Annotated in this window: 61 protein-coding genes (2 of these 61 cut by a window edge); 17 read left to right on the top strand and 44 right to left on the bottom strand. The window is 71.6% G+C overall.

Annotation, left to right across the window (positions count from 1 at the left end; all coding sequences use genetic code 11):
- The 9 genes from VAB18032_RS15240 to VAB18032_RS15200 form a co-directional block, all read right to left on the bottom strand.
- A protein-coding gene (locus tag VAB18032_RS15240) for an RtcB family protein (RefSeq protein ID WP_013733756.1) crosses the window boundary here: on the bottom strand, positions 1 to 323 show its start. The gene continues 877 nt to the left of window position 1, outside the view; the window shows 323 of its 1200 coding nt (coding positions 1-323); it begins with the start codon at positions 321 to 323; its stop codon lies beyond the left edge, outside the window.
- Positions 324 to 505: 182 nt separating this feature from the next.
- Complete coding sequence (gene mnhG / locus VAB18032_RS15235) at positions 506 to 883, bottom strand: monovalent cation/H(+) antiporter subunit G (RefSeq protein ID WP_013733755.1); 378 nt, start codon at positions 881 to 883, stop codon at positions 506 to 508.
- Complete coding sequence (locus VAB18032_RS15230; RefSeq protein WP_013733754.1) at positions 880 to 1143, bottom strand: monovalent cation/H+ antiporter complex subunit F; 264 nt, start codon at positions 1141 to 1143, stop codon at positions 880 to 882. The genes mnhG and VAB18032_RS15230 overlap by 4 nt, the downstream gene beginning before the upstream one ends.
- Positions 1140 to 1766, bottom strand: coding sequence for a Na+/H+ antiporter subunit E (locus VAB18032_RS15225; RefSeq protein WP_232510811.1), 627 nt, complete (start codon positions 1764 to 1766; stop codon positions 1140 to 1142). Before VAB18032_RS15225 ends, VAB18032_RS15230 begins: the two co-directional genes overlap by 4 nt.
- On the bottom strand, positions 1763 to 3340 hold the full coding sequence (locus VAB18032_RS15220; RefSeq protein WP_013733752.1) for a Na+/H+ antiporter subunit D: 1578 nt from the start codon (positions 3338 to 3340) through the stop codon (positions 1763 to 1765). Before VAB18032_RS15220 ends, VAB18032_RS15225 begins: the two co-directional genes overlap by 4 nt.
- Positions 3337 to 3798 (bottom strand): Na(+)/H(+) antiporter subunit C, encoded by a 462-nt coding sequence (locus VAB18032_RS15215; protein WP_013733751.1) that lies wholly within the window; start codon positions 3796 to 3798, stop codon positions 3337 to 3339. Before VAB18032_RS15215 ends, VAB18032_RS15220 begins: the two co-directional genes overlap by 4 nt.
- Entirely contained in the window at positions 3795 to 6617 is a 2823-nt protein-coding gene (locus VAB18032_RS15210) for a Na+/H+ antiporter subunit A (protein WP_013733750.1), read from the bottom strand. Before VAB18032_RS15210 ends, VAB18032_RS15215 begins: the two co-directional genes overlap by 4 nt.
- A 202-nt stretch (positions 6618 to 6819) precedes the next feature.
- Positions 6820 to 7731: an ion transporter gene (locus tag VAB18032_RS15205; RefSeq protein WP_013733749.1), complete on the bottom strand. Its 912-nt coding sequence runs from the start codon at positions 7729 to 7731 to the stop codon at positions 6820 to 6822.
- Between the two features lie 131 nt (positions 7732 to 7862).
- Positions 7863 to 8894 (bottom strand): extracellular catalytic domain type 2 short-chain-length polyhydroxyalkanoate depolymerase, encoded by a 1032-nt coding sequence (locus VAB18032_RS15200; RefSeq protein WP_013733748.1) that lies wholly within the window; start codon positions 8892 to 8894, stop codon positions 7863 to 7865.
- A 162-nt stretch (positions 8895 to 9056) separates the two neighbouring features.
- Between VAB18032_RS15200 and VAB18032_RS15195 the strand changes: the two genes are divergently transcribed.
- Positions 9057 to 9872, top strand: a complete 816-nt coding sequence (locus VAB18032_RS15195; RefSeq protein ID WP_013733747.1) for an alpha/beta hydrolase — start codon at positions 9057 to 9059, stop codon at positions 9870 to 9872.
- Here VAB18032_RS15195 and VAB18032_RS15190 read toward each other — a convergent pair.
- Positions 9833 to 10636, bottom strand: coding sequence for a M15 family metallopeptidase (locus VAB18032_RS15190; RefSeq protein WP_050814752.1), 804 nt, complete (start codon positions 10634 to 10636; stop codon positions 9833 to 9835). The two genes, VAB18032_RS15195 and VAB18032_RS15190, sit on opposite strands and share 40 nt — an antisense overlap.
- Positions 10637 to 10643: 7 nt before the next feature.
- On the bottom strand, positions 10644 to 11900 hold the full coding sequence (locus tag VAB18032_RS15185; protein ID WP_043724366.1) for a D-alanyl-D-alanine carboxypeptidase family protein: 1257 nt from the start codon (positions 11898 to 11900) through the stop codon (positions 10644 to 10646).
- 305 nt (positions 11901 to 12205) lie between these two features.
- Between VAB18032_RS15185 and VAB18032_RS15180 the strand changes: the two genes are divergently transcribed.
- Positions 12206 to 13060, top strand: a complete 855-nt coding sequence (locus tag VAB18032_RS15180; RefSeq protein ID WP_013733744.1) for a hypothetical protein — start codon at positions 12206 to 12208, stop codon at positions 13058 to 13060.
- Positions 13061 to 13142: 82 nt separating this feature from the next.
- Here VAB18032_RS15180 and VAB18032_RS15175 read toward each other — a convergent pair whose 3' ends face one another.
- Both VAB18032_RS15175 and VAB18032_RS15170 read right to left on the bottom strand, forming a co-directional pair.
- Positions 13143 to 13553: a protein-tyrosine phosphatase family protein gene (locus VAB18032_RS15175; RefSeq protein WP_013733743.1), complete on the bottom strand. Its 411-nt coding sequence runs from the start codon at positions 13551 to 13553 to the stop codon at positions 13143 to 13145.
- A gap of 122 nt (positions 13554 to 13675) precedes the next feature.
- Complete coding sequence (locus tag VAB18032_RS15170) at positions 13676 to 14485, bottom strand: DedA family protein (RefSeq protein WP_013733742.1); 810 nt, start codon at positions 14483 to 14485, stop codon at positions 13676 to 13678.
- Between the two features lie 82 nt (positions 14486 to 14567).
- Here VAB18032_RS15170 and VAB18032_RS15165 point away from each other — a divergent pair, with 82 nt between their 5' ends.
- Complete coding sequence (locus VAB18032_RS15165) at positions 14568 to 15275, top strand: carbon-nitrogen hydrolase family protein (protein ID WP_013733741.1); 708 nt, start codon at positions 14568 to 14570, stop codon at positions 15273 to 15275.
- Between the two features lie 2 nt (positions 15276 to 15277).
- Here VAB18032_RS15165 and VAB18032_RS15160 read toward each other — a convergent pair whose 3' ends face one another.
- The 5 genes from VAB18032_RS15160 to VAB18032_RS15140 form a co-directional block, all read right to left on the bottom strand.
- Positions 15278 to 16864: a serine/threonine-protein kinase gene (locus VAB18032_RS15160; RefSeq protein ID WP_232510810.1), complete on the bottom strand. Its 1587-nt coding sequence runs from the start codon at positions 16862 to 16864 to the stop codon at positions 15278 to 15280.
- A gap of 61 nt (positions 16865 to 16925) precedes the next feature.
- Complete coding sequence (locus VAB18032_RS15155) at positions 16926 to 17132, bottom strand: hypothetical protein (protein WP_013733739.1); 207 nt, start codon at positions 17130 to 17132, stop codon at positions 16926 to 16928.
- Positions 17133 to 17134: 2 nt separating this feature from the next.
- Positions 17135 to 18184, bottom strand: coding sequence for a LacI family DNA-binding transcriptional regulator (locus VAB18032_RS15150; RefSeq protein WP_013733738.1), 1050 nt, complete (start codon positions 18182 to 18184; stop codon positions 17135 to 17137).
- 113 nt (positions 18185 to 18297) lie between these two features.
- Positions 18298 to 19179 (bottom strand): helix-turn-helix domain-containing protein, encoded by an 882-nt coding sequence (locus VAB18032_RS15145; protein WP_043724361.1) that lies wholly within the window; start codon positions 19177 to 19179, stop codon positions 18298 to 18300.
- 136 nt (positions 19180 to 19315) lie between these two features.
- Complete coding sequence (locus VAB18032_RS15140) at positions 19316 to 19555, bottom strand: DUF397 domain-containing protein (protein ID WP_013733736.1); 240 nt, start codon at positions 19553 to 19555, stop codon at positions 19316 to 19318.
- 257 nt (positions 19556 to 19812) lie between these two features.
- On the opposite strand from VAB18032_RS15140, the gene VAB18032_RS15135 reads away from it, so the two are divergent.
- Positions 19813 to 20460: a GGDEF domain-containing protein gene (locus tag VAB18032_RS15135; protein WP_013733735.1), complete on the top strand. Its 648-nt coding sequence runs from the start codon at positions 19813 to 19815 to the stop codon at positions 20458 to 20460.
- Between the two features lie 195 nt (positions 20461 to 20655).
- Here the strand turns inward: VAB18032_RS15135 and VAB18032_RS15130 are convergent, their stop codons facing one another.
- The 10 genes from VAB18032_RS15130 to VAB18032_RS15085 form a co-directional block, all read right to left on the bottom strand.
- A complete protein-coding gene (locus tag VAB18032_RS15130) occupies positions 20656 to 21135 on the bottom strand; it encodes a type II toxin-antitoxin system PemK/MazF family toxin (RefSeq protein ID WP_043720777.1) in 480 nt (159 codons plus the stop codon).
- A gap of 141 nt (positions 21136 to 21276) precedes the next feature.
- A complete protein-coding gene (locus VAB18032_RS15125) occupies positions 21277 to 21663 on the bottom strand; it encodes a DUF2267 domain-containing protein (RefSeq protein ID WP_013733733.1) in 387 nt (128 codons plus the stop codon).
- Positions 21664 to 21735: 72 nt separating this feature from the next.
- Positions 21736 to 22278: a hypothetical protein gene (locus VAB18032_RS15120; protein WP_013733732.1), complete on the bottom strand. Its 543-nt coding sequence runs from the start codon at positions 22276 to 22278 to the stop codon at positions 21736 to 21738.
- The gene (locus tag VAB18032_RS15115) at positions 22275 to 22991 is read right to left on the bottom strand and encodes a winged helix-turn-helix transcriptional regulator (RefSeq protein WP_013733731.1); all 717 of its coding nucleotides are present in this window, start codon (positions 22989 to 22991) and stop codon (positions 22275 to 22277) included. Before VAB18032_RS15115 ends, VAB18032_RS15120 begins: the two co-directional genes overlap by 4 nt.
- A gap of 15 nt (positions 22992 to 23006) precedes the next feature.
- A complete protein-coding gene (pstB, locus tag VAB18032_RS15110) occupies positions 23007 to 23771 on the bottom strand; it encodes a phosphate ABC transporter ATP-binding protein PstB (protein ID WP_412101336.1) in 765 nt (254 codons plus the stop codon).
- 94 nt (positions 23772 to 23865) lie between these two features.
- Entirely contained in the window at positions 23866 to 24780 is a 915-nt protein-coding gene (pstA, locus tag VAB18032_RS15105) for a phosphate ABC transporter permease PstA (RefSeq protein ID WP_013733729.1), read from the bottom strand.
- Positions 24777 to 25769, bottom strand: a complete 993-nt coding sequence (gene pstC, locus VAB18032_RS15100; RefSeq protein ID WP_043724358.1) for a phosphate ABC transporter permease subunit PstC — start codon at positions 25767 to 25769, stop codon at positions 24777 to 24779. The genes pstA and pstC overlap by 4 nt, the downstream gene beginning before the upstream one ends.
- Before the next feature lie 76 nt (positions 25770 to 25845).
- On the bottom strand, positions 25846 to 26925 hold the full coding sequence (gene pstS, locus VAB18032_RS15095; protein WP_013733727.1) for a phosphate ABC transporter substrate-binding protein PstS: 1080 nt from the start codon (positions 26923 to 26925) through the stop codon (positions 25846 to 25848).
- A gap of 195 nt (positions 26926 to 27120) precedes the next feature.
- On the bottom strand, positions 27121 to 27765 hold the full coding sequence (gene phoU, locus VAB18032_RS15090; RefSeq protein WP_013733726.1) for a phosphate signaling complex protein PhoU: 645 nt from the start codon (positions 27763 to 27765) through the stop codon (positions 27121 to 27123).
- A gap of 214 nt (positions 27766 to 27979) precedes the next feature.
- The gene (locus tag VAB18032_RS15085; RefSeq protein WP_013733725.1) at positions 27980 to 29347 is read right to left on the bottom strand and encodes an MGH1-like glycoside hydrolase domain-containing protein; all 1368 of its coding nucleotides are present in this window, start codon (positions 29345 to 29347) and stop codon (positions 27980 to 27982) included.
- Between the two features lie 208 nt (positions 29348 to 29555).
- Between VAB18032_RS15085 and VAB18032_RS15080 the strand changes: the two genes are divergently transcribed.
- Together VAB18032_RS15080 and VAB18032_RS15075 are read left to right on the top strand one after the other, a co-directional pair.
- Positions 29556 to 30167, top strand: a complete 612-nt coding sequence (locus VAB18032_RS15080; RefSeq protein WP_013733724.1) for a class I SAM-dependent methyltransferase — start codon at positions 29556 to 29558, stop codon at positions 30165 to 30167.
- A 23-nt stretch (positions 30168 to 30190) separates the two neighbouring features.
- Positions 30191 to 30814 carry a class I SAM-dependent methyltransferase gene (locus tag VAB18032_RS15075; protein WP_013733723.1) on the top strand — a complete coding sequence of 208 codons (624 nt, stop codon included), beginning with the start codon at positions 30191 to 30193 and terminating at the stop codon, positions 30812 to 30814.
- Positions 30815 to 30819: 5 nt separating this feature from the next.
- Here VAB18032_RS15075 and VAB18032_RS15070 read toward each other — a convergent pair whose 3' ends face one another.
- On the bottom strand, positions 30820 to 31104 hold the full coding sequence (locus VAB18032_RS15070) for a hypothetical protein (RefSeq protein ID WP_013733722.1): 285 nt from the start codon (positions 31102 to 31104) through the stop codon (positions 30820 to 30822).
- Between the two features lie 246 nt (positions 31105 to 31350).
- Positions 31351 to 32322: an aldo/keto reductase gene (locus VAB18032_RS15065; RefSeq protein WP_013733721.1), complete on the bottom strand. Its 972-nt coding sequence runs from the start codon at positions 32320 to 32322 to the stop codon at positions 31351 to 31353.
- A 54-nt stretch (positions 32323 to 32376) separates the two neighbouring features.
- Between VAB18032_RS15065 and VAB18032_RS15060 the strand changes: the two genes are divergently transcribed.
- The 4 genes from VAB18032_RS15060 to VAB18032_RS15045 all read left to right on the top strand — a co-directional run bounded on the left by VAB18032_RS15060 (position 32377) and on the right by VAB18032_RS15045 (position 34717).
- Positions 32377 to 32742: a MerR family transcriptional regulator gene (locus VAB18032_RS15060; RefSeq protein ID WP_013733720.1), complete on the top strand. Its 366-nt coding sequence runs from the start codon at positions 32377 to 32379 to the stop codon at positions 32740 to 32742.
- A 97-nt stretch (positions 32743 to 32839) separates the two neighbouring features.
- Complete coding sequence (locus VAB18032_RS15055) at positions 32840 to 33571, top strand: class I SAM-dependent methyltransferase (protein WP_013733719.1); 732 nt, start codon at positions 32840 to 32842, stop codon at positions 33569 to 33571.
- A gap of 82 nt (positions 33572 to 33653) precedes the next feature.
- Positions 33654 to 34247: a dihydrofolate reductase family protein gene (locus tag VAB18032_RS15050; RefSeq protein ID WP_013733718.1), complete on the top strand. Its 594-nt coding sequence runs from the start codon at positions 33654 to 33656 to the stop codon at positions 34245 to 34247.
- Positions 34244 to 34717 (top strand): GNAT family N-acetyltransferase, encoded by a 474-nt coding sequence (locus VAB18032_RS15045; RefSeq protein WP_013733717.1) that lies wholly within the window; start codon positions 34244 to 34246, stop codon positions 34715 to 34717. Before VAB18032_RS15050 ends, VAB18032_RS15045 begins: the two co-directional genes overlap by 4 nt.
- A gap of 11 nt (positions 34718 to 34728) precedes the next feature.
- Here the strand turns inward: VAB18032_RS15045 and VAB18032_RS15040 are convergent, their stop codons facing one another.
- Positions 34729 to 35625: a LysR family transcriptional regulator gene (locus VAB18032_RS15040; RefSeq protein ID WP_013733716.1), complete on the bottom strand. Its 897-nt coding sequence runs from the start codon at positions 35623 to 35625 to the stop codon at positions 34729 to 34731.
- A gap of 70 nt (positions 35626 to 35695) precedes the next feature.
- Between VAB18032_RS15040 and VAB18032_RS15035 the strand changes: the two genes are divergently transcribed.
- Positions 35696 to 36637, top strand: a complete 942-nt coding sequence (locus VAB18032_RS15035; protein WP_050814747.1) for a dihydrodipicolinate synthase family protein — start codon at positions 35696 to 35698, stop codon at positions 36635 to 36637.
- Here the strand turns inward: VAB18032_RS15035 and VAB18032_RS15030 are convergent.
- Both VAB18032_RS15030 and eccB read right to left on the bottom strand, forming a co-directional pair.
- Positions 36612 to 36992 (bottom strand): VOC family protein, encoded by a 381-nt coding sequence (locus VAB18032_RS15030; RefSeq protein ID WP_013733714.1) that lies wholly within the window; start codon positions 36990 to 36992, stop codon positions 36612 to 36614. The genes VAB18032_RS15035 and VAB18032_RS15030 overlap by 26 nt on opposite strands.
- A 62-nt stretch (positions 36993 to 37054) precedes the next feature.
- Positions 37055 to 38437, bottom strand: coding sequence for a type VII secretion protein EccB (gene eccB / locus VAB18032_RS15025; protein ID WP_013733713.1), 1383 nt, complete (start codon positions 38435 to 38437; stop codon positions 37055 to 37057).
- Between the two features lie 182 nt (positions 38438 to 38619).
- Here eccB and VAB18032_RS32335 point away from each other — a divergent pair, with 182 nt between their 5' ends.
- Complete coding sequence (locus tag VAB18032_RS32335) at positions 38620 to 38796, top strand: hypothetical protein (RefSeq protein WP_013733712.1); 177 nt, start codon at positions 38620 to 38622, stop codon at positions 38794 to 38796.
- Positions 38797 to 38912: 116 nt separating this feature from the next.
- On the opposite strand, the gene VAB18032_RS15020 is transcribed toward VAB18032_RS32335, so the two are convergent.
- On the bottom strand, positions 38913 to 40058 hold the full coding sequence (locus tag VAB18032_RS15020) for a fatty acid desaturase family protein (RefSeq protein ID WP_013733711.1): 1146 nt from the start codon (positions 40056 to 40058) through the stop codon (positions 38913 to 38915).
- 15 nt (positions 40059 to 40073) lie between these two features.
- The gene (locus tag VAB18032_RS15015; RefSeq protein WP_013733710.1) at positions 40074 to 41165 is read right to left on the bottom strand and encodes a ferredoxin reductase; all 1092 of its coding nucleotides are present in this window, start codon (positions 41163 to 41165) and stop codon (positions 40074 to 40076) included.
- An 83-nt stretch (positions 41166 to 41248) separates the two neighbouring features.
- Here VAB18032_RS15015 and VAB18032_RS15010 point away from each other — a divergent pair, with 83 nt between their 5' ends.
- Complete coding sequence (locus VAB18032_RS15010) at positions 41249 to 42478, top strand: PucR family transcriptional regulator (RefSeq protein ID WP_013733709.1); 1230 nt, start codon at positions 41249 to 41251, stop codon at positions 42476 to 42478.
- 11 nt (positions 42479 to 42489) lie between these two features.
- Here VAB18032_RS15010 and VAB18032_RS15005 read toward each other — a convergent pair whose 3' ends face one another.
- The 9 genes from VAB18032_RS15005 to VAB18032_RS14965 form a co-directional block, all read right to left on the bottom strand.
- Complete coding sequence (locus tag VAB18032_RS15005; RefSeq protein WP_013733708.1) at positions 42490 to 44061, bottom strand: Na+/H+ antiporter; 1572 nt, start codon at positions 44059 to 44061, stop codon at positions 42490 to 42492.
- A gap of 96 nt (positions 44062 to 44157) precedes the next feature.
- The gene (locus tag VAB18032_RS15000; protein WP_013733707.1) at positions 44158 to 44940 is read right to left on the bottom strand and encodes an IclR family transcriptional regulator domain-containing protein; all 783 of its coding nucleotides are present in this window, start codon (positions 44938 to 44940) and stop codon (positions 44158 to 44160) included.
- Positions 44937 to 45317, bottom strand: a complete 381-nt coding sequence (pcaC, locus tag VAB18032_RS14995) for a 4-carboxymuconolactone decarboxylase (RefSeq protein ID WP_013733706.1) — start codon at positions 45315 to 45317, stop codon at positions 44937 to 44939. Before pcaC ends, VAB18032_RS15000 begins: the two co-directional genes overlap by 4 nt.
- Positions 45314 to 46090 (bottom strand): 3-oxoadipate enol-lactonase, encoded by a 777-nt coding sequence (gene pcaD / locus VAB18032_RS14990; protein ID WP_013733705.1) that lies wholly within the window; start codon positions 46088 to 46090, stop codon positions 45314 to 45316. The genes pcaC and pcaD overlap by 4 nt, the downstream gene beginning before the upstream one ends.
- A complete protein-coding gene (pcaB, locus tag VAB18032_RS14985; RefSeq protein ID WP_050814611.1) occupies positions 46087 to 47427 on the bottom strand; it encodes a 3-carboxy-cis,cis-muconate cycloisomerase in 1341 nt (446 codons plus the stop codon). Before pcaB ends, pcaD begins: the two co-directional genes overlap by 4 nt.
- Positions 47402 to 47971, bottom strand: a complete 570-nt coding sequence (gene pcaG / locus VAB18032_RS14980; protein ID WP_013733703.1) for a protocatechuate 3,4-dioxygenase subunit alpha — start codon at positions 47969 to 47971, stop codon at positions 47402 to 47404. Before pcaG ends, pcaB begins: the two co-directional genes overlap by 26 nt.
- Positions 47964 to 48701, bottom strand: coding sequence for a protocatechuate 3,4-dioxygenase subunit beta (pcaH, locus tag VAB18032_RS14975; protein ID WP_013733702.1), 738 nt, complete (start codon positions 48699 to 48701; stop codon positions 47964 to 47966). Before pcaH ends, pcaG begins: the two co-directional genes overlap by 8 nt.
- Before the next feature lie 34 nt (positions 48702 to 48735).
- Positions 48736 to 49503 (bottom strand): CoA-transferase subunit beta, encoded by a 768-nt coding sequence (locus tag VAB18032_RS14970; protein ID WP_013733701.1) that lies wholly within the window; start codon positions 49501 to 49503, stop codon positions 48736 to 48738.
- Entirely contained in the window at positions 49500 to 50318 is an 819-nt protein-coding gene (locus tag VAB18032_RS14965) for a CoA transferase subunit A (protein ID WP_013733700.1), read from the bottom strand. Before VAB18032_RS14965 ends, VAB18032_RS14970 begins: the two co-directional genes overlap by 4 nt.
- A 249-nt stretch (positions 50319 to 50567) precedes the next feature.
- Between VAB18032_RS14965 and VAB18032_RS14960 the strand changes: the two genes are divergently transcribed.
- From VAB18032_RS14960 to VAB18032_RS14945, 4 genes are all read left to right on the top strand, one after another.
- Positions 50568 to 52028, top strand: a complete 1461-nt coding sequence (locus VAB18032_RS14960) for a benzaldehyde dehydrogenase (RefSeq protein WP_013733699.1) — start codon at positions 50568 to 50570, stop codon at positions 52026 to 52028.
- Positions 52029 to 52041: 13 nt separating this feature from the next.
- Positions 52042 to 52827, top strand: coding sequence for an IclR family transcriptional regulator (locus VAB18032_RS14955; RefSeq protein ID WP_013733698.1), 786 nt, complete (start codon positions 52042 to 52044; stop codon positions 52825 to 52827).
- 118 nt (positions 52828 to 52945) lie between these two features.
- Positions 52946 to 54118 carry a 4-hydroxybenzoate 3-monooxygenase gene (locus VAB18032_RS14950; RefSeq protein ID WP_013733697.1) on the top strand — a complete coding sequence of 391 codons (1173 nt, stop codon included), beginning with the start codon at positions 52946 to 52948 and terminating at the stop codon, positions 54116 to 54118.
- Positions 54119 to 54313: 195 nt separating this feature from the next.
- On the top strand, positions 54314 to 54657 hold the start of the coding sequence (locus VAB18032_RS14945) for a PepSY-associated TM helix domain-containing protein (RefSeq protein WP_013733696.1). Its footprint extends 1102 nt past the window's final position; only the first 344 of its 1446 coding nucleotides appear in the window; the start codon lies at positions 54314 to 54316; the stop codon falls past the right edge of the window.

Raw genomic sequence — 54657 nt, 5'->3', positions numbered from 1 at the left:
ACCGGAATGGCGTCCTCGATGGCCCGACGCAGCCCGGCGAGGTCATCGGGCAGATCGTCGGCGGTCAGCGAGGTGCGTACCGCCGACATGCCGCAACCGATGTCCACACCGACGGCGGCCGGCGACACGGCCTGCCGCATCGCGATCACCGACCCGACCGTCGCCCCCTTACCGAAGTGCACGTCCGGCATCACGGCAACCCCCTGCACCCACGGCAACACCCCGATGTTGCGCAGCTGCCGCGCCGCCTGCTCCTCGATCCCATAAGGATCCGTCCACACCCGCACCGGCGCCCGCGTCCCCGCCAACACCTCGTACCCCACGACGCCTCCCCCTCAATTCACCGCCGATCTTGCACCTCTGGTCGCCGATACGTCACTTCTGCGGCTTATGCCCGGGCAGAAAGTGCAAGATCGGCGCGCCGTGGTGAGCGTGGGTGAGGTGCGCGGCGGGCTGGGAGAGAGGGTATGAGGGGGTGGGGAGGGCGGCAATGGATATTGGGGCGTCAGGGGGTTGGGGTTGGGGGGGTGGTGGTGGAGAGGCGGTCGAGGTGGGGGGCCAGCTCGTCGGTGAGGAGCAGGTCGGTGCGGATGTCGTCGTGCGGGTAGGCGGCGCGGCCGACCATGTGGGCGGCTACCGGGGCGGTGGCCAGTTGGAAGACCCCGATCAGCACCAGGGTGGTGATGTCCACGCCGGTGCGCAGCCGCAGGCCACAGCCGAGCAGCACCAGCAGCAACCCGAGGACCTGCGGCTTGGCCGCGGCGTGCATGCGGGCGAGCAGGTCGGGGAAGCGCACCAGGGCCATGCCGGCGGCGAGGCTCAGCAGGGCACCGCTGATCAGGCAGACGGCGGCGACGATGTCGAGTACGGCGTCCAGGCTCATTTGTCGTTTCTCCGGGCGGCGAAGCGGGCGACGCTGACCGAGCCGACGAACCCGAGGACCGCGAGCACCACCAGCACCGGAAGCGCGGTGGCGTCCTTGCTGTAGGCGGCCTCGGTGGCGATGGCCGCGACGATGATGGCCAGCAGCACGTCGGTGGCCACCGCACGGTCCAGGATCGACGGACCACGGATGATCCGGGTGAGGGTGAGTGCGCCGGCCACGGCGAGCAGCGCGGTGACGGTCACGGCGACGATGGTCATGCCGCTGCCCCTTCCAGGTCTAGCGGTGGCGGTGGACGTTCACGGACGCGACGTTGTTCGTCCGGCGAGCCGATGGCGGCGACGATGCGCTCCTCCAACTTCAGCACCCCGCGCCGGAACTTCTCCACCTCGTCCAGGCTGTCGACGTTGATGACGTGGATGAACAGGGTGCCGGTGGTGCGGTCGGCCTCCAGGATCAGGCTGCCCGGCACCAGCGACAGCGCCTCCGCCGCGAGGGTGAGGTTGAGGTCGGTGTTCACCCGCAGGCGCACCGCGATGATGGCGCTGTGCGGCACGTGCCCGGGACGCAGCGCCATCCAGGCGATCTGCACGGAGGCGACGACGAGGTCGCTCAGGAAGCGCAGCAGGAACCGGGCCGTACCCAGCGGGTGGATCCGCCCCGCGAAGGTCACCGGCGGCAACGGGAAGACCGCCAGCAGGACGGCGGCCACCACCAGCCCACTGATCAGGTTGGCCCACGACAGCGTGCCCCAGAGCAACATCCAGACGACCACCAGGAAGATCACCGCAGTGATCCGGTTACGACGCCGGGCAGCCGGGGTCAGTGGTGCGCTGTTCGGCGGCTCGGTCGGCTCCGCCGGGGTCATCGGGTCAGGCCTCACGGCGCACCTCCCGGGAAGACGGCGTCGACGTACGGCGTGCGTTGCAGCAGGTCGTTGGCGGCATCGCTGCTCAGGTCGAACAACGGGCCGGCCACCAGCGTCAGCACCAGGCCGAAGACCACCAGGGCCACCGTCGGCGCGATCATCAGACCGGGGAGCACGGCGCCGGTCTGCGCGGTGGCGAGGGACTGCTGCGGTTGCACCGCCCCCTCGGTGCGGGCCGCCTGCTCGGCGTCGTCGGCCGCCGGCATCTCCGGGTGCGGCGCCCGCCAGAAGGCCAGGTTCCACACCCGGGCCACCGCGTACAGGGTGAGCAGGCTGGTGACCAGGCCGCCGGCGACCAGGATCCAGGCCAGCGCACCACCGTCGTCTATGCCGGCCTGGACCAGGCCGAGCTTGCCGAGGAAGCCGGAGAACGGTGGGATGCCGGCGAGATTCAACGCCGGGACGAAGAACAGCACGGCGAGGATCGGCGACAGCCGGGCCAGGCCGCCGAGGCGGTCCATGGCGGTGGTGCCACCTCTTCGTTCGACAAGTCCGGCGGCGAGGAACAGGGTGGTCTGGATGGTGATGTGGTGCACCACGTAGAAGATCGCCGCGGACAGTCCGAGGGACGAGGTGAGCCCGACACCGAAGAGCATGTAACCGATGTGGCTGATCAGTGTGAAGGACAACAATCGCTTGATGTCGGACTGGGCGACCGCGCCGAGGATGCCGACCACCATGGTCAGCACCGCCGTCACCAGCATCAGGGTCGCGACCCGGCCGCCGGGGAACAGCAGCGTCTCGGTACGGATGATCGCGTACACACCGACTTTGGTCAGCAGGCCGGCGAAGACCGCGGTGACCGGGGCGGGTGCGGTGGGATAGCTGTCCGGCAACCAGGCCGACAGCGGGAACACCGCTGCCTTGATGCCGAAGGCGAGCAGCAGCATGCCCTGCAACAGCAGCCGGATGTCGTCGGGGAGGGCGTCGAGCCGGTCGGCGAGCTGGGCCAGGTTGAGCGTGCCGGTCGAGGCGTACACCAGACCGATGGCGACCAGGAAGATCACCGACGAAAGCAGGCTGACCACGACGTAGGTGGTGCCCGCCCGGATCCGGGTCTCGGTGCTGCCCAGGGTGAGCAGCACGTAGCTGGCCACCAGCAGGATCTCGAAGCCGACGTAGAGGTTGAACAGGTCGCCGGAGAGGAAGGCGTTGCACACGCCGGCGGTCAACACCAGGTAGGTGGGGTGGTAGACCGACAGCGGAGTCTCCTCGTCGCCGTCGGCCATACCCTGCCCGATGGAGTACACCAGCACGCACAGGGTCACTGCGGCGGAGACCACAAGCATCAACGCGGCGAGCTGGTCGGCCACCAGTACGATGCCCAGCGGGGCGACCCAGCCGCCGACCTCCACCACCAGCGGCCCGTGCAGGCTGGACTGGATCAGCAGCATCGCGGCCACCGCGACGGTGGCGGCGAGGACGGTGAGGCTCACCCATCGCTGGGCGCGGGGACGCCCGAGCAGCAGCAGGGTCAGGGCCGCGCCGAGCAGTGGCATCACCACCGGCAGCGGTACGAGGAACGTCATCCGGCCCGCCCTCCCTTCGCCGTGGTGGACAGCTGCCGCTCGTCCGTTGTCGGTGATTCCTCGTCGTCGTCGCCGTCGACGTCGTCGTCGGGTACCTCGTCGCGGTCCGCGAGGTCCATGATCCGGCGGTCCTCGACGTCGTCCTGCACCTCGTCGTGCCCGTTGAGGTGCCAACTGCGGTACGCCAGGGCGAGCAGGAAGGCGGTCATGCCCAGGGTGATCACGATGGCGGTGAGGATCATCGCCTGCGGCAGTGGATCGCTCATCTCCTCATGCGGGGCGCTGCCGACGATCGGCGGGGCACCGGCCCGCCCACCGGTGAGCAGCAGCAGGTTCGCGCCGTTGCCGAGCAGGATGACGCCCATCAGCACCCGGGTGAGGCTGCGTTCCAGCAGCAGCGTCACGCCGGCGGCGACGAGCACGCCGACCACGATGACGTAGGTGAGGTTGGGGCTCACACCAGCTCCTTTTCCCGTACCTCGTCGCCCTCGGTCTCGTGTTGGCGGTCCATCTCCGCGCCGAGGCTGCGCAGGATGTCCAGCACCAGGCCGACGACGATCAGGTAGACACCGACGTCGAAGAAGGCCGACGTGACGAAGTGGATGTGACCCAGCACCGGTAGGTGGAAGTCGAGCAGGGCGCTCTGCAGGAACTCCCCGCCGAGCAACATGGCGGCCACGCCGGTGCCGACGGCCACGAACAGCCCGGCACCGAGCACCACGCCGGCGTCGACGGGTGCGGCGCCGTTGAGCTCGGTACGACCACCGGCCAGGTACCGCACGGCCAGGGCCAGACCGGCGACCAGACCGGCGGCGAAGCCACCACCGGGGGCGTTGTGGCCACTGAACAGCAGGTAGATGGAGAACAGCACGATGGCGTGGAACAGCAGCCGGGTGATCACCTGGAGGATGACCGACTGCGACCGGGCGGTGGCGCCGGTGGTCAACCAGCGGGGCCGGTTGTACTCGGTCGGCCCGTCGCCGGGGATGTCGCCGCGGCGGCCGAGGTCGCGGGCATGGCGGAAGATCAGGCTGGCCACACCGGTCGCGGCCACCACCAGCACCGCGATCTCACCCATGGTGTCCCAGGCCCGGATGTCGACAAGGGTCACGTTGACCACGTTCTTGCCGCCGCCGTAGGAGACCGCCTCGTCGGGGAAGTCGACGGAGATCGGAACGGCCTGGCGGGCACCGGCCGCCACGTAGGCCATGCCAGCGGTGACGGCGCCGACGGCCACCCCGATCGCGACCCGGCCACGCCGGCTGGAACGGATCGGGCGTTCGGAGAACTTCGCCGGCAGCCGACGCAGCACCAGCACGAACATCACGATCGTGACGGTCTCCACCAGGAACTGGGTCAACGCCAGATCGGGTGCGCCGTGCAGGATGAACATCAGCGCGATGCCGTAGCCGGCCACGCCGACCAGGATCATCGCGGTGAGCCGACGCAGGGCGCGGGCGGCCATCACGGCGGCGATCACCACCATGGCGGCGGCGACTCCCTGCAACGGGGTGTCCCACAGATGGAAGCGCTGTGGCCAGGGGCTGCCGGCCAGCAGCGCACCACCCGGCAACACGACCATCACCACCAGGATGACGCCGAGGTAGAACGGCAGCGAACCACGCTGGGTCCGACCGGTCAGCTCGACCGCGAGCCGGTCGATGGCGTTGATGCACTTCTTGTACGCCACGGCACCGTCGAACGGCAGCCGCATGGTGGCCCGGACCCGCTCGCGGCGCATCAGGTCGAACAGGCCGGCACCACCCGCCACGGCCAGCACGGACAGGCCGAGCGCCGGGGTGAGGCCGTGCCACAACGCCAGGTGGTAGCCGGGTTCGGCGGAGCGGTACAGGTCGGCGTACGGGGCCAGCAGGCGGTCCACCGCCGGGGCGAGGACGCCGACGGCGACACCGGCGACGGCCAGTACGGCGGCCGGGGTGAGGATCGCCCAGGACACCGGCCGGACCGTGGTGGGCTCGACGCCGGGCTTGTCGGCGAAGGCGCCCCACAGGTAGCGCAGGGTGTACGCCACGGTCAGCGCTGAGCCGAAGATCACACCGGCGAGCACCGCCAGTTCTGCGGAACCACCGTGCAGCAGCGCCTCGACCGCAGCCTCTTTGGCGACGAACCCGGCCATCGGCGGCAGACCGGCCATCGAGGCCGCGGCGAGCCCCGCCACCACGGCCAGGGCGGGGGCGCGACGCCCGACGCCGCTGAGTTCCCGCAGGTCACGGGTGCCGGTGGCGTGGTCGATGATGCCGACGGTGAGGAACAGGGTGGCTTTGAACAGGGCGTGGGCCAGCACCATCGCCACGCCGGCCAGGGCGGCGTCCCGGGTGCCGGCACCGAGGATCACCATGAGCAGGCCGAGCTGGCTGACCGTGCCGTACGCCAGCAGCAGCTTGAGGTCGACCTGACGCAACGCCGACCAGCCGCCGAGGAACATGGTGATCAGGCCACCGACGAGCAGCACCGGCCGCCACGGGGTGACCTCCGCGACGGCGGGGCCCATCAGGGCGACCAGGAAGACGCCCGCTTTGACCATGGCCGCCGCGTGCAGGTACGCGCTGACCGGTGTCGGCGCGGCCATGGCGCCCGGCAACCAGAAGCTGAACGGGAAGATCGCCGACTTGCTCAACGCGCCCAGCAAGATCAGCACCAGGGCGACCGCCAGGTAGCCGCCGCCGGGCAGGTTCTCGGCGACGACGGACCAGCGGTAGCTGCCGGCGTGCTGGCCGAGCATGACGAACCCGGCGAGCATCGCCAGGCCGCCCAGCGTGGTCACCAGCAAGGCCTGCATGGCGGCGCGGCGACTGGCCCGCTTCGCCGGGTCGTAGCCGATCAGCAGGTAGGAGAAGACGGTGGTCAGCTCCCAGAACACGTACAGCAGCAGCAGGTCGTCGGAGACCACCAGGCCGAGCATCGCACCGGCGAAGGCCACGAACACCGCGACGAAGCGGCCCAGGCCGGGGTCGTCGGAGCGGAAGTAGCGGGCGCTGTAGGCCAGCACCAGGGCACCCACGCCACCGACCAGCACCACCATCAACCAGGACAGCGTGCCCATCCGCAACGCGATTTCCAGATCGAGTTGCGGCACCCAGGTCAGCGTCTCGACCACGGGCTCGCCGGAGCGGACCTCACCGGTGTGTGTCAGCGCCCACGCCAGCGTCGCTCCAGGGACCAACGCGACCACGTAGAGGGCGTGCCGTCCCCAGAGTCGCACCAGCGCCGGGGCGATCACGGCTGTCAGCGCATGGACCGCCACCAGAACCAGCACACACCCTCCTCGGGAGATCATCAGTCGGTGCAACGACCTTATCCGGTAAGGACCGCCATCTGCATCTGCCGTGAATTGGATCAAAGGTGTGTCCGGCGACAGAGCACTCAGAACGACGGCGGAGTTCACCGCCGTTTCACCGTTGGCAGTACGGCGCAAACCCGCTGACGGTCAGCGGGCCCCTTCGATCACGAACATCCCTTCAGTCCTTGGACACCCGGCGTCCCCTTCCGTCGTCGCGGTCGATCCGCAACTCGCGTTCCAACTCGACGATGAGGGTGCGCAGATCGTCGAGGCGTTGACTGATCGCGATGCGGTCCACCTCGTCGGGAACCCCGTCGCCGTCGGAGTCGTAGCCCGGAGCGAGCCCTTCGGTCATCTCCAACCGGCGGGCCTCCTCCATGGAGTTGACGAAGACGGCGATCAGGATGTTCAACAGCAGGTTGACCGTGATCACCACGAAGCTGGCGTAGTAGAGCACCGTCCACGGCGACACCTCCATCCCCTGCTCGATGAGGTCGGGCAGGGTCTCCAGGGACAGCAGCACGAACAGGGTCAACAGGGACCGTCCGATGTCCCCGTACTCCTCGGGGTAGACCTTGCCGAAGATCAGCCAACCGGCCATGCCGTAGACGTAGAGGGTCACCACGGCCAGGGCGAAGAAGCCGCCGATACCGGGCAGACTGCGCCACAGCGCCGCGACTATCGTGCGCAGGCCGGGCGAGAACCGCACCAGACGCACCATGCGCAGCACCCGTACGACGCGCAACAGCGCCGAGTCGCCGTGCAGCACCGGCACGAATATCGCCGCGATCACCAGGAAGTCGAAGACGTTCCAGCCCTGCCGGAAGAAGTCCTGCGGTCGGCGGCCGTAGGCCAGCAGCCGGATGGCGATCTCGATGACAAATATCACCCGGAAGACCCACTCGACGGCATGCAGCGCGGTGCCCGCCGCACCCAGGTCGGGGTAGGTCTCCAGGCCGAGCACCGCGCCGTTGGCCAGGATCACCGCGACGATGGCTAGCTCGAACGGACGGGAGTGGGAAATCCGGGCGCACGCGTCGGCCAGCCTGGTCCGCGACGGATCGACCGGCCCGCTTCGCTGGGCCGGCACCTGCGCATCCCTCACCGGGCCGCTGACCTCGGCACGCGCGCTGGGGCCGGCTGCGCCAGCCACCGTGCGTCACTCAGGTATCGACGTACGGCAGTCATGGCCGACAGCCTACGGGTCGGCGTCGGCCGACATCACCCGCCCAGCCGTCGGATCATGTTCATCACGGTTTCCACCTGGGCGCCGCCCTTGATGGGATAGTTCGTCGCCCCGAGGTAGCCCCACCAGTCCCAGCACCCGTTCGGGTTGGCGGCGGCGGTGACGGCCTGCGGGTAGAGCACGATCATCGCGTTGGTGTCGGCGTACTGGTTGAGGTTGGCCCGGTCCACGAAGGCGGTACCGACCCGGCTGTGGCCCTGGAGGCAGCCGTGCAGGGCGACGAGCAGGCGGCAGGTGGTGCCGGCCGCGCAGGACGCCGGGACGTAGGCGAACCCGTTGGCGTCCATGCTCGCGGCACCGGCCCGCCCGCCGGGGGCGAAGGTGTGCTGGCTGAACCGCACCAGCGTGCCGCCGAGCGGCCCGGTGTTCGGCGGCTGCACCGAGCCGAACAGCTTGCGCAGGAAGGCGTTCTGCGGGTCGGTGCCGCAGTCGTTGAGGTACGGCGCCGCCGTGCCCGAGCAGCCGACCGTCCCGTACGGAGTGACCCAGCCGTGCCCGGCGGGCGAGGTGTTGTCGTACTGCACGCTGGCGCCGAAGTGCTGCTGGTAGCGGACCAGGTCGTCGGCGACCGACCGCTTGACCGTGGTGTCGGACCGACCGTGGAAGACGTAGACCGGTTCGCCGGACAACCCGCTGACCGGGTCGATCCAGCCGTAGCCGGCCCAGGTCCGGGTGTAGGTCTGCAGGGCGCTCAGGTACGTCGGGTAGAGGTTGTCGCCGCAGCCGTAGAGCGCCTGGGCGACGTTGTTCTGAGCGCAGTAGTACGGGCCGGCCGCGAACAGCGCCGCTCCCCTGATCCGCTGCGAGTAGGCCACCTGCAGTTGTGTCGCCAGATAGGCCCCGGAGGAGACGCCGGCGACGTACACGCCGGAGACGCGGTACGTCGACAGGCTCGCGGAGACGGGGGTCCTGGTGTGCACAGTGGGCGCGGCGGACGCGGGTGCCGTGGGGGCGATCAGCAGTACCGCGAGGGCTCCGGCAAGCAGTCGCAGGGCGGGTTTCAGCATGACGCTCTCCCTGGTACGAGGTGAGCGCCGGCGGTGATGTCGGCGTACGACGACGCTAGCGTGATCCAGGTCACCGGCGACATGAGCGCGGCACACACCCGACGGGTCCGCGTTGTGGTGTCGGTCGATGCCTCGGCTCCGGAATCGTTAGATTGGACCGCTATGGCGCTGATCCGTTGTGACTTCTTCGCCGAGACGCTCGGCCTCAGCACGTCGATGACCGTGATCCTGCCGCAGCGGACCGAGTCGCAGATCGGGCTGACCGGCGCGGACGTCCCCGGCGACCCGCCGGTGCTGTACCTGTTGCACGGGCTCAGCGACGACGACACCATCTGGCTGCGCCGTACCGCCATCGAACGGTACGTCGCACCGCTCGGTCTGGCGGTGGTGATGCCGCAGGTCGGGCGGAGCTTCTACGCCGACGAGGAACACGGCAACCGGTACTGGACGTTCCTGCGTGAGGAACTGCCGCAGCTGTGCCACGGTTTCTTCCGCCTCTCCGCCCGCCGGGAGGACACCTTCGTGGCCGGGCTGTCGATGGGTGGCTACGGCGCGGTGAAATGGGCGCTTCGCGAACCGGACCGGTTCGCCGCCGTGGCGAGCCTCTCCGGCGCGCTCGACCTCGCCTTCCGCGCCGAGCACCCGACCCGCCCGATCGATCCGCGGGTGTGGCACACCGCCTTCGGTGACCGCCCGGTGCGCGGCACCGACGACGATCTGCTCACCCTGCTGGACTCGGCCGCTGCCGCACCCCCGCTCTACGTCGCCTGCGGCACCGAGGATTTCCTGTACGAGGACAACGTGCGGTTCGTCGAGCGGGCCCGGTCGGTAGGACTGCCGCTGACCGTGGACTTCTCCCCCGGCGAGCACGACTGGGCGTACTGGGATGCGAAGATCGCCGACGTGCTCGCCTGGCTGCCCCTGGCCGACCGGGGCGGTCAGCCGACCGAGGAACGGGCGACCGGCCGGTCGAAGTAGGTGTCCGGCCAGGGTTCGTCGCGGTAGCGGAAGTGCCACCATTCCCGGTCGTAGCCGACGAATCCGCCGTCGGTCATCAACCGGTGCAGCAGCCGCCGGTTCTCCCGGGCGGTCGGGCTGACCCGGGCGGAGTCGGTGTGCGCGAGCGGGTCGAAGCAGTCGAAGCCGGTGCCCATGTCGACGCTGTTGTCACCGAAGCGCTGCGGCTGGGCGGCGGTGCAGGCGACCAGGGGTTGGCCGGGCAGGTATCCGGCCTGCTGGCGGGCGGGCAGGTCGACCAGGGTGAGGTCGACGGTGCTGCCTCGGCTGTGCGCGGTGGGTGCGCCGAGGTAGCCCTGGTCGAACAGGTCCGACTTGGCCACCCGGGGATAGAACTCGGCCTTCATCTGCTCCTCGTCGGGGCGGCGGGCCCAGGCCACGAACTCGTCGGCGGCCGACTGCGGGCGGTAGCAGTCGTACACCTTGAGGGTGTGGCCGGTGGCCAGGGCGGCGTCCTGCACCCGGCGCAGCGCCTCGGCGGCCTGGGTGGTGAGCAGGCAGAGCGGTTCGGGGTAGCCGGTGACGGGCCGGCCGACGAAGTTGTGCGGGCCGGCGTACCGGATGTCGGTCAGGATGCGTGGGTCCACGTCGGAGAGCACGACGAAGTCCGGCAGCGACGGTGGCGGGGCCGTGGACGGTGGCGGGTTGGGCTGGGGTCGGCCGCACCCGGCCACCGTGACCAGGCCCACCGTCAGCCCCACCAGCCCCTTCGACCAGCCCGCCATCTTCTGGTCAGCCGCGCGAGGTCGGGGCGCGGCCCGCGGCACGCAGCCGGCGACGGTGGCCGATCAGCGCGCCCACTCCGACGGTCAGGCCGACCGCGAGGAGCGCGTACGAGGCCGACCGGAGCGGATCGGCCAACGGGTGCCGGTCGGTCGCCTCACCGCCGGAGGCCCCACCGGGTAGCGCCTGGGCTGGCATCGTGCTCGGCGGCGCGGAGGCGGTGGTGGCGCCGGGGCGTACCAGCACACCGACCGAGGCGTCGCGGGGCAGGGCGAAGCCCCAGTCGAGCAGCGCCGCGCCCTGTTGCCAGCCGCGCTGGTCGATCACGTCGGCACCGAGCAGGGTGACCACGAGCCGCCGCCCGTTGCGCTCGGCGGCCCCGACGTAGGTGTGCCGGGCCAGGTCGGTGTAGCCGGTCTTGCCGCCCAGTGCCCCCGGGTAGCGGTAGAGCAGCTGGTTGTCGTTGTCGATGGTGAAGCCCTTGGCGCGCTGCTTCGGCTGGGCGGGGATGTCCGCCTCCCGAGTCGCCACGTACCGCCGGAAGTGCTCGTCGTCGAAGCAGGCCCGGGCGATCAGGGCCAGGTCGTACGCGCTGGTGAACTGCCCCGGACCGTCCAACCCGGACGGCGTGGCCGCGTGGGTCTGGTACGCCCCGAGCTGCCGGGCCTGCTCGTTCATCGCGCGCAGCCCACCGGCCATCCCGTCCGCACCGCCACCGAGGCGGGCCAGCGCGTTCGCCACCTCGTTGCCGGAGCGCAGCAGCAGTCCCAACCAGAGCGTCTCGATCCGGTACCGGCCGCCGGCCACCAGCCCCACCGCCGAACTGCCCGGCTCGATGTCGAGGTCACCAGCGGTGATGGTGACGACCTCGGCGGGGTCCAGCCGGGGCAGCATGGTCGCGGCCAGCAGCAACTTCTGCACGCTGGCCGGGGTGGCGTACTCGTGCGGCCCACAACCGCCCAGCACCTCCCCGGTGTCCAGATCGGCCACCACCCACGAGGTCGCGGTCACCTTCGGCGGCGTCGGCACCTGCGGTGGCACGACCAGCCCCGGGGTGGCCAGGGCGTCCCCGCCGACGACGCGGTGCTCCGCCACCGGCGGCGGCGGGGTCGGGCGGGGTGACCGGAGCACCTTCGGCGCCTTCGCCTTCGGGCAGGGCGTCGCGACAGGAGCAGCACCCTGGGTGTTCACCGACGCACCCGCAGTCACCGGAACGATGCCCGTCGCGAGTACGGCGACAACGGTGGCCAGCGCCCGGAAATCCATGAACACGCACCCTAACGGCAAGATCCCGACCGTCGCATCCCTGCCCGCGCGCCCCCGAGTCCGCCGGTGCACGGCGAACAGGTTGAACCGTTCATTCGCGCCCCCCGTATCCACGAGCGAACCAGACCCCACGCTCGGACCTGCGGCGGGAGCGCTCCCGCACCGGATCCGGCCACACCCGGAAGGCGTGGCAGGCAGGCGCATCCACCGCCGCGGCCGGCCGCCCTCCGGGCACCCATCGCGCAGCAGCCGGCCGTGTCCGACCCCGTCGACCCGTCCGGCCGGTCAATCATGAGGAGAGATGCATGGTCAGGCGTACGCTAGGACAGCGCAAGCACGCGGCCTGGAAGCTCGGCGGCGTCGGCGTGGTCGCGGTCGCGCTGCTCGGAGCCGGCCTCACGCTGGCCTCGGCCGACGACGGCGCCAGCACCGCGGCGCAGACGGCGAACTGCCCGACGGTACGGGACAAGCTCGGCAACGTGCCCGCCGCCGCCCTCGCCGGTGTCGAGCAGGAACTGGCCAACCTCGACAAGCAGATCGAGGAGGCCAACGCCCGCCTCGCCCAGCAGGCCGCCAACCCCCAGGGCGGCGCGAACTTCATCAACAACGCCATTCTCGGCCCGCTGGCCAGCAAGCGCGTCGCCGCCCTCGACCGCATCGGCATCAACATCAACCGGGTCGGGGGACAACGCCCCGACCTGGCCAGCTTCGCCACCTGCGGCCTCAACCCGCCGGGCACCCGCAGCGCCCTCAACGGCAACGCCGGCAACGCGGGCGGCAACGCCAACGCCGGCGGCAACAACAATGCGGGCGGTGGCAACAATGCAGGTGGTGGCAACAACGCCGGTGGTGGTGTTGCGCAGAGGGTGAGTTGCCCGAGTGTCGCCGACCGGCTGCCGGCCGTACCGGCGCGGGCCGCCGCCGAGGTGCAACGCGAGCTGGCCAACCTGGACAAGCAGATCGCCGAGGCCGACGCCCGGCTGGCGCAGCTGGCGATCCGACCCGAGGGCGGCCCCAACTTCGTCCGCAACGCGGTGATCGGCCCGCTGGAGGACCGGCGCGTCGCCGCCATCAACCGGATCGCCACCGCGATCGGCCGGGTCGACGGCAACCGTCCGGGCAACCTGGTCAACCTGGCCCGCCCCTGCTCGGCGCGCTGACCCCGCAGCAGGGACCGGCCCGGGCCGGATGGACGGTTCTCCGCCCGTCCGTCCCGGGCCGTTTCGACGCCCCCGGGTGCCGTCAGGGCAGCCGGCGTAGCCAGCGGCGCTGCCAGGGGGTTTCCACGGCGCCGGGGCGGTAGGCGGCCCGGACCCAGTCCACGGCCTGCTCGGCGGGAAGCCCGTCGAGGATCGCCAACGCCGCCAGGGCGGTGCCGGTACGCCCGGTGCCGCCCCGGCAGGCCACCTCCACCCGCTGTCCTGCGTACCCGCGGCGCAGCGCCTCCCGCAACGCGTCCAGGGCGTCGGCCCGGTCCGTCGGCACCCAGAAGTCGGGCCACCGCACCCGCCGATGCTCCCAGGCCGGTGTCGGTCCGGGCGCGAGCAGCAGCCCGAAGTCGGCCGGCGAGGCGGGATCGGCGACCCGCCGTCCGCGTACCCGCACGCCGCCCGGTAACTCGACCACCCCGACGTCGTCCTCCCAATCACCCATGACCGCATCCTGCACCACCGACCCACCGCCGACCATCAACCGGGCGGCAGGCCGTGGCAGCAGAGCTGTTCGGCGGTCGGCGTGTCGGGCAGTTCGACTGCCACGATCCGGGACGGGTGGGATCAGTGCGGGCGGTGGTGCTGGTCGGGGTGGTGCCCCTCGGCCCAGGCGCTGCGGTAGATGGTGCCGCGGCCGTGCGGGTCGGGGATGCCGGCCGGTTCGGCGTCGGTCAGCCCGGCCCCGGTGTCGTTGGACCGCAGGCCGCCGGCGCGCCGGGACCGACGCAGCCGGGTCACCACGAACCAGACGAGCCCGAGTACGCAGGCGACGATGACCAGGTTCTGCAGGATGCCGGCGTACGACTCGACCAGGTGCCAGTTGTCCCCGAGCAGGTATCCGGCCAGCACGAATGTGGTGTTCCAGATCAGGCTGCCCAGCGTGGTGTAGACCGCGAAGGTGAGCAACGGCATCCGCTCCACGCCGGCCGGGATGGAGATCATGCTCCGGAAGATCGGGATCATCCGGCCGAAGAAGACAGCCTTCACCCCGTGCCGGAGGAACCATTCCTCGGTCCGGTCGATGTCGCTGAGCTTCACCAACGGCAGCTTGGCGGCGATCGCGCGGACCCGTTCCCGTCCCAGGGTGGCGCCGATCCAGTAGAGCGCCAGGGCACCCAGCAGCGAACCGAGGGTGGTCCAGAAGATCGCGCCGATGACGCTCATCCGGCCCTGGGCCGCGACGAACCCGGCCAGCGGCAGGATCACCTCGCTGGGAATCGGTGGGAACAGGTTCTCCAACGCGACGGCGAGGCCCGCGCCCGGTCCACCGAGCCGCTCCACCAGGTCGGTGACGAGGCCGACCAGCCCGTCCTCGGGTGGCGCGGACTGACTGAGCAGGTCGGCAGCGGAGACGGTACGCGGAAAGTGAATCACCCTTACCACCCTACGAACTACACTCCGATAGCGCTGCGTCGGTATCGACTCCTGGCGACCGGAACTCCTAGGCTGGGTCACAGTGGAGACTGCATTCGACCGGGTCCCGTTGCGGATCGCGGTGGCCCAGCCGATGTGCCGCGCGTACGACGTCGGCGCGAACGTGGCAGCGCACGCGGCGCTGGTCGCTGCGGCGGCGGCCCGGGTGGTGGTCTTCCCGGAGCTGTCCCTGACCGGCTACGAGTTGGACGCCGCACCTGTCGACCCGGCTGATTCTCGGCTGGCCCCGCTGGTCGACGCCTGCGCGGCGGCGGGATCGCTGGCCCTGGTCGGCGCGCCGGTGGCCGGCGACCACATCGCCACCCTGGCGGTCGACGGCACCGGTGTGCGGGTGGCTTACCGCAAGATGTGGCTCGGCGGAAACGAGCCGCGCCGCTTCACGCCCGGCCCGGAGCCGGTCGTGCTCGCCGTGAACGGTTGGCGGCTCGGGTTGGCGATCTGCAAGGACACCGGGGTGGCGGAACACGCGGCCCGCACCTGCGCCCTGGGCGTCGACGTCTACCTCGCCTCGGTGGTGGAGTCCGCGGCCGACGTGGCGGTGCCCGACGAGCGGGCCCTGCGGATCGCGACCACGCACCGCGTGCACGTCGCGGTGGCCAGCTTCGCCGGCCCGACCGGTGGCGGTTTCCACGAGACGGCGGGCCGCTCGGCGATCTGGGCACCGGACGGCTCGGTGCTGGCCCGCGCCGGCAGCGACCCCGGCGAGTACGCACCGGCCACGCTGACCTGAGGTCAGTCCTCCTTCGGCAGGGCGGCCTCGACCCGGTCGAGCAGCTCGTCCATCCGCTCGGCGAAATCGGCGGGAACCCGCCCCTGCTCGGTTTCCTTCTCGATGCGCTCGCGCAGGTCCTCGATCCGCTTCTGCCGATCCTTGGCGCGGCCCGCGGCGAGCTTGGCGAGGTCCTTGCGCAGCCGGTCGGCCACCTTGCCGTCGAGGCCGTCGGTCAGCTGCGCCTCGGTGAGCAGCGCGATGAACTCGGTGGCGAACTCCCGCAGGTTCACCGGGGCGGACGGCGTCGGCGAAGGGCTGGGTCGCTTCGCCGTCGGTGTGGCCGATGTGGGCGGGACGGCCGGAGTGCTGGCGGGCGCGGCGGTGGACTGCCCGTCGTCGCCACCGGGGGCCAGCAGCACACCGAACCCCACGAGCAGCACCAGGACGGCGGCGACCAGTACACCGACCGGGGGGCGCCGGCGTCCGGGTCGGCCCGGGGCAGGGCGGGACGCCGCCGGGGGCAGCAACCCGGGCGGTCCCTCGGGACCGTACGGGCGGTGGGGCGAGCGGACGGTCCGGTGCACGTCGCCGGCCACGGCGGCGGACCAGTCGCCGGTGCGGTCGACAAGGGTCGGCGGATGCCCCGGGGCCGCTGCGGTGACGGTGGTGACCGGCTCGGCAGGCCCGGTCGGGGGCGTGACGATCGGCAGCACGGCGGTGGACGGACCGGCCGGGCCGGTGGCGGCACGGAACCGGGCGGCGAGCTGACCGGCGGTGGGACGCCGCACCGGGTCCGGGTCCAGGCAGGCCAGCACCAGAGCGGCGATGTCGGTGGGCAGCCCACTCACCCGCGGCGGCGGCACCGGCCGGCGGTCGGCGTGCACCACCAGAGCATCCTCCCAGCTGCCCACGGGCAGCGGCACGTCGCCGGTGAGGGCGCGGTAGAGCAGCACGCCGAGCGCGTACACGTCGCTTGCCGGATTCGGCGCGGCGGCCTGCAACCGCTCGGGAGCGGTGTACGCGGGCGTACCCATCATGGGTTCGACGGCGGCCTGTCCGGCGCCGGCGGCCAGCGGCCCGGCGAGCGCGGCGATGCCGAAGTCCAGCACCTTGGCGCCGGTCTCGGTGAGCATGACGTTGCCGGGCTTGATGTCGCGGTGCACCACGCCGATCCGGTGGGCGGCGGCCAGCGCGGCGGCGACCTGGGCGGCCATCCGCAGCGCCGACGGCCAGGGCAGCGGTCCGTCCGCGAGCCGGTCGGCGAGGTTGCGCCCGTCCACCAGTTCCATCACCAGGTACGGCACGATCGCCCCGTCGAGGCCGGCCTCGCCGTAGTCGTACACCTGGGTGACGTTCGGATGGGTGAGCCGGGCCGCGGCACGGGCCTCGCGGCGGATGGCGGCCCGCAGATCGGGGTCGGCGGCGAAGCCGGCGGCGAGCACCTTCACCGCGACGGACCGCCCGAGCACCTCGTCGTCGGCACGCCACACCTCGGACATGCCGCCGAGGCCGATGCGCTCACGCACCACGTAGCGGTCGTGCAGGCGCAGGTGCGGGGTGAACGGCGACATCAGCGCCCAGTCTGCCTGGTCGATCGGCCCGCGCACCACCCGATGGTGCAGGTGATGCGCGACGTGCCCCGGTGCGTGGCGATGGTGCTGCCCGCCGTTACCGGGTGCAGTGCGGCGTGACGGTCCGCGGGGCGGGCTGGATCTGGTCGGCCAGTCGCCGCAGGGTCACGGCGGCGAGATGGCGGGCACCGCTCAGCCGCGGGGTACGCGGCGGCTCCGGACGGACGGGAGCGTCCGGCCGAGCGGAATTGACGTGTCGGGTGACCGCGTCGATGGCGAAGACGAAGCCGGTCGGCTGTTCCATGGTCAACTCCTCGGGGCAGGTCCGGCACTGGTCCGGACGACGAGCGTGGTGGGCAGCAGGATCTGGTGTGCGTCGGTGTCCACGGGCGGGTCGAGCAACAGTTCCGCCGCGCGACGCCCCTTCTCCACACCGGGTTGGCGGACGGTGGTCAGGCCGACGGGCGCCGCCTCGGCGATGTCGTCGAAGCCGGTGACCGCGAGGTGTCGGCCGGCCTCGCGCAACGTGTCGAGCGCGCCGAGGGCGAGCACGTCGGCGCAGGCCAGCACGGCGGTGATCGGCTCAGGGAGGGCGTCCGGCGCGCCCACGGCGGCGGCACCGGCGGGACGGCTGTTGTCGGCCGCCGACAGGATCGTCAGCTGCGACCAGTCGACCCCGACCGCCGCGAAGGCGTCGGCGAACCCGGCGAGCCGTTCCCGGGTGGTGGGGTGCGGCACGTCGGCCAGGTCGCCGACCCGCACCGGCCCGGGTGCGGCGTCGGGCAGCACACTGTCGGCGAGCAGGGCGACCCGCCGGTGGCCGAGCCCGGTCAGGTGCTCGGCCACCGAGCGGGCGGCGGCCCGCTCGTCGATGCCCACCCACCGGTCCTCGGCGCGCGGGCGGGCCGAGGTGGTGACGAAGGGCAGTCCACGGCCACGGATCGCGTCGACGATCTCGCCCTCCTCGTCGCCGCCGCAGTAGACGCAGAACCCGTCGACGGCGGCGTTCTCCACGGCCTTGCGGGCACCGGCCGCGTCGGCGGGCAGCGGCACCAGTAGCAGGCTGCTGCCGTGCCGCTCGGCCGCCTGCGCCACGCCGGTGAGGAACTGCGTGGCGAAGGGGTCGGTGAAGGCGTAGGACAGGCGGGAGGTGAACAGCACCCCGATGGCGCCGACGTAGCCACGTCGCAGGGACCGGGCGGTCGGGTCCGGGCCGGGATAACCCATCTCCCGTGCCGCGTCGAGGATGCGTCGGCGCAGCTCGGTGGAGAGCTGGTCCGGGCGACTGTAGGCGTTGGAGACGGTGCTGCGGGAGACACCGACCGCCTCGGCCACCGCACGCAGGGTGGGTTTCACCGGCCCCTCCCCTCTCTGGATCGATTCAGACTGGATCGATCCAGAGATTAGCCGCACCGACCGAGGAGTGTCAATCGAATGACCGAAAGTGACGGTGGACGGTCAGTGGCGGATCAGGCGGCGTCGAACTCCGCGATCATGCGCTTCAGGATCTCCGGCGTACGCTCCGGCGGTTCGGCCTCGACGCAGAGGCGCTCCATGGCCACCGCGTAGAAGTCGAGGTCTTCCCGCTTGTCCAGGTAGAGCGCGCTGGTCAACTGTTCGATGTAGACGATGTCGGGCAGATCCTGGTCACCGAAGCGCAGGATCGTGAAGGCACCGCCGGCGGCGGCATGCCCACCGGCGGCGAACGGAATGACCTGCAACCGCACGTTCGGCGTACGGGTGGCCTCGAGCAACGCCTGCAACTGCCCACGCATCACCGTCGGCCCGCCGATCGGCCGACGCAGCGCCGCCTCGTCGACCACCGCCCACAGGCGGGGCGGACGCGGTCGGCGCAACAACTCCTGACGATGCATCCGCAGGTCCACCCGGCGCTCGATCTCGTCCGGGCTGGCCCGACCATGACCGAGCAGCACCACGGCTCGGGCGTACTCGCGGGTCTGCAACAACCCCGGCACGAACTGGACCTCGTAGCTGCGGATCAGCGCCGCCGCGGCCTCCAGGCCGAGGTACGACTGGAACCACGACGGCAGGACGTCGCCGTACCGGTGCCACCACCCTGGATTGTTGGCGTCGCGGGCCAGCTTGAGCAGGGCGGCGCGCTCCTGCTCGGCGGTGACGCCGTAGAGGGTGAGCAGGTCGGCGACGTCGCGCTCCTTGAAGCCGACGCGACCGAGCTCCATCCGGCTGATCTTCGACTCGGACGAGCGGATCTCCCACCCGGCGCTCTCCCGGGTCACCCCGCGCGACTCCCGCAGCCGCCGCAGCTGTGCGCCCAGCAGCATCCGTAGCACGGTCGGGCCTGCCGCCGGGCCCTCCTCGGCGGAAACCATGGTCACCTGCCGTCCTCCGCATGCCATCGTCGGTCGCGCCGGTGGACCGGCCCGACCGACGTGTAAGCATGCCATGAACCTTCAGTGAGGTGAACATCCCCCGCGTGGGGCAAATCCCGCCGATGGGATGAGCGAGTCAGTCGATCAAGTGGTCGAAGTCGCCGTCGCGGGCGCCGAGCACGAACGCCGCGATCTCGTCCACGGTGTAGATCAGCGCCGGCCCCTCGGGGTGTCGGGAGTTGCGCATCGCGATGCCCGCTCCGCCGGGCAACTCCGCCAGCTCGACGCAGTTTCCACTGGGATTGCTGCGGCGGCTCTTCAGCCAGGCGAGGGGAGGCAACTGGTTGGCGGGTACACCGTTGGGCGGCTGCTGCATGGGGGCGTCTGTTCTCTCCGATAGGCGCCGGCGCCGTGGGAGGAGCGGTAGCGGCACGAGGGTGTGGGTTTCTCGTTCACTTGCACGTGCATCTGCTATTGCATCTGCAATGGACAGCGAGCATGATAGCGCATGAGTATGGTGCCCATCCGCTCACAATCAGTTACGCAAACCTGGTTGTTACCAGGGGAAACGAGGCATCTGGCGGCACTCGTCAGCCAGGGGATGGGCGCGCGTTGCGGCGAGGGGAGGACGGGGTGCCGGATCCGCTGACCGTCGCGTCCGGCGTCTGTGCGGTGGGAGCCCTGCTCTCCTCCTGGCAGCTGAGCCGCCGAGCCGTACGCGCCGAGGCCGAGATCGACCGCCTCCAGGCCGAGCTCACCGCCGAGCGACACGCCGCCAGTCATGACCCGTTGACCGGTCTGCCCAACCGGCGCGCCTTCTACCGGCTCGCCGCGGCGCTGCTCACCGACAACGCCGGCCGACCGCTCGTCGCCGTGGTGCTCGACCTGGACAACTTCAAGCAGATCAACGACCGGTACGGCCACTCCGCCGGTGACAAGGTCCTGATCAGTGTCGCCGAGCGGCTGGCCACCTTCGCCGGCGACAACCTGGTGGCCCGGCTCGGCGGTGACGAGTTCGCGGGGCTGCTGGCCAGCCCGACGGTCGACCACCGCTGGCTCGACCACGCCACCGGCCGGCTCTACGAGATGCTCGCCGCACCGATCCCGCTGGGCGCGGCCACCGTGCGGGTCACCGCCTCGGTCGGTCTGGCTCCGGTGCACGGCACCCAGCTCACCGAGGCGCTCGACCGCGCCGACGCGGCGATGTACGAGGCCAAGGCGATCGGCGCAGCCCGCGCCCACCGGGCTTTGCACGACGCCCCGCATCTCGCCGAGTGCTGACCGCGCCGATCCGACGCCACCCCGGGTCCGCCGCCACGGCGATGCGCCGGGCTCAGCCCGGCAAGGCGGGCCCAGCTCCAGCCGTGATCCGGCAAGGCGGGCTCATGCCAGCCGCAGATCGGCGTGTCAGGCTTAGTGCCAGCCGCAGACCGGTGTGTCAGGCTCAGTGCCAGCCGTGACCCGACATGACGCGCTTCAGTGCCAGCCGTAGCCGGCGCGAAGGGCTGCGCTGACCCGGTCGAAGCGGGGCCGGTCCAGCACCGCGCCTTCGCGCCGGATGCCGTCCTCCCGCATGGTGAGCACCCGGTCGAGCCGCACCCAGCTGGGTCGCTTGTCCCGGTCCCACTCCCCCGGCCCGAGGGCCAGCCAGTGCCGTTCGCCGTCGCGATCCCGGCTGGAGAGCATCAGCCCGAACAGCGTCCGGCTGTGTCGACCCACCACCAGCACCGGCCGGTCCTTACCCTGGCGGGGATCGTCCTCGTAGGACACCCAGGTCCAGACGATCTCCCCCGGGTCGGCCTGGCCGTCGGGCTCCGGAGCGTACGACAGTTGCCGGCGTTGCAGCGCACTGACCTGGCGGGGCCGCGCGACCTTGGCCGGGGTCGGCCCGGGACGCCGCGGGGCCGGAATCACCGCGCTGACGCGGGCCGCCATACTCCTCAACAGACCTGCCACGGCGGCAGCCTATCGGCTGGCGCCGACCGCCCCTACGCCAGGGAGGCGTCTGTTCGACAGCCGGACGGCCAGGACGGGTCAGCTCGACAGCCGAAGCGCAGGAGCGGCGCAGAACCGCAGCTGACCGGCGGCCGGAGCCGCTCAGGGCCAGGTCTCGTCGGGCCCGCTGATCGGGTCGATGCTGCCGTCGGCGGCCGTGGGCAGCCCGGCCACCAGGGCGCGGAACTCGTTGACGGTCACCGCCTCGCGCAGCGTCGCGAAGACCGCCGCCGCGCCGAGGCCTGCGGTCTGCTCGTCGACTCCGGCCCGCTCGCCGACCTGGCGCAGGAAGTCCCCCGGCCCGGTCGTGAACGGGTCACCGGCGGTGTCGCTCAGCTCGTCCGGCAGGTATCCGGTGGGATCGGTGGTCGGTTCACCGGTCATCCGTTCCGCCAGGGTCCGCAGTACCGCACGCGCCACACCGGCGGACAGGTCCGGTGAGAGCCCGGACCGACGCGACACCGCGTCGACGAATAGGGGAAACCGCACGGCACCCTCCCGTCGTCAAGCCCGCGCTGGTTACCCCCGCCCCGGCCGGATAAACGGTGGCCGGGCCGTCGTTCACCTCGACCCGGAGCCCTCGTCGGTCAACCGGGGCAGTCGGGCCTCGCGCCAGTCGGCGGCACGATCACGGTCCACGCTGTAGCACAGCTCCCGGGGAGCCTCCGGCCGACCGGGTGACCTGTCGAACGGAAGCCCCCGCCCCGCGTAGTCGTGGTGTGCCTTCAACAGCCGGGTCAGCCCCGCCATCGCACCGATGATCTTCTGCCGGGGTCGGCCGGTGCGCTGGCTCAACTCCTCGACGGTGAACCCTCGTCCCGGCTCGGCCGACAGCGCGTCGAGCAGCGCCGCGACCGTACGGTGGGTGGCGCTGGTGCCCCGGCTGAGCCGCCGCAGTTCGTCGACCGTCCAGCCCTGGGTCGGCGCGTCGGGCCGGGGTGTGGACCGGTGTCGCGGCAGCGGGGCGCTCCGCTGCCGGGCGTCGAGGTCGGCCAGCAGGCGGGCGACGTGCGGCAGGTGCGCCACCGGTACCGCCACCAGGACCATGCCCGGCGGGGCGGCCGACGTCGGCGGGGCGGGCAGTTCCCGGTTCGCCTCGGTCACGACGTCGACGGCGTGGTCGCGGTGGGCACGAAGCGGTAACCGAGGCCGCGTACGGTCACGATCATCGGCGCCTGGTCACCGTCGAGGGCGAGCCGCCGACGGAGCCGCTTGATGTGCACGGTCAGGGTGTTGGAGGTGTCGTCGGAGATCCCGCCCCACCCGGCGGCGAGCAACTGCTCACGGGTGACCGTCCGCTCGGCGTTGCTCATGAAGAAGTACAGCAGCCGGAACTCCTTCATCGGTAGGGCCACCACCCGACCGTGGTGGCTCACCTCGAACGTCGCCGGATCCACCCGCAGCCCGCCGATCTCGATCGGCGGGTCGAGGGCACCGGAGGTCTCCGGACGGATCGCCCGCAGGATCGGCAGCACCTCCGCCGCCCGGTAGGGGCGGCGGACCCCGGCGGTCGCGCCCGCCTTCAACGCCGCGGCGGCCACCCCACCGTCGTCGTCGCCGACGCCGACCACCGTCGGGATGCCGGCCCGGCGGGCGAGCAGCCGCACCACCTCGGTGCTGCTCATGGTCGTCAGTCCCGAGGCGACGACGGCGGCGTCCGGTTGCAGGGCACCGGCGTCCAGCAGCGCCTCGGCGGCGTGCGGATAGTGGTGTGCGCGTACCCGATGATCGGCCAACTCGGCGACCAGCGCGCCACCGACGCTCTCGTCGTCGTCGATCACGAGCAGCACGAAACGCCCGTTCGAGCCCACCGTCATCGTCGCTTTCGTCACTCAGCCGAAGCGACCGGTGATGTAGTCCTCCGTACGCTTGTCGGCGGGGTTGGTGAACAGCTTGCCGGTCTGGCTGAACTCGACCAGCCGACCGTGGCGCACCTGCTTGTCGTCCACCTCGGCGGTGAAGAAGGCGGTGTAGTGGCTGACCCGGGCGGCCTGCTGCATGTTGTGCGTGACGATGACGATCGTGTAGTCGCTGGTCAGCTCGAACATCAGGTCCTCGATCTTCGCCGTGGCGATCGGGTCGAGCGCCGAGCAGGGCTCGTCCATGAGGATGACCTCGGGCTTGACGGCGATCGTCCGGGCGATGCACAGCCGCTGCTGCTGGCCGCCGGAGAGCGCCAGGGCGCTCTTGCGGAGCTTGTCCTTGACCTCGTCCCACAGGGCGGCCTTGGTGAGCGCCTCCTCGACGTGGTCGTCGAGGCGGCCCTTGATGCCGTTGATCCGCAGGCCGTACGCGACGTTGTCGAAGATGGACTTCGGGAACGGGTTCGGCTTCTGGAACACCATGCCGATGCGCCGGCGAACCTGGATCGGGTCGACGTCGCGGGCGTACAGGTCCTGGCCGTGGAAGGACACCTCGCCGCTGACCCGGGCGCCGGGGATCGGGTCGTTCATCCGGTTGAGCGCCCGCAGCACTGTGGACTTGCCGCAACCCGACGGCCCGATCATCGCGGTGACCTGGTTCTGCTGGATCGGCATGGTGGTGCCGCGCACCGCCTCGTAGCTGCCGTAGTAGACGCTGACGTCACGCAGCTGCATCACCGGCGCGTCGGTGGGTTCGACACCGGAGGCGGTGCTGCCGGGGGCGTGCACCGCGACGGAGGGGCGGGTGGTGAGGTTGTTGCTGGCCATGTCAGCGCTCCTTGATGGCGAACCGGCTGGAGATGAAGCGGGCGATGACCGTGAAACTGAGCACGATCACGATGAGCGTCAGTGCCGCACCCCAGGCCCGGTCCTGGGCCGCCGGGAAAGAGGTGCTGGCGTTGCGGAAGATCTGTGCCGGCAGGGCGGTGTTGGAACCGTCGAAGAGGTTCCAGTTCGGCGTGAAGACGATGCCGGTGACGATGATGATCGGCGCGGTCTCGCCGGCCGCGCGGGCCACGGCCAGCAGTGAGCCGCTGGTGATGCCGGAGATCGCCGCCGGCAGCACCACGGTCAGGGTGGTCTTCCACTTGCGCGCGCCCAGCGCCATGCTCGCCTGGCGCAACTCCTCCGGCACCAGCCGGAGCATCTCCTCGCTGCTGCGGATGACCACCGGCAGCATCAGGCAGGCCAGCGCCAGCGCACCGGCGAAGCCGGTCTGCTGACCGACGAGCAGCACCCAACTGATGTAGACGAACAGACCCATCACGATCGACGGCACGCCGGTCATCACGTCGGCCATCAGCCGGATCACCCGGGCCAGCGGCTTCTGCTTGCCGTACTCGTTGAGGTAGATCGCGCCGAAGACGCCCAGCGGGATGGCCATCAGCGCGGCGGCGCCGGTGATGACAAGCGTGCCGATGATCGCCGGCGCCATGCCGCCGCCCTCGCGGCGGTACGAGTTCGGGATGTCCTCGGTCAGGAAGGACAGGCTCATCACCCCGGCGCCCTTGCCGATGACCGTGTAGGTCACCAGGGCCAGCGGGATGACGGCGAGCAGCACGGCCCCCCAGATGGCGGCCGTGGCGAGGTGGTTGGTGAACCGGCGACGGCCCGACAGGGCGGCCCGGGTCAGGTCGGGTCGGCCGGCGGCCGGGCGGGTGGCGGGTGGTGCGGTGACGCTCACGCGACGCTTCCCTTCATCCGGGCCTCGGCCCGACGGACGACCGTCTGGGCGAGCACGTTGATCAGCACCGTCATCGCGAAGAGCACGACGCCGAGGCCGATCAGGGCCGCGGTGAAGGTGCCGGTGGACTCGCCGAACTGCTGCACGATCACGGCGGCCATCGAGTTGCCGGGAGCGAACAGGTTGGCGGTGATGTTGGTGGCGCCGCCGATCACCAGGGCCACCGCGATCGTCTCGCCCATCGCCCGGCCGAGGCCGAGCATCACCGCGCCGACGACGCCACCGAAGCTGTGCGGGAACACCGCGCCCCGGATCATCTCCCAGCGGGTGGCGCCGAGCGCGAGGGCGGCGTCCTTGTCCGCGCGCGGCACGGTGCTGAACACCTCGCGGGTGATCGAGGTGATGATCGGCGTGACCATGATCGCCAGGATGAGACCGGCGGTCATGAAGTTCCGGCCGCTGCTGACCGGGCCGAAGATGCTGCCCAGCACCGGAATGCCGCCGAAGACGTCGTGCAGCCACTGGTAGACCGGCACCATGGCGGGCGCGACGACCAGGATGCCCCAGAGACCGAACACCACCGACGGTACGGCGGCCAGCAGGTCGATCACGGTCACCGCCGGCCCGCGCAGCCGGCGCGGCGCCAACTCGGTGAGGAACAAGGCGATGCCGACCGAGACCGGCACCGCGAACAGCAGGGCGATCAGTGAGGAGATCGCCGTACCGAACGCGAACGACAGCGCGCCGAAGATCGCGTCACCGGCGGCCGGGTTCGGGTCCCAGGTCCGTTCGGTGAGGAACCGCAGGCCCATCGCGTCGAACGCCGGCCAGGCCTCGCGGACGGTGGTGATCAGGATCAGCCCGAGAATCGCCAGCACCAGCAGGCCGGTGCCGAGCGTCCACCAGGAGAAGACGCGGTCGCCGAGGGCGCTGCTGCCGCGTTGGGACAGCGTCGACCGGGCGGTGGGGGTCTTGTTCGTCAAGGTCATCTTCACTCCAGCTCAGGTACCCGGCTAGGGACGGGATCGCTTCGATCCCGTCCCTAACTGGCGATCTTGATCCTGATCAGCCCTGGATCTTGTCGACCTGGGCCAGCGCCTTCTCCTTGAGGGAGGCGGGCAGCGGCGCGAAGTCGATCTCCTTGGCCAGGTCCTGGCCGTCGTTGAGCAGGTACTTGAGGAAGCCCTTGACCAACTCGGCCTTGGCGGCGTCGCCGTACGAGGTCTTCACGATGATGAAGGTCGGAGCGGTGATCGGGTACGAGGTGGCACCGGCGGCGTTGAGCGGGTTGTAGCTCAGGTCCGCGGCGATCTCGGCGCCCTCCAGGCCGGCGGTGGTGCCCTCGAGCGTCGGCTCGACGAACTGGCCGTCCTTGTTCTTGATGGCGGCGAACTTCAGGCCGGTGGCCTTGGCGTCGCTGAGGTCCACGTAGCCGACCGCGCCGTTGGTCTGCTGCACGATCTGGGCGACACCGGTGTTCTTCTCGCCACCCTGGGTGCTGGCCGGCCAGTTCACGGTGTCACCGCTACCGAGCTTCCAGGTGCCCGCCGCAGCGGCGTCGAGGTACTTGGTGAAGTTGCTGGTGGTGCCCGAGCCGTCCGAGCGGTGCGCGACCACGATCGGGGTGCTGGGCAGCGTCACGCCGGGGTTGTCCGCCTTGATCGCGGCGTCGTCCCAGGTCTTGATGTCGGTCTGGAAGATCTTGGCGAGCGTCTCCGGGCTGAGCTGGAGCTTGTCCACGCCCTGCAGGTTGTAGGAGACCGTGATCGGCGCCGCCACCGTCGGAACGTAGAGGAACGAGCCGGCAGCCACACCGTCGGTGTCCTTGACCAGGCTGTCGGTGCCGGCGAAGTCGACCAGACCCTCACCGAACTGCTTCTTGCCGGTGCCCGAACCGGTCGCGTTGTAGGTGACCGTCACCTTGCCGGCCTCACCCTTGAAGGCCTCGATGACCTCTTGGTAGTACGCGTCGGGGAAGCTCGCGCCGGACGCCTTCAACTCACCGGACAGGTTCGCGTAGGCGCTGTCGCCGCCGCTGTTGCTGCCGGGCTCCGTGCTGTTGTCGTTGCTTGCGCAGCCGGTAAGCGCGAGCGCGGCAAGCGCGACGCCGGCGAGGACGCGCCGCGAAAGCACGTTGCGGTTCACCAGGTAAGCCTCTCTATCGGGGTGCATCAGCCCGTCCGGGCCGTACGCGAATCAAGCTGTCAGGCCCAGGTAGCCGGACTCCCGGCACCAGGTGAACGAAAAATGAACTTGGCGGCACCGGTGATGGCCGACCGGGAACGGGATGTGACGTTCTGGCGCACCGACGCGTCGAATGCCCGGTATGGGCACCCGATCTCAGAGCCGGACGGTCCCGGTCACCAGGTAGACGACCTGCCGGGCGACGTTCACCGCCTGGTCGGCGTAGCGCTCGTAGTAGCGACCGACAAGCGCCAGGTCGATCGCCGACTCCACGCCGTACGACCAGCCGGAGACCAGCATCGACAGCAGGCGTTCCTGCGCGGCGTCGACCTCGTCGTCGTCGAGGCCCAGCTGCATCGCGTCCAGCGGGTCCCGGGTGGCCAGCACCATCGTCGCCTTGTCGGCGATGCGGGCCGCCGCGTCGGCCATCTCGGTCAGCACCGGCACCGCCGGCTCCGGCACCACACCCACCGGGTGACGCATCAGGACCACCTTGGCGATGTGTACGGCGAGGTCACCCATCCGGTCCAGGGCGCCGGCGATCCGCAGCGCGCACACCACCAGACGTAGATCGGAGGCCACGGGCTGGTGCCGGACCAGCACCTCGGGGATCATCGCCTCGGCCTCGGCGCGGCGGCGGGCCAGGATCGCGTCGTCGGCGATCACCGTCTCGGCCGCGTGCCGGTCGACGTCGAGCAGGGCGACGCTGGCGCCCCGGATCGCCGTACCGGCCTCGCGGCTCATCGTCGCCAGGATTCCGGTGAGCCGGTCAAGTTGCTCGTCGTAGCTGTCGCGGCCCATCGCCCCTCCGTCCTACCGGGGCCACGGCCCGTCCTGCCGCGGTACCCGTCCAACGTCAGGCTGACCACTGTGGCACGGCGCTGCCGCGCTCGCCGGGGCCCTGGCCAGCAACCTACCTGCCGGACCCGCTCCGCGCCCGCTCCGCAATCCTGCGGCAGGGCTTCGTTAAGAGGGGGCCCCTGCTATACACCAGGCGTTAACAAGGTGCCCTTCCTTACATCTCGGCGAGGAGGTCGAGCAGGAGGGCCGCGGTCCAGCTGAAGGCCGGGGAGCCGAGGCCCGCGCCGGTGTCCGGATGGAAGTACTCGTGGCATCCCGCCGTGGCCGCCAGCTCGATCATCGATGCGCCCAGGCCGGCTGCCAGCCGAGGGTGCCCGTGCGCCAGCAGCCCGTACCGGACCAGCCAGTTGATGTTCATCCAGCTGGGGCCGCGCCAGTAGCGCAGCGGCTCGAAGTCGACGGCGGTGCGGTCGTGGCTGGGCAGCGGGCGGGTCATCCGGTCGGCGAGCCCGAACCGGGGTGAGCCGGCCTCGACGAGAATCGCCTCGACCTGCGCGGTGGGCAGGTCGGGCAGGATCAGCGGGGTCAGCCCGAGCACCGTCCGGGCCCGGGTGAGCCGGCCGGTCCGCAGGTCGCGGGCGTGGAAGGTGCCGGTCGTCGGGTCGTACAGCCGGTCCACCAGCGCCGTGGTGATCGCCGCCGCGCGCTGTCGGTGCGGGCCGGGGTCCGCGCCGATCTCCCGCGCGATGTGCGCCAGCGCCGACTCGGCCGCGCCCATCGCCGCGTTGAACAGCGGACACTCCACCAGGAACGGGTGCCGGTCGGCCAGCTGTTCGTCCCGGTAGCCGGCCGCCCGGTAGGCGGTGACGATCGCGACGTAGCGCGCGTAGTCCAGGTCCGTGGGGCGGTGCGCGGCGGCGGCGTGCACGATGTCGCGCCGACGGTACGCCCGCAGCACCGCCTCCTCGGTCGGCACGGCGGCCAGCGGCTCGTCCCAGGCCGGGCTGTTGTCCAGCCCCGACTCCCACGGATGCACGATGCTGGCCAGCCCGGCACCGCCGACGTCCCGGTGTTCGCTCAGGTAGTGCTGCTGGGCCACCAGGCGCGGATAGAGCCGGCCCAGCGCGGCACGGGCCGGCTCGGACGGGGCCCGGCGGTAGGCGTGCCATGCGGCCAGGGCGTGCACCGGCGGCTGGACCAGCCCGGAGGTGGCCGTACGCGGTGTGCCGGCCACCGAGGTGGTGGCCCAGAAGGCCGGTCCCGGGAAGTAGGCGTCGTCGGCGACCACCGGGTTGAAGACGATGTGCGGCACCCGCCCGTCGCGCCACTGGGCGTCGAACAGGCTGGTCAGCTCCGCCCAGGCACGCTCGGGGCGCAGGTGCGCCCAGCCGATGGCGCTGAACGCCGAATCCCAGCTCCACTGGTGCGGGTAGAGGGTGCGGGAGGGCACCGTGTGGTCGTGCTCCCAGTTGCCGTCGAGGGTGGCCCGGGCCACCGCGACGAGGGCGGCCCGCTCCCCTGCTGCGGTGTCGGCAGGCGGGGTGTCCCCCGGCCCGATCGCCGGCACAACCTGTTCCACCATGTGTCACTTCCCGGTAGCGCTGGGTTCCAGCATAGGCTCCGGCCGATCCGAGGTTCACTGACCCGGCCGTCGACTCCCGGGGACAGCAATCACGGGATAGTCTAGGAACCGGCGCATATCGGTCGAAGATATTCGATGAATCAGACCCGATCCCTGCGTACGGGGGCGGCCGCAGGTCCAGTGGCATGACGAGGCGAAGGAGCCCCGGATGAAGCAGTCGCGGCAGGGTCCCACGGGCACCCAGGGCGCGGACTACACCGAACGGTTGCAGCAGCTCAGCGGTGCCCGCTGGAAGCGGCTCCTGGACGTGCAGGCACCCTACCGGTGGAACCTGCGCCGGCTGCGCCTGGGCCGGACCCTCGACGTCGGCTCGGGGCTCGGCCGCAACCTGATCAACCTCGGCGAGGGTGCGGTCGGGGTGGACCACAACCCGACGTCGGTGGCGCACAGCCGCGCGCTCGGCCTTCAGGCGTACACCACGGAGGAGTTCTTCGCCTCCGAGCACGCCCGGCCGGGTGCCTTCGACTCGCTGCTCGCCGCGCACCTGCTGGAGCACATGCCGGCCGAGCAGGCCCGCGAGGTGGTCGCCTCGTACCTGCCGTTCGTCCGCCCCGGCGGCCGGGCGGTCTTCATCACCCCGCAGGAGCGCGGCTACCACAGCGACTCGTCGCACGTCCGGTTCGTCGGCTTCGCCGAGGCGGCCGAGGACTGCGGCGCTCTCGGCCTGAGCGTGCAGCGGCAGTACTCCTTCCCGTTCCCCCGCGCCGCCGGTCGGGTGTTCACCTACAACGAGTTCGTGACGGTGGCCCGACTGCCCTGAGCACCGCTGGTTACGGTGGTCCGATGAGCGAGCGCAGCGCCGCCCCGGGCAGCCCGACCCGCTGGGCCACCGACACCGGACCGGAACACTCGCAGTGGTACGTCGACCGGTTCCGGCAACTGGCTGCCGAGGGTGCCGACCTGGCCGGTGAGGCACGGCTGGTCGACGCGCTGGTGCCGCCCCGCTCGCGGATCCTCGACGCCGGCTGCGGCACCGGCCGGGTCGGCGCCGAACTGGCCGCTCGCGGCCACACGGTGGTCGGCGTGGACGCCGACCCGGTGCTGGTCGAGGCCGCCCGCACCGACCATCCGGGGCCGCGCTGGCTGGTCGCCGACCTGACGACGTTGGATCTCGCCACGGCCGGGGAGCCGGAGCCGTTCGACGCGGCGGTGCTGGCCGGCAACGTGATGACCTTCGTGGCCGCCGGCACCGAGGTGGCGGTGCTGCGTCAGGTGGCCGCGCACGTACGCCCCGACGGGGTGATCGCGATCGGCTTCGGCACCGACCGGGGCTATCCGCTTGCCGACTTCGACGCCCATGTGGCCGCCGCCGGGCTGCGGCGCGACCACCGCTTCGCCACCTGGGACCTGCGTCCGTGGCACGACGACGCGGACTTCGCCGTCACCGTGCTGCGCCGCCCCGCCTGACCACGTCACGCCTCTCGGGCCGCGCCGCCCTCCAGACCGGCTGCGCCTTCCATACCGGCTGCGCCCTTCGGACCGGCTGCGGCCCGGCCGTGGGAGGTGCGGCCCGGCGGTAGCGGGCGGATCGGGGTGATCGTCGGGAGGTAGGCGATCGCGTCGAAGCTCTCGGTCAGCGACGGCAGTTCGTAGTAGTGCTCCTCGTCGCGGTCCGCCTCGTAGAGGCCGGAGATCAGGCGGGTCCGCCAGGGCCGGTCGAGCCGGTACGCGAGGTCGGCGGGAGGTTGGCCGTGCATGTCGACGACCAGGTCGCGGGCGGTGCGGGCGAGGTCGACGAACGGTACGCCGGGGTGGGTGCCGAGCCGCCGTTGGACGTGCTCGCCGTTGTCGTGGGCGGTCCGGACGATGTCGCAGGGCGGGCACGCGGCGATCGAGCACCTGCGCGGGGTGCTCGCCGAACTCGGCGTGGTGGCGACCCGGCCGCGGGCTCGGTGCCGCAGTGGTGCCGAGGGCCGTGGTCGGGTCGGCAGGGCGTCAGCCGGTCAGTCCGCCGAGTTCAGTCGGGCCAGGTGCGTCTCGTCGAGGGTGAGGGCGACCCCGTCCAGGGCGGCGTCGAGCTGGTGGAGCTTGCTGCCACCGAGAATGGGCCGGATGCCCTGGCTGACCAGCCAGGCGAGCACCACCTGGCCGCGCGTCGCGCCGGTGTCGCGGGCCACCGCGTCCAGCGCCGCCAGCCGGCGGGTGTTGCCCGGATGGTCGTAGACCTGCGGGATTGACTTGGCCGAATTGTCGTACGCCCCGCTCAGCAGCGGCGTGTAGGCCCAGAGGTCCATCCGGTGCGCGCGGGCGAAGTCGAGTTGCTCGTCGCTGAGCACCCCGTGCGGGTGGATCACGCCGTCCGGTCGGGTGCCGGGGCGTACCCGCAGATAGGTGGCGTTCAACTGGAACGCGTCGATCGGCATGGTGCCCCGGGCGGTCGCGTACGCGCGGGCCCGTTCGATCCGCCAGGCCGGGTGGTTGGAGGCACCGACCCGGCGTACGGTGCCGGCGGTGACCTGCTCGGCGATCGCGTCCACGCTCTCCTCGATGGGCGTGGCCCGATCCTCCTGGTGCAGCCAGAGCAGGTCGACGTACTCGACTCCCAGCCGGTCCAGGCTGCCGGCGAAGGCGTCGCTGATCGCCCGACGGCTCAGCCCCGCCCGGTGCGCGGGCCAGGAGCCCTTCCACAGCGGCTCCGCACCGACCTTGGTGGCGATGCGCACCCGCGCGCGGACGCCGGGGCGGGCGGCGAGCCAGCGGCCGAGGATCCGCTCGCTGTCCCCGCCCCGCCCGTCCGGGCTGTGCCAGAACGCGTAGCAGTCGGCGGTGTCGATCCATTCGCCACCGCGTTCCACGAACCGGTCGAGCAACTCGAACGAGGTCTTCTCGTCGACGAGAGTGCCGAAGGTCATCGCGCCGAGCACGAGAGCGGAGACGGCCGGGCGTCGAGCCTCATCGAAGTGATCCGAAGTCATGCGACCACGATTCAACCTGGAGCGCGCTCCAGGTCAAGCGGTACGGTCCGGAGGGTGAGGACGTACACACCCGCTGAGGCGGCGCGGCGCAGCGGTTTCTCCATCGACACCCTGCGCTACTACGAGCGGGAGGGCATCCTCGCACCGGTGGCGCGTACGCCCGGTGGGCGTCGGGTCTACCGCGACAGCGATCTGGCCACTCTGGATTTCCTGCGCTGCCTGCGCGACGCGGGCATGCCGATCGAACGGCTGCGCCGCTACGGCGAACTTTGCCGCGACCCCGACACCGTCGCCGAACGCGTCGAGCTGCTGCGCGAACACGCCGCCGCCGTCCAACAGCAGATGGACCAGCTTCGCAGCTGGCAGGCCCGGGTCGAGGAAAAACTCGCCTGGTACGAGAAGCAACTCGAACAGAGCTGAACACCGCCGCCGTCGTCGGTGGAAGATCGTGCCGCTTGTGTGAATTAGGCCATTTTATGCTTGTTTGTACGCTTGGCTTGGTAGTTGGCTGGTCGGCATGGCACGCATCGCATACAACGCAGCCGACGCGGCGGCGTTCAAGGCCAACCGACACGTCACCGAGGACAGCCTCGCCGCCTGGCAGGCGGCCGTGATCCGGCACCTCGACCCGCAACCGGGGATGCGGGTGCTCGACCTGGGCTCCGGTACCGGGAGTTGGGCGCGGGCCTTCACCACCTGGCTGCCCGACGCCGAGATCGTCGCCGTCGAACCATCAGCGGCCATGCGGGACCACAGCGTCTTCGCGCCGGTCCTGGCCGGCGACGCCGCGCACATCCCACTGCCCGACGGCAGCGTCGACGCGGTATGGCTCTCCACCGTCATCCACCACATTCCCGACCTGCCCGCCGCCGCACACGAACTGCGGCGAGTGCTGCGCCCCGGCGCCTCGGTGCTCATCCGGTCGGGGTTCGCCGGCCGACCCGAGAGGATCAGCCTGTTCCGCTACTTCCCGGAAGCCATCGCGGTGCTCGACACCTTTCCGAGCATCGCCGACGTCGAAGCCGCCTTCGGCGCGGCGGACTTCACCCTGGTCGCCGTCGAGCAGATCCCCGAACTCACCGCCACGTCGCTCGGCGAGGTGGTCGCCAGCCTGCGTCGGGAGGCGCACACCCTGCTGCAACTGATCGACGACGACGCGTACGCCGCAGGGCTGCGGCGACTGCACCAGGCCGCCCAGGTGGACAGTGGACCGGTGATCGACGCGCTCGACCTGCTCGTCCTGCGCTGACCGCGTTTCGGGCCACCATGCAATCGTCGACTCCACTACGGTCATCGGTGGACAGCAGCAGGTCGTCGCCGGAAGGACCGTGATGCCGGGTCGGTTCGTGTACTGGATGAACGTCTCCGTGGATCTGCGGATCGAGTACGCCCCGGGCGAGGCGGGCGGCGGCAAGTGGATGCGCATCACCGAGCCACTGCACCGCGTCTTCAACGAGCGGGCCCGGGCCATGTCGCTCGCGGTCGAGGGCCGCACGATCTACGAGACGATGGAGTCGTTCTGGCCGGCCGCCCGCCACGACGACTCGCTGCCCGACTTCCTGCGCGAGTACGGCGAGATCTGGACGTCGATGCCCAAGGTGCTGGTGTCGCGCACCCGCACGCACGCCGACCACAACACCCGGATCATCGGCGGCGACGACGCGATCGAGCAACTGGCGAAGCTACGCGCCGAGACCGACGGTGTCATCGGCGTCGGCGGCGCCACCGTGGCCACCCAACTGCTGCGGGCCCGACTGCTCGACGAGGTGCTGCTGTTCACCCATCCGGTCGTGCTCGGCAGCGGCCGGCCCCTGTTCGACGCGCACGACGAGCCACTGGAACTGGACCTGCTCGAACAGGCATCCTTCGACGAGGGTGTGACGATGCACCGGTACGCCGTGCGGGGCACCCGCCCCGCGTCGTGAGCGCCACCCTGGCGGACATCGTGATCCGTCCTGCCCGCGACAGCGACGCCGACGCGGTCGCCGAGGTGTTCCTGGCGTCCCGAGCAGCCGCCATGCCCTACCTTCCCCGCCTGTACGACGACGAGCAGACCAGAGCATGGATCACCCAGGTGATGCTGCCGACCAGCACCACCTGGGTCGCCGAGTCCACCACGACCGGCGAGATCCTCGGCTTCGCCGCCCTCGACGGCAGCCTGCTGGCACACCTCTACCTGCGCCCCGACGCCCGCCGGCAGGGCATCGGCACCGCGCTACTCACCCACGCACAGCAGGCCAGCCCGACCGGGCTAAGTCTCCGCGTCTTCGCCCGCAACACCGCGGCGCGGGCGTTCTACGAGCATCACGGTTTCCGCCCGATCGACAGCAACGACGGCAGCCGCAACGAGGAGAACGAGCCCGACATCACGTACCACTGGCCCGGCCCACGCTGACTGACGACCGGTCAGCCCACCTCGGGCAGGTCGGCGGCGGCACCACGGAGGGCGGCGATGCTGGCGAGCACTGCGGGGTGGTCGGCGGCGCCCTGCCGGTAGGCGATCCGGGTGCGGCGGCGGATGGGCAGGGGGACCAGGCGGGTGCCGGCGGGTGGTCCCTCCACGGCCAACTGGGGCACCAGGCCGACGCCCTGACCGGCGGCGACCAGGGCGAGCACGGCGGTGAAGTCGTCGGCGTGGTGGCGGACGTTCGGGCGGAATCCCGCGAGGTCACAGGCGTGCAGGGTGACCGCGTGGCAGAGCGTTCCCGGGCTGCCGATGATCCAGTCGGCGTCGCGTACCACGCGCATCGGGTCGACGGGCACCGGGTGGGTGGCGGGCAGCGCGAGGAAGACCGTCTCGTCGAGCAGCGGCGTCGAGTCCAGCGCCGGGTCGGTCTGCACGGGCACGATGTCGTAGTCGTGCACGAGGGCGACGTCGAGGCGACGCTCGCGCAGCGCGGCCGGCACCGCGACCGGATCCAACTCGGTGACCAGCAGATCCAGCCCTGGATGCTCGCGGGCCAACTCGACCAGGGCGGGTAGCAGCAGGGGACGCACCGCGCTGGGGTACGCCCCGATGCGTACCGTGCCGAGCAGTCCACCGCGAGCGGCGGCGAGGGTGGCCTCGGCGGCTTCCAGCCCGGCGAGGATCACCTCGGTGTGTCGTACCAGTGCCGTCGCGGTTGCGGTGAGGCGTACCCCTCGACCGACGCGTTCCAGGAGCACGACGCCGGTCTCCCGTTGCAGCGCGGCCAACTGCTGGGAGACGGCGGACGGTGAGTAGGTGTGCGCCTCGGCGACGGCGGCGATGGTGCCGAGGCGGGCCAGGTCGCGCAGCAGCCGCAGCCGACGGACGTCAAGCATCAGCTCAGCTTACGGATTCGTGGAGGAATCGGAACTGGTGCTTCACGCTGTGCGGTCGCAGGCTGGTGGCATGACACCCACCGGACTGTACGTACCGCTGATCACGCCCTTCGACGCGCGCGACGAGGTCGACCAGGAGGCGCTGACCCGTCTCGCCAACCGGGTGCTCGCCGACGGCGCCGACGGTCTGGTGGCCCTCGGCACCACCGGCGAACCGCACGCGCTGAGCGCCACCGAGCAACGCGCGGTGCTCGACACCCTCGGCGCGGCCTGTCGGCGACACCGCGCCGGGTTCATGGTCGGCGCGCACACCGCCGAGGACCTGCGCGCCCTCGCCGGGCGCCCCGGCGTCACCGCGGCGCTCTGTCTGGTGCCGCCGTTCCTGCGCCCCGGCGAGGAGGCGGTGCTCGCGCACTTCGCCCGGCTGGCGGAGGTCTCCCCCGTGCCGCTGGTCGCCTACCACGTGCCGTACCGCACCGGGCAGGCGCTGTCCGCCGGGGCGCTGCGTCGCCTCGCCGACCTGCCTCAGGTGGTGGGCGTCAAGCACGCGGTCGGCGGCATCGACGCCGACACCATCGCCCTGCTCGCCGACCCGGCACCGGACTTCGCGGTGCTCGGCGGCGAGGACGCGTACCTCTCGCCGCTGCTCGCGCTCGGCGCACACGGCGGCATCGTCGCCTCCGCGCACCTGGCCACCGCCGACTACGCCGCCCTGGTCGCGGCCTGGCGCGACGGGGACACCACCCGCGCCCGGCCGCTCGGGCACCGGCTCGCCACCCTCTCGGCTGCGCTGTTCGCCGAACCCAACCCGTCGGTGATCAAGGCGGTGTTGCACGCCCAGGGACGCATCCCGACCCCGACCCCGCGCCCACCACTGCTGCCCGCCACCGCCCAGGCCACGGCAGCGGCGCTGGCGTGCGCGGAGCAGGTGGCCGGGCCACCGGCCCTGGTCCGCCGACCGCCGCTCTCGGTGCCGACGAGGGGCATCAGACCGGGTCAAGGCGGCGCTTGAGCAGGCAGAACTCGTTTCCTTCCGGATCGGCGAGGACGTGCCAGGATGCCTCCACAGGCTGACCTATGTCGACGAGTTCGGCCCCGAGGCCCAAGAGGCGTTCGAGCTCGGCGTCCTGATCGCGGTCGGTGGCGTTGACGTCGATGTGCAGCCGGGCATGCCCGATCGTCGGCTCGTCGGTGCGGATGAGGAAGATCGTCGGCTGCGGACCGCCGAACCCTTCGCGCGGCCCTATCTCGATGCAGCCCTCCCCCTCGCGATCAAGCACTACGAAGTCCAAGACCTCGCACCAGAACCGCGCCAGCACCTCGGGCTCGCGGCACTTGAGCACAAGCTCACTGATACGGCATGCCATCGACGGACACCTACTCTCGGCGGGGGATCGGCCGCACACGCATCTCATGGGCGGCTGGAACTCTAGGAGGTGACGGCCCGTCGGGCCGTCTGCGGGTCCAGGCTCGCTCCGGCCGGGACGAGGCTGACCAGGCCCGCCGGCAGCCGGACGGGTCGGGTCTGCCCGTAGCCGAGCATGGCGGCAACCTCGGCGTCGGCGAGCACGTAGCGCCGGCCCAGGTCGGTGACCACGCAGAGCGCGCCGCCGACGGCGCCCGGGGTCGCCGTCGCCTCGACCAGGGCGCCGCTGCCGGGCTCGACCAGCACGTGGTCGGCCACCGTCCGGCCGGCCGCCGCCGCGACGGTGGGCGTGGCGGCGGACAGGTCGGGCAGGGTCGCGTCCAGACGCAGGTCGACGCCGGTCGGGTCGTCGCCGACGAGGGCGCAGAGCACCGGTGAGCCGGGGGCGGCCAGTCGGGGCGGCGTGCTCGGTGGCGCGTCGGGGCCCTCGGGCGCGAGATCGGGCAGCTTCGGCAGGGCGGCGAACCGCCCGAGGCTGATCTGCTCCGGTTCGCGCTGGCCGGTCCGGGCGAGTTGCAGGCCGGCCTGCAACTCGGTGACGCCGGCGAGGCCGTCGCGCAGCACCACCGCGTACTGCCGGCCGCCGCCGGAGTTGCTGACCAGCAGGACGTCGCCGACCCGGGCGTCGACCACCCGCTCGGAGGGCTCGCCCAGGTCGGGCAGTCGCAGTGGGGCAAGGTCGAGTCCGGCGGGCACGGTGTTGAGCACGGCCGCGGCGACCGGGACGGCCCGGGCGCGGGTTGTGGCCAGCGCGGCCAGCACCCGGTCGGCGTCGCGGATCAGGTGTCGACGCTGCTGCCGTACCAGGTGCAGCCGCCCGCCCGGATCCCGCAGGATCAACGCCTCGTCGCGCAACGGCCGACCGCCGGGGTCGCCGGTGCCGATCAGCAGCACCGACCGGGGATCGCGCCGGCCCGCCTGCGGGCCGGTCGAGCAGACCGTCCAGGGCGCGGCGGAGAGCCGGTTGGCCGCCGGCAACGAGTCGGGTGCGTCGGCGATGCCCAGGGGCAGACCACGGGGTACGCCGTCGATGGAGCGCCGCGACACGAGCACGGTCTTCGGCTGTTCGGTGCCGATGACCAGCAGCGCCGAGGTGTAGTTGGGCACCGGGTGCAACCGGTTGTCCCGGTAGACGAACCGGGCCCCCGACTCCTTCTCCACGATCACGGCACCGGTGTCGCGCCACTTCACCGCACCACCGGTGAACAGGCCGTAGAGGGCGAAGCCGCCCAGCCCGATGACCGCCACCAGAACGCTGGCCAGGCCCGCCCCGGCGAGCCGGCGAAACGGGGACTGCGCGGGGTCGGTCTCGCGCATCACCAGCGCGGCGACCACCCGCTGGAGGGTGAACTGGTAGGAGTGCAGCTGATCCTGCCGCGACGGCATCGCTTCCCTTCCGGCGAGCTGATCGGCGCACAGAATATGCGGTGCGTCGATGTCTCGCCGACCGTCCGCCACGACGACCACGCCGCACCGGCGAACGCCAACCGGCATGAACCGGGCGTTACCGGGTAGCTGACCGAGCGGGCCGTCCGGATCGACCAGGCGGCGGGTTCGGGAGGTGGGAGATGCGCGCGCTGCTCTGGGTCGTCGGAGTCGTCGGAGGAATTATCGTCCTGCTCGGCCTGCTCCTCGAAGCGGTCCGCTGGCTGGTGATCATCGGGCTGATCGCGCTCGCCGGGGTGATCATCCTGGCCTTCGTCCGGGGACGTCAGTCGGCCCACAACTATCCGAACCGCCACTGAGCTCAGGTCGCCCCGATCGGGCATCCCGCGTCAGCCGGAACCTGGCCCTGCGGTGGCTACGGCGCCCAGGCGGTGCAGACCGCCCGCGCACCGCGCCACCGCGGGCCGTATGCGGATCAGGTGCCGGCGGGAACGAGGGCCGGGGTCGGGTTTTCCTCGATGACGGCGGTCCGGCGACGGTTCGGCAGGGAGAGCCGGAAGATCTTCTTCCAGGCCGAGAAGACCTGCCGGGGCAGCGAGCCGGTGACGTACTTGAGTCCGTACTTGTCGAACAGGGCCCGCACCTCGGGGGCGATCTCCTGGTAGCGGTTGCTCGGCAGGTCGGGGAAGAGGTGGTGCTCGATCTGGTACGACAGGTTGCCGGTCATGATGTGCATCAGCCGGCTGCCGCTGATGTTGGCCGAGCCGAGCATCTGCCGCAGGTACCACTCGCCGCGGGTCTCGCCCTCGATCGAGGTCTTCTCGAAGGTCTCCACGCCCTCCGGGAAGTGCCCGCACATGATCACCGCGTGGCTCCACAGGTTGCGGATCAGGTTGGCGGTGAAGTTGGCGGCCATGGTGTGGAAGAACGACGGACCGGACAGCACCGGGAACAGCACGTAGTCCTTGAGGACCTGGCGGCGCAGCTTGCGGCCGGTGGCCTTCAGGTTGGCGCGGAACTGCGGGTCGTTCTTGAGGCTGCCGTCCTTGAGCTTCTCGCGCAACTCCAGGTCGTACGCGGCGATGCCGTACTCGAAGAAGCAGGCGTTGACGAAGTTGTAGAACGGCTGACCCAGGTGGGCCGGGTGCCAGGGCTGGTCCTCGTCGACGCGCATGATGCCGTAGCCGAGGTCGTTGTCCTTGCCGACGACGTTCGTGTAGCGGTGGTGCAGTTCGTTGTGCGACTGCTTCCACTGCTCGGCGGGGCTGACGTGGTCCCACTCCCAGGTCGTCGAGTGGATCTTCGGGTCGCGCATCCAGTCCCACTGGCCGTGCAGGATGTTGTGCCCGATCTCCATGTTCTCCAGGATCTTCGCCAGCGACAGCCCGGCGGTGCCGACGATCCAGGCCGGCGGGAACAGCGAGAACAGCAGCACGACCCGGCTGCCGACCTCCAGCTTGCGCTGGGTCGAGATGACCTTGCGGATGTAGGCGGCGTCCCGCTCACCCCGGTCGGCGATCACCCGTTCCCGGATGGCGTCGAGTTCCTTGCCAAGGGTTTCGATGTCCTCGGCGCTGAGGTGCGCGATCGGGTTGACGGCTTTCTTCTGGATGACGGTCACGTCGACGTTCTCCGATCAAATTTCGAGTTCACAGGCGCCGGCCGCGGCCGACACGCAGGTCTGCACGCGTACGCCGTCGCCCGGCAGGGCGGTGGTGAGCTGCCCGTTACGCAGGTCACGGACCGCGCCTTGGCGCATCGGCAGCACACAGCCGAAACAGATACCCATCCGGCAGCCCGAGGGCATCAACACTCCGGCGTTTTCTCCGGCGTCGAGAAGAGGGGTGCCGCCGTCGGCCTCGATGGTGACCGACGAGCGGGTGAAGGTGACCGTGCCGCCGTCACCGGCGGTGATGATGGTCGGCCGGAACCGTTCGGTGTGCAGCCGGTCGGTGACGCCCCGCGCGGCCCAGTGCTGCTCGACAGCGTCCAGCAGACCGATCGGGCCGCACGCCCAGGTCTCGCGTTCGCAGTGGTCAGGCACCAGGGCGTCGAGCTCGGCCACGTCCAGCAGGCCGTCGACGGCGGTGTGCCGCTCCACCAGCCGGATGACACCGCGCGCGGCCAGGTCACGCAGTTCCGCGCCGAACACCACGTCGGCCGAGGTCGGCGCGGAATGGATCAGCACCACGTCGCTGCCGGCCAGGGCGCCGCTGCGCAGCATTCCGGCGACCGGGGTGATGCCGCTGCCGGCGGTGAGGAACAGCACCCGCGACGGCGCCGACTGGGGCAGGACGAAGTCACCGATCGCCTGGTCGAGCTGCACGATGGTGCCGGGGCGTACCCGGCGCACCAGGTAGTTGCTGACCACCCCGTCGGGGATCGCCTTGACCGTCACCGTGATCGGGTCGGTCCGTCCACCCGGCGCGGACGTCACCGAGTAGGCCCGCCACAGGCGTACGCCGTCGACGTCGACACCGAGTCGGATGTACTGTCCGGGCACGTGGCCACGCCAGCTGCGGCCGGGCTGGATCACCACGGTCGCCGCGTCCGGGGTCTCCGGGCGTACGGCGACGATGCGGCCGCGCAGGTCGGCGCCGGCCCGCAGCGGCGCGACCATGTCGAGGTAGTCCGCGGGCAGTACCGGCGTGGTCACCGTCTCGGCGAGCCGCCAGAGGCGGCGCCGGAGGGACCCTTTCGCGCCCGGTGGCGGAACGGTGGCGGTCATATAACGATGGTCGCGGCCCGCTGGCATAAAATCTTGGCCAGCGAAGGTAAAGTGATCCATCCCTTTTGTGCGGGGAGAACAACGTGGCGGACATTTCCGGCACCACTCATCGGGCATCCCGCCTCGAACTGGAGCAGCGGGTGGCCCGCGAGCTACGTGACCGGCTACCGCTGGTCGCCGCGCAGACGGTCAGCGCTATCACGGCCGAGGTGCCCAGCTACTCCGGCACCCTGACCGGGCAGATGCGGGACAAGATCGAAAACGCGGTGCAGATCGCGTTGGGCACGTTCCTGCAACTGCTGGAACGCCCGCAGACCAGCGCGGCCAGCACTCCGCTGGTGCCGGCGCTGGAGGCGGCGTACGCGCTGGGCAGTGGTGAGGCCCGCTCCGGTCGCAGTGTGGACGCGCTGCTGGCCGCCTACCGGATCGGCGCCCGGGTCTCCTGGCGGGAGATGGCCGCGGCCAGCGTGGCGCTCGGTCTGCCCGCGGCCACCGTGGCGGAGTTCGCCGAGCTGATGTTCGCCTACATCGACGAGCTGTCCGCCGCCAGCGTGGCCGGGCATGCCGACGAGCTGGCCAGCGCCGGCCGGGCCCAGCGACGCAACCTGGAACGGCTCACCCAGCAGCTGCTCGCCGGTGAGCCGGAGGAGGTGCTGCTGCGCAGCGCCGAGCGGGCCGGCTGGCAGGTCCCGGAGACGCTCACCGTCGCCCTGCTGCCGCAGGCCAAGCTGCGCGGCGCGCTCGCGCTGCTCGACGAGCACACCTTGGAGAGCAGCGAGGAGCTACCCGCCGGTGAGCCCGGCGAGGAGACCGCCGTGCTGCTGGTGCCGGACATGCACGGCGACCGGCGTCGCCAGCTCGCCCGGGTGCTGCACGGCCGCCGCGCGGTGCTCGGCCCGGCCCGCCCGTGGGCGCACGTCAGCTCGTCCTACCGGCGGGTGGTCCGGGTGGTCGGACTGGGCATCGCCCAACCGCCCGACGGTGAGCCGCTGGACACCGACCGGCATCTGGCCGAGCTGCTGCTCAGCGCCGACATGGAGGCCCTGACCGACCTGCGCGCCCGGGTCCTGCAACCGCTCGCCGACCTGCCCTCGGCCACCGCGGAACGGCTCGCCGAGACGCTGCGTTCCTGGCTGCTGCACCAGGGCCGACGCGACGACATCGCCGCCGACCTGTTCGTGCACCCGCAGACGGTGCGCTACCGGATGGGACAACTGCGCCAGCTCTACGGCGAACGGCTCACCGACCCGCGCAGCGTGCTCGACCTCACGGTCGCGTTGGCGCTGCCGACCGGAATCGCCACCGCGAGCTGACGGGCGGGACCTCACTCCAGGGTCCGGGGTCCGAGCAGGCGGATCTCCTCGACGTCCAGCCGCGCCTCCAGCTCACGTTGAACGGCGTCGTCGATCTGCCGGCGGTCCCGCAGCCGGGTGATCTCACGCCGCTTGTGGTCCAGCGCCGCCAGGCGCAGCTGGTGTTCGGCCTCCTGGGCAGCCGCCGTCTCGTCCTGCGGGTCGGACTGGAGTCCGTCGAGGTGGCTCTCGTACTCGTCCTGGATCCGGCGCATGGTGTCCGGGTCGGCACCGACCCGGTCGGCAAGATCCGGCAGGGCGTGCAGGGTCTGCCGGATGGCGTGGCGTTGCGCCTGCCGCTTCTCGTCGGTGCGGTCCGGGTCCCCGGTCAGCCTGGCCCATTTCATCACCAGCGGCAGGGTGGTGCCCTGCACGAGCATGGTCAACAGGATGACGGCGGCGACACAGAAGATGATCAGGTCGCGCTCCGGGACCGGCTGGCCGTCGATGCTCATCGGGACCGCGAGCGCCGCCGCCAGGGAGACCGCACCGCGGAACCCGGCCCAGCCGGCCACCGTACGGACCCGCCAGTTGACCCGCCGGTCGAGGTGAACCTTGCGCCAGTCCACCAGGCGCAGGATGAGGGCCATCGCGTGCACCCAGAGCATGCGTACCGCCACCAGCACCACGGCCACCACCACCGCGATGAGGAGCGCGCGGGTCAACGCCAGGCTGGTGACGTCGCTGACCGCCCGGGGGATCTGGAGCCCGACCAGCACGAAGAGGCCGCCGTTGATGAGGAAGGTGGTCAGGTCCCAGAACGACAGGGCCAGCACCCGGGAGCGGGCCCGGATCACCCGAGGGCTGGCGTAGGCGAGGATCAGCCCGGCGACCACCACCGCGAGCACTCCGCTCTCGTGGACGGCCTCGGCGAGGAAGAATGCGGCGAACGGGGTGAGGACGCTGACCGCGCCCTCCCGCAGCGGATCGTCCAGGTGCTTGCGGATTCCGATCACCACGATGCCGACCAGCAGCCCGGCCGCGATGCCGCCGAGGAAGGACAGGCCGATCCGCTCGACCAGTTCGAAGGCGTTCGGTGCGGCCCCGCCGCCGAGCAGGCCGAGTGCCACGGCGAACAGCACCAGAGCCGTACCGTCGTTGATCAGGCTCTCGGTGTGCAGGGTGGTGAGCAGCCGGCGGGGCATCTGCTTGGCCAGCCCGGCGACCGCCGCCGCGTCGGTCGGGGCGAGCACCGCGCCGAGCACCCAGGCCACCGCCGGGTCGATGCCGAAGCGCTGCACGACCAGGGACACCGCCACCATCGTGAGGCCGACCAGCACCACCGCCAGCATGGCGATCACCGTGATGTTCGCCCGGACTTCACGCAGGCTGGTGGTCAGGCTCTCCCGGTAGAGGATGGCCGGCAGGAACAGCAGCAGCACCACTTCTGGCGCGAGCATCACGTGGGAGAACGGTGGCAGCAGTCCCAGCAGCGCACCGAAACAGATCAGCAGCACCGGCGGGGCGACCCGGTACCGTCCACCGACGGTCGTGCCGATCAGCACGGTGATCCCGAGAACGATGATCAGCAGCAGTTCCTGCACGTCGCCCCCTGTTCGTCGCCCACCACATGGTGGTACGCCGAACGGCCTCTCCGGGTCGATTCGCCAGCTAACCGCGCAGGCCGAGGGCGCTGCCGGTCACCGGCGGGAGCCGGCGGCCAGGTCCTCCTCGATCCGGCGGGCGGTGGCCAGCAGCGGTGGCAGCAGTTCCCGGCGGATAGCGTCGAAGGTGCCACGGCTGGCGTGGGCGGAGACGTTGACCGCGGCGACCACCGCGCCGTCGTCGCCGTGGATCGGGGCGGCCAGCGACCGCAGCCCCTCCTCCAACTCCTGGTCGACGATGGCGTACCCCTGGCCGACGATCCGGTTCAGGGTGGTGCGCAGCTTCGCCGGGTCGGTGATGGTCCGCCGGGTCAACGGTCGCAGCTGCGCCGTGGCGAGGTAGTCGTCCAGCCAGTCGGCCGGCTGGGCGGCCAGCAGCACCCGCCCCATCGAGGTGGCGTACGCGGGGAACCGGGTGCCGACGCTGATCCCGACCGTCATGATCCGTTTGGTGGGCACCCGGGCCACGTAGACCACCTCGTCGCCGTCGAGGACGGACACCGAGCAGGACTCGTGCACCTGCGCGACAAGCGCCTCCATGTGCGGCTGGGCGACCTCCGGCAGGCTCAGGCTGGACAGGTAGGCGTAGCCGAGGTCGAGGATGCGCGGTCGCAGGGCGAACAGTCGCCCGTCGGTGTGCACGTAGCCCAACTCGACGAGGGTGAGCAGGAACCGGCGGGCGGCGGCCCGGGTCAGTCCGGTGGCGCGGGCCACCTCACTGAGGGTCAGTTGCGGGTGTTCGGCGTCGAACGCGCGGATCACGGCCAGGCCCCGTTCCAGGGACTGGACGAACTCCCCCGATCGCGCCGCGTCGGTCACCGGTCCTCCTGCCGCAGGGTTTCCTGAGCCACCTTGAACGCCCGGTTCGCGGCCGGTACGCCAGCGTAGACGGCGACCTGGAGCAGCACCTCGCGGACCTCCTGCGGGGTCAGTCCGTTCCGCAGTGCGGCGCGGACGTGCATCGCCAGTTCCTCGTCGTGGTGCAGGGTGGCCAGCACGGCGAGGGTGATGCAGCTGCGGGTGCGCCGGTCCAGGCCGTCGCGGGTCCAGATCTCGCCCCAGGCGTACCGGGTGATCAGGTCCTGGAAGTCGGCGGTGAACTCGTCGGTGTTGGCCACCGCCCGGTCGACGTGCGCGTCGCCGAGCACCTGCCGGCGTACGGCCATGCCGGCGTCGTGTCGCTGCTTGTCGTTCACGGGTTCGTCCCGCCCTCCGGCTCGAAGTGGGCGCGCAGCAGCCGGGCCACGGCGGCGGGCTGTTCGACGTTTGCCAGGTGCGCGGCGTCGTCGACGACGGCCAGCCGCGCGGCCGGGATCCGTTCGGCGATGTCGGCGGCGTGCTCGGGTGGGGTGGCCGGATCGTCGGCGGCGCCGATCACCAGGGTCGGTGCGCGCACGGCCGCCAGGTCGGCGCGCAGGTCCATGGCGGCGATCGCCTCGCAGCAGGCGGCGTAGCCAGCCGGCGGGGTGGCGGTCAGCATGTCCCGGTAGCCGGCGACCGTGTCGGGTCGGGCGGCGGCGAAGCCCGGGGTGAACCAGCGGGACACCACGGTGTCGGCGATGGTGCCCAGCTGTCCGGCGCGGACACCGGCCGCCCGGGCCCGCCACACCTGCGCCGGGCCCAGGCAGGCCGAGGTGCAGAGCAGGGCGAGCCGGTCGATCCGCTCGGGGGCGTGCGCAGCCAGCCACATGCCGACCATGCCGCCGAGAGAGAGCCCGGCGTAGTGCGCGGACCCGACCCCCAGGTGGTCGAGCAGCCCCAGCACCTCCCGGCCGAGCAGGTCGATGGTGTACGGCCCGGGCGGTACCGGTGAGCGGCCGTGACCGAGGTGGTCGTAGCGGACCACCCGGAACCGGTCCGCGAGGGCGGCCACCTGCGGTTGCCACATGGCGCCGGTGGTGCCCAGGGAACTGCCCAGCAGCAGCACCGGCGCATCCGGCGGCCCGTCGACGGTGGCGTGCAGTGTCATCCGGTCCCCCGCTCGTAGGAATCCAGGGCGCGGTCGACAAGCGTGGCCGCGCTGCCGAGCCAGCCGGCCGGGTCCAGCGCCGCGTCGACGTCGGCCACCGACAGGTGGGCCCGCACGTCCGGGTCGGCGAGCAGGGCGTCCCGGAAGGAGGCGGCGGTGGCGGCCCGGGCGACCAGGTCGTGTGCGGCGGCCCGGCCGAGCGCCGGTGCCAGCCGGGCGGCGACGGCCTCGGCGAGCAGCAGGCCGCCGGTGGCGTCGAGGTTGGCGCGCATCCGCTGCGGGTGTACGCGCAGGTTGCCCAGCATCCGGGCGGTACGGGCGGCTGCCCCGCCGGCGAGGTGCAGCAGGTCGAGCAGGGGTTCCCATTCGGCGTGCCAGCCGCCGGTGGCCCGTTCGTGTTCCTGCCCGGCGGCGGCGAACAGGGTGCCGACGAGGCCGGGGCCGCGGCGGGCGGCGGCGGTGACCAGCACCGAGTCGACCGGGTTGCGTTTGTGCGGCATGGCCGACGAGCCGCCGCGCCCCGGACCGCCCTCGGCGACCTCGCCCACCTCGGTCTGGGCGAGCAGGCCGACGTCGAGGGCGACCTTGCCGGTGGCGGCGAGCAGCCCGCCGAGCGCGGCGGCCAGGTCGAGCACGGGTTGGCGGCGGGTGTGCCAGGGCAGCGGGCCGGCCGCCAGGCCCAGGTGGGCGGCGAACCGGTCCGCCACGACCAGACCGCTCGGCCCGTACCCGGCGAGGGTACCCACCGCCCCGCCGAGTTGTGCGGGCAGCGCGGTGCGCGCCTGTGCCAGCCGGGTCCGGGCGTCGTGCAGGCCGAGCAGCCAGCCGGCCGCCTTGAGCCCGAAGGTGGTGGGGGCGGCCTGCTGACCGAGGGTGCGGGCCACCATGACGGTGTCGCGGTGGGCGCGGGCGAGCCCGACGGCGGCGTCGGTGGCGGCGTCGAGGTGACGCAGCAGCGGCACGGCGGCCCGGGCGACCACCAGGGCCAGGGCGCTGTCGAGGATGTCCTGGCTGGTCGCGCCGTGGTGCACCCAGGCGCGGGCCGGTGGCGCGACGGCGGCGGTCAGGTCGCGGACCAGCGGGACGACGGGGTTGCCGGCGGCGTCGGCGGCCGTGCCGAGCGCCGCCGGGTCGTACCGGTCGGCGTGGCAGTGCCGGGCGATCTCGTCGGCGACCGGCCCGGGCAGCAGGCCGGCGTCGGCGCCGGCGCGGGCGAGCGCCGCCTCGGCGTCCAGCAGCGCCTGCAACAGGTGACTGTCGTCGAGTTCGGCGTCGACGTCGACCGCGCCGGACAGGCCGCGCAGCAGCACCTCAGACGGCGAAGAAGACGGTTTCATGCTCTCCCTGCAGGCGGATGTCGAACCGGTAGCCGTCGGCGGCCGGACGGGCCACGAGCGTGTCGCGGCGGCCGGGGTCGACGGTACGCAACACCGGGTCGGCGGCGTTGGCCGGCTCGTCCGGGAAGTAGATCCGGGTGACCAGGCGGTGCAGCAGTCCCCGGCCGAACACCGACAGGTTCAGGTGCGGCGCCTCGGTCTCACCGTCGGGGGTGGGCAGCGGTCCGGGCCGGACGGTGTGCAGCGCGTACCAGCCCTCGGCGTCGGTGTCGGCGCGGCCGAAGCCCCGGAAGCCGGGCACGGTGGCCGCGCGGGCGCCGCGCGGGTCGTCGGGGTGGTCGAAGTGCCCGTCCGGGTCGGCCTGCCAGCTCTCCACCATCGCGTCGCCGACCGGTGCGCCGGTGCCGTCGACGATCCGGCCCCGGATCCAGAACGCGCCAGGGGTGCCCTCGGGCACCACGTACGGGCCGTCCGGCCAGCTCAGACCGATGTGCAGGTACGGCCCGACGGTCTGGGCGGGCGTGACGTCCAGGCGCTCACTCATCGTCGTCCTCGTCCTCGAAGGGGGTGGCCTCCCGGCCCCGCAGCACGATGTCGAACCGGTAGGCCAGCGCCCACTCCGGCCGGGTGGCGGCATGGTCGTAGCGGGCCACCATCCGCTCGCGGGCCTGCGGGTCGCGGACCGAGTTGAAGATCGGGTCCTGGGAGAACAGCGGGTCGCCGGGGAAGTACATCTGGGTCACCAGGCGCTGGGTGAAGGCCCGGCCGAACAGTGAGAAGTGGATGTGCGCGGGCCGCCAGGCGTTGTCGTGGTTGCGCCACGGATAGGCACCCGGTTGCACGGTGACGAACTCGTAGCGCCCCGCCTCGTCGGTGAGGGTACGCCCGACGCCTGTGAAATTGGGGTCCAGCGGGGCGGGCCAGTTGTCGATGGCGTGCCGGTACCGGCCGGCGGCGTTGGCCTGCCAGATCTCGACGAGGGTGTGCGGCACGGCCCGGCCGTCGCCGTCGAGGACCCGACCGTGCACGATGATCCGCTGCCCCTGGGGCTCGCCGTCGTGCTGCCGGGTCAGGTCGTGGTCGAGTTCGCCGAGGCGTCCCTCGCCGAGCAGCGGGCCGGTGATCTCGGTGAGTCGCTGCGGCAGGTAGGTCAGCGGCTGCTGCGGCGCGCGGATGACTGTGGACTTGTAGCCGGGGCTGAGCAGCGGCGGGTGGGCCTCGACGTCGTCGCGCCGGTAGCCGGGCAGCAGCAGCTTCCGGGTGGTCTCGCTCATCAGGTCCCCTTCGGGCTTGCCGGACGACGCTTCATCACACCCCGGCCTTCTTGGTGGCTTCCAGGGCGCGCAGCACGGTGAGTTCATCGGTGCTGGGTGGCTCGCCGGTGCTCACCTCGTCGGCGACGGCCAGCGGCCAACCGGTGGCGGCACGGACCTGGTCGACAGTGACGCCGGGATGCAGCCGGGTGAGGGTGAGTTCGCAGGTCACCGGGTCGGCGGTGAGCACACCCAGGTCGGTGATGACGGTCTTCGGGCCGCCGCCGCGCAGTCCGAGCCGGGCCCGGTCGCCCGGACCGGCGCCGTAGCCGACCGAGGTGACGAAGTCGACCCGGTCGATGAACGTACGCAGGCTCTGCCGGACGATGACGACCACCTCGCCGCAGGAGGCGGCGATCTCCGGAGCACCACCGGCGCCGGGCAGGCGAACCTTCGGGTCGGTGTAGTCGCCGCCGATGACCGTGGTGTTGATGTTGCCGTACCTGTCGAGTTGGGCGGCGCCGAGGAACCCGACGTCGATGCGGCCGGGTTGCAGCCAGTAGTTGAAGACCTCGGGTACGGAGACCACCGCGTCGGCGGTGTCGGCGAGGACACCGTCGCCGATGGACAGCGGCAGCCGGTCGGGTTTGGCGCCCAGGCAGCCCGACTCGTAGATGAGCACGAGATTCGGGGCGTGGGTGGCCCGGGCCAGGTTGGCGGCGGTGCTGGGCAGCCCGATGCCGACGAAGCAGGCGGTGCCGTCGCGCAACTGTCGGGCGGCGGCCACGGTCATCATCTCGTCGGCACTGTAGTCGGCGCTCACGCCGGCACCTCCACGTCGAGCACGTGCCGGGCGATCCACTCCTCGAAGGTGGCGCGCTCCCGGCTGATCGCGTCCCAGGCTCGGTAGAAGTCGTTGTCCCGCACCGAGTAACCCTGGGTGTACGACGGGTGCGCGCCACCGGGCACGTGTGCTACGGCGGTGACCGCCCAGCCCGGCAGGATCACCTGCCCGGGTACCGGATCCAGGTGCTCGACGATCTCCTCGACGGTGACCAGCGACCGTCGGGCGGCCAGCACCGCCTCCTTCTGCACCCCGGTGATGCCCCACATCTGCACGTTGCCGGCGCGGTCGGCGCGTTGGGCGTGCACCACCGTCACGTCGGGTCGCAGGGCGGCGACGGCGGTCAACATCTCCCCGGTGAAGGGGCATTCGATCGGGCGGATGTTTGCGGTGTGCCGGGGCAGGTCGGTGCCGGTGTAGCCGCGCAGCACGGCGAACGGCAGGCCGCTGGCGCCGGCGACGTACCGGTTGGCCATCCCGGCGTGGCTGTGTTCCTCCAGTTCCAGCGGCACCGGCCAGGAGTTCTGCACTGCGTCGCGGAACCGGTGCAGGGAGCCGACGCCCGGGTTGCCGCCCCAGGAAAAGACCAGCCGACGGGCACAGCCGGCACCGATGAGCTGGTCGTAAATGACGTCGGGCGTCATCCGGACCAGGGTCAGATCGCGCCGTCGCTGTCGGATGATCTCGTGGCCGGCGGCGAACGGGATGAGGTGGGTGAAGCCTTCCAACGCCACCGTGTCCCCGTCGCGGACCAGCTCCGCGACGCCGTCGGCCAGCGAGACGAGCTTCGCCATCAGCTTCCGCCCTCCCGGGTCCAGGACCGCCACCGGTGTTCGGTATGCGGACTCGCGTACACATCTCGAACGTAGTGGCCCGGGCCGAGCTCCGTCAACGCGTCGGATTCCGGTGCGCGGAATGTCCACAGCATGCGTTGACTGGCCCGACGGCCCGTGCCATGTTCTGAACGAGAACGATCGTTCGTTTTCCGAACAGCCTGCGGAGCGCTCCTTCGGACCACACCCCACCCCGCAAGGAGGATCACCATGTCCCTGCTCGACACCGGCGCCTGGCACGGCACGCTCTACAGCGACGGCTGGGTGGAGGCGGCCGGCGGCACCGCCGCGGTCCGCTCCCCCGCCACCGGCGAGGAGATCGGGCGGGTCGGCGTGGCCGACGCCACCGACGTCGCCCGCGCCGCCGCACGGGCCGCCGAGGCGCAGCGCGCCTGGGCCGCCACCAGCTACCAGGAACGGGCCGCGGTGCTGCGCCGGGCCGGTGCGCTGTGGGAGCAGCACGCCGCCGAGGTCGGCGACTGGATCGTCCGCGAGGCGGGGTCGATCCCGCCGAAGGCCGGCGTCGAGACCAGCACCGCCGCACAGGAGTGCTACGAGGCGGCGGCCCTGGCCTCGCATCCGCTGGGCGAGATCATCCCGAGCGCGCAGCCACGGCTGAGCCTGGCCCGGCGGCTGCCCGTCGGCGTGGTCGGGGTGATCGCGCCGTTCAACTTCCCGCTGATCCTGGCCATCCGCTCGGTCGCGCCGGCACTGGCGCTGGGCAACGCGGTGGTGCTCAAACCCGACCTGCGTACGGCGGTGTCGGGCGGGTTGACGCTGGCCGCCGTCTTCGCCGAGGCCGGGCTGCCCGACGGGCTGCTGCACGTGCTGCCCGGCGGGGCGGACACCGGTGCGGCGCTGGTCGCCGATCCACACGTACGGGTGATCAGCTTCACCGGGTCGACCGCCGCGGGCCGCAAGGTCGGCGAGGCCGCCGCCCGGCACCTCAAGCGGGCCCACCTGGAACTCGGCGGCAACTCCGCCCTGGTGGTGCTCGACGACGCCGATCTGGACCTCGCCGTCTCTGCCGGCGCCTGGGGTTCCTTCCTGCACCAGGGGCAGATCTGCATGACCACCGGCCGGCACCTGGTGCACGCCAGCCTCGTCGAGCGTTACGTCGAGGCCCTCGCCGAGAAGGCCGACCACCTGCCGGTTGGTGACCCGACCAAGGAACAGGTGGCGCTCGGGCCGATCATCGACGAGGCCCAACGCGACAAGATTCACTCGCTGGTCACCGCGAGCGTCGACGCGGGCGCGCGGCTGGCCGCCGGTGGCCGTTACGACGGGCTGTTCTACCGCCCGACCGTGCTCGCCGACGTCACCCCGGCCACCCCGGCGTACGCGCAGGAGGTCTTCGGGCCGGTCGCGCCGGTGCTCAGCTTCACCGACCTGGACGAGGCCGCCGCCCTGGCCGCCGACACCGAGTACGGGTTGTCGCTCGGCATCCTCAGCCGGGACGTGCCGAAGGCGCTGGCCCTGGCCGACCGGATCCCCAGCGGCATCGTGCACATCAACGACCAGACGGTCAGCGACGAGGCGGTGGCCCCGTTCGGCGGCGTCCGCGCCTCCGGCACCGGCTCCCGTTTCGGCGGCGCGGCGGCCAATGTGGAGGCGTTCACCGAGACGCAGTGGTTGACCGTGCAGGGTGACATCACCCGTTACCCGTTCTGAGCCGGAGGCAGCGATGGCGGGTGGCAGCCGCTCCCCCGGTGCGTCGGTGACCTCGCGGGTGCTGGCCGTGCTCGGCGCGTTCGACGCGGCCCATCCGGCGTTGACGCTCAGCGACATCGCCCGGCGCAGCGGCCTGCCGTTGGCCACCGCGCACCGGCTGGTCGCCGAACTGGTGACCGGCCGGGCGTTGGCGCGCGGCGTCGACGGCACCTACCGCATCGGGGTACGGCTGTGGGAGATCGGGCTGCTCTCGCCGCTGCACGGCCAACTGCGCGAGGTGGCGCTGCCCTACCTGCAGGAGCTGTACACCACGGTCCGGGAGAACGTGCACCTGGCGGTCCGCGACGGCGACGAGGCGCTCTACGTGGAGAAGGTCACCGGGCACCGCGCGGTGCCGACCATCTCCCGCGCCGGGGGCCGCCTGCCGCTGCACGCCACCGGGGTCGGCAAGGCGCTGCTGGCGTACGCCCCGCCGGAGGTGATCGCCGCGCACCTGCGGGGGCCGTTGCGCCGCTGCACCCCGTACACGATCGTCGAGCCGGGTCGACTGGCACGCGAGCTGGCGGCGATCCGCGAACGCGGCTGGGCGCGGACCCACGAGGAGATGACCCTGGGTTCCTGCTCGGTCGCGGTCGTGGTGCCGGGGCCCGACGGCGCGGCGCTGGCCGCGATCGGCGTCGTCGGGCACAGCCTGGGGGCCGCACCGCAGCGGCTGGTCCCGGCGCTGCGCGCGGCGGCCGACCAGGTGGCGGCCCGGCTCGCCGACGAGCCGCACGCGACGCAGCGCGCCACCGCCTGACCGGCGCAGGTTGGCCTTCCACTGGGTGGAAACCGACAGCGGCGGCCCGGGACGGTAGCGGGCAGGCTGAGGGCGGTGGGAGACGGCGACCACGTCGCCGACGAGCAAGGAGGCACGGATGCGTACCCAGGTCGGCATCGTCGGAGCGGGACCGGCCGGTCTCATGCTGTCGCACCTGCTGCATCGGCAGGGCATCTCGTCGGTGGTGCTGGAGAGCCGCAGCCGCGACTACGTGGAGCACCGGGTGCGCGCCGGCGTGCTCGAACAGGGCTCGGTCGACCTGCTGCGCGCCACCGGCCTGGGCGACCGGCTGGACCGGGAGGGCCTGCGGCACGAGGGCATCGAGCTGCGCTTCGACGGCGAGTCACACCGGGTGGCGATGACCGAACTGACCGGCCGGGCGATCACCGTGTACGGGCAGCAGGAGGTGGTCAAGGACCTGATCGCCGCGCGGCTGGCCGCCGGTGGCACGATCCTGTTCTCCGCCGAGGCGACCCGGCTGTCCGGCCTGGAGTCGCCGTCGCCGGTGGTCCACTACCGGTACGAGGGGCGCGACGAGGAACTGCACTGCGACTTCGTGGTCGGCTGCGACGGCTTCCACGGGGTGAGCCGCTCGGCCGTCCCCGACGGGGTGCTGCACACCTACGAACGCACCTACCCGTTCGCCTGGCTGGGCGTCCTGGCCGCCGCCGCACCAGCGGTCGACGAACTCATCTACGCCCACCACGAACGGGGTTTCGCCCTCTACAGCATGCGCTCGCCGGAGATATCCCGGCTCTACCTGCAGGTCCCGGCGGACGAGGACATCGCCGACTGGCCCGACGAGCGGATCTGGGCCGAGCTGCGGACCCGGTTGGAGACCGTGCCGGGCTGGAGCCTCAACGAAGGGCCGATCCTGGAGAAGGCGATCACCCCGCTGCGCAGCTTCGTGGTCGAGCCGATGCAGTGGCAGCGGCTGTACCTGGCCGGCGACGCCGTGCACATCGTGCCGCCCACCGGCGCGAAGGGCATGAACCTGGCCCTGGCCGACGTGGCGCTGCTCGGTGACGCCTTCGCCGCCTGGTACGCCGACGGTCGCACCGACCTGCTCGACGACTACTCGCGTACCGCCCTGCGTCGGGTCTGGCGGGCGCAGCAGTTCTCCTGGTGGATGACCTCGATGCTGCACCGCCTCAACGCCGACGACCCGTACGAGGCGAAGCTCCAGTCGGCGGCGCTGCGCTACCTGACCACCTCCCCCGCGTACGCCACAAGCCTCGCCGAGAACTACGTCGGCCTGCCGACCGTCTGAAGGAAGGGCACCTTATTAACGCCTCGGGTAGAGGAAGGTGCCCTTCTTAACAGCACCCGCAGATGGCGGGAACCGGAGTCGTCTGCTGTCCGACTAGGTACCCGTAGCGACGGGCGTCCGGGCGAGACGCAGCATCACTGACCCGAAGGGCACGGGCCAGGCTACAGAAGGCTCCTACTCCGATCGGAAAAGTGCATGTCTCTGACCGACGTCTCCGGCCCGCCGGATTCCGCTCCCGAGCCGTCTACTGTCGAGCCACCGTCGGGTCGGCCGCAACGGCGGTCGTCCCCGCTGGCGGCGCTGCTGGTGCGGCTGCACTTCTACGCCGGCGTCCTGGTCGCCCCGTTCCTGGTGGTCGCCGCGTTGACCGGCCTGGCGTACACCGTCACGCCGCAACTGGACCGGGCGCTGCATGGTGACCAGCTGATCGTGACCACCAGCGGCGAGCAGCCACGACCACTGGCCGAGCAGATCACCGCCGCGCGGGCGGCCCACCCGGACGGCAGCCTCGTGGCCGTGTCACCCGGCACCGCAGACCG

Source organism: Micromonospora maris AB-18-032 (assembly GCF_000204155.1).
Lineage (GTDB): Bacteria > Actinomycetota > Actinomycetes > Mycobacteriales > Micromonosporaceae > Micromonospora > Micromonospora gifhornensis.
Note: the sequence above shows the minus strand (reverse complement) of the source record. Positions and strands in the feature narration are given on the sequence as shown.

Coding starts and splice junctions, on each gene's coding strand:
- mnhG (WP_013733755.1), bottom strand. CDS start 883: ATGAGCCTGGACGCCGTACTCGACATCGTCGCCGCCGTCTGCCTGATC.
- VAB18032_RS15230 (WP_013733754.1), bottom strand. CDS start 1,143: ATGACCATCGTCGCCGTGACCGTCACCGCGCTGCTCGCCGTGGCCGGC.
- VAB18032_RS15220 (WP_013733752.1), bottom strand. CDS start 3,340: ATGACGTTCCTCGTACCGCTGCCGGTGGTGATGCCACTGCTCGGCGCG.
- VAB18032_RS15200 (WP_013733748.1), bottom strand. CDS start 8,894: ATGCTGAAACCCGCCCTGCGACTGCTTGCCGGAGCCCTCGCGGTACTG.
- VAB18032_RS15195 (WP_013733747.1), top strand. CDS start 9,057: ATGGCGCTGATCCGTTGTGACTTCTTCGCCGAGACGCTCGGCCTCAGC.
- VAB18032_RS15190 (WP_050814752.1), bottom strand. CDS start 10,636: ATGGCGGGCTGGTCGAAGGGGCTGGTGGGGCTGACGGTGGGCCTGGTC.
- VAB18032_RS15185 (WP_043724366.1), bottom strand. CDS start 11,900: ATGGATTTCCGGGCGCTGGCCACCGTTGTCGCCGTACTCGCGACGGGC.
- VAB18032_RS15180 (WP_013733744.1), top strand. CDS start 12,206: ATGGTCAGGCGTACGCTAGGACAGCGCAAGCACGCGGCCTGGAAGCTC.
- VAB18032_RS15175 (WP_013733743.1), bottom strand. CDS start 13,553: ATGGGTGATTGGGAGGACGACGTCGGGGTGGTCGAGTTACCGGGCGGC.
- VAB18032_RS15155 (WP_013733739.1), bottom strand. CDS start 17,132: ATGGAACAGCCGACCGGCTTCGTCTTCGCCATCGACGCGGTCACCCGA.
- VAB18032_RS15145 (WP_043724361.1), bottom strand. CDS start 19,179: ATGGTTTCCGCCGAGGAGGGCCCGGCGGCAGGCCCGACCGTGCTACGG.
- VAB18032_RS15140 (WP_013733736.1), bottom strand. CDS start 19,555: ATGCAGCAGCCGCCCAACGGTGTACCCGCCAACCAGTTGCCTCCCCTC.
- VAB18032_RS15115 (WP_013733731.1), bottom strand. CDS start 22,991: ATGACGGTGGGCTCGAACGGGCGTTTCGTGCTGCTCGTGATCGACGAC.
- pstB (WP_412101336.1), bottom strand. CDS start 23,771: ATGCAGCTGCGTGACGTCAGCGTCTACTACGGCAGCTACGAGGCGGTG.
- pstC (WP_043724358.1), bottom strand. CDS start 25,769: ATGACCTTGACGAACAAGACCCCCACCGCCCGGTCGACGCTGTCCCAA.
- phoU (WP_013733726.1), bottom strand. CDS start 27,765: ATGGGCCGCGACAGCTACGACGAGCAACTTGACCGGCTCACCGGAATC.
- VAB18032_RS15085 (WP_013733725.1), bottom strand. CDS start 29,347: ATGGTGGAACAGGTTGTGCCGGCGATCGGGCCGGGGGACACCCCGCCT.
- VAB18032_RS15080 (WP_013733724.1), top strand. CDS start 29,556: ATGAAGCAGTCGCGGCAGGGTCCCACGGGCACCCAGGGCGCGGACTAC.
- VAB18032_RS15075 (WP_013733723.1), top strand. CDS start 30,191: ATGAGCGAGCGCAGCGCCGCCCCGGGCAGCCCGACCCGCTGGGCCACC.
- VAB18032_RS15070 (WP_013733722.1), bottom strand. CDS start 31,104: ATGCACGGCCAACCTCCCGCCGACCTCGCGTACCGGCTCGACCGGCCC.
- VAB18032_RS15065 (WP_013733721.1), bottom strand. CDS start 32,322: ATGACTTCGGATCACTTCGATGAGGCTCGACGCCCGGCCGTCTCCGCT.
- VAB18032_RS15055 (WP_013733719.1), top strand. CDS start 32,840: ATGGCACGCATCGCATACAACGCAGCCGACGCGGCGGCGTTCAAGGCC.
- VAB18032_RS15050 (WP_013733718.1), top strand. CDS start 33,654: ATGCCGGGTCGGTTCGTGTACTGGATGAACGTCTCCGTGGATCTGCGG.
- VAB18032_RS15040 (WP_013733716.1), bottom strand. CDS start 35,625: ATGCTTGACGTCCGTCGGCTGCGGCTGCTGCGCGACCTGGCCCGCCTC.
- VAB18032_RS15035 (WP_050814747.1), top strand. CDS start 35,696: ATGACACCCACCGGACTGTACGTACCGCTGATCACGCCCTTCGACGCG.
- VAB18032_RS15030 (WP_013733714.1), bottom strand. CDS start 36,992: ATGGCATGCCGTATCAGTGAGCTTGTGCTCAAGTGCCGCGAGCCCGAG.
- eccB (WP_013733713.1), bottom strand. CDS start 38,437: ATGCCGTCGCGGCAGGATCAGCTGCACTCCTACCAGTTCACCCTCCAG.
- VAB18032_RS32335 (WP_013733712.1), top strand. CDS start 38,620: ATGCGCGCGCTGCTCTGGGTCGTCGGAGTCGTCGGAGGAATTATCGTC.
- VAB18032_RS15015 (WP_013733710.1), bottom strand. CDS start 41,165: ATGACCGCCACCGTTCCGCCACCGGGCGCGAAAGGGTCCCTCCGGCGC.
- pcaD (WP_013733705.1), bottom strand. CDS start 46,090: ATGACACTGCACGCCACCGTCGACGGGCCGCCGGATGCGCCGGTGCTG.
- pcaB (WP_050814611.1), bottom strand. CDS start 47,427: ATGAAACCGTCTTCTTCGCCGTCTGAGGTGCTGCTGCGCGGCCTGTCC.
- pcaG (WP_013733703.1), bottom strand. CDS start 47,971: ATGAGTGAGCGCCTGGACGTCACGCCCGCCCAGACCGTCGGGCCGTAC.
- pcaH (WP_013733702.1), bottom strand. CDS start 48,701: ATGAGCGAGACCACCCGGAAGCTGCTGCTGCCCGGCTACCGGCGCGAC.
- VAB18032_RS14965 (WP_013733700.1), bottom strand. CDS start 50,318: ATGGCGAAGCTCGTCTCGCTGGCCGACGGCGTCGCGGAGCTGGTCCGC.
- VAB18032_RS14960 (WP_013733699.1), top strand. CDS start 50,568: ATGTCCCTGCTCGACACCGGCGCCTGGCACGGCACGCTCTACAGCGAC.
- VAB18032_RS14955 (WP_013733698.1), top strand. CDS start 52,042: ATGGCGGGTGGCAGCCGCTCCCCCGGTGCGTCGGTGACCTCGCGGGTG.
- VAB18032_RS14950 (WP_013733697.1), top strand. CDS start 52,946: ATGCGTACCCAGGTCGGCATCGTCGGAGCGGGACCGGCCGGTCTCATG.